58 protein-coding genes and 4 pseudogenes (1 of these 62 cut by a window edge) are annotated in these 57,671 nt (G+C 42.7%); 16 read left to right on the plus strand and 46 right to left on the minus strand.

All coding sequences use genetic code 11. The annotated features are described in order from the left end of the window. Positions 1–252: 252 nt before the first annotated feature. The 12 genes and pseudogenes from D5F11_RS17265 to D5F11_RS17315 form a co-directional block, all read right to left on the minus strand. Positions 253–1,299 (minus strand): NAD(P)/FAD-dependent oxidoreductase, encoded by a 1,047-nt coding sequence (locus D5F11_RS17265; RefSeq protein WP_120117361.1) that lies wholly within the window; start codon positions 1,297–1,299, stop codon positions 253–255. 5 nt (positions 1,300–1,304) lie between these two features. After that, positions 1,305–1,769 (minus strand): RidA family protein, encoded by a 465-nt coding sequence (locus tag D5F11_RS17270; protein ID WP_120117360.1) that lies wholly within the window; start codon positions 1,767–1,769, stop codon positions 1,305–1,307. A gap of 148 nt (positions 1,770–1,917) precedes the next feature. Further along, a pseudogene (locus tag D5F11_RS17275) lies at positions 1,918–2,357 on the minus strand (TerC family protein). 6 nt (positions 2,358–2,363) lie between these two features. Further along, positions 2,364–2,624, minus strand: a complete 261-nt coding sequence (locus D5F11_RS17280) for a ferredoxin (RefSeq protein WP_120117359.1) — start codon at positions 2,622–2,624, stop codon at positions 2,364–2,366. A 97-nt stretch (positions 2,625–2,721) separates the two neighbouring features. Next, on the minus strand, positions 2,722–2,898 hold the full coding sequence (locus tag D5F11_RS26680) for a hypothetical protein (protein ID WP_185830766.1): 177 nt from the start codon (positions 2,896–2,898) through the stop codon (positions 2,722–2,724). A gap of 35 nt (positions 2,899–2,933) precedes the next feature. After that, on the minus strand, positions 2,934–3,284 hold the full coding sequence (locus tag D5F11_RS17285; protein WP_120117358.1) for a 2Fe-2S iron-sulfur cluster-binding protein: 351 nt from the start codon (positions 3,282–3,284) through the stop codon (positions 2,934–2,936). Positions 3,285–3,394: 110 nt separating this feature from the next. Next, the gene (locus D5F11_RS17290) at positions 3,395–3,898 is read right to left on the minus strand and encodes a GlcG/HbpS family heme-binding protein (protein ID WP_120117357.1); all 504 of its coding nucleotides are present in this window, start codon (positions 3,896–3,898) and stop codon (positions 3,395–3,397) included. A gap of 20 nt (positions 3,899–3,918) precedes the next feature. Further along, positions 3,919–5,385 (minus strand): aldehyde dehydrogenase family protein, encoded by a 1,467-nt coding sequence (locus D5F11_RS17295; RefSeq protein ID WP_120117356.1) that lies wholly within the window; start codon positions 5,383–5,385, stop codon positions 3,919–3,921. 93 nt (positions 5,386–5,478) lie between these two features. After that, the gene (locus tag D5F11_RS17300; protein WP_126646620.1) at positions 5,479–5,721 is read right to left on the minus strand and encodes a hypothetical protein; all 243 of its coding nucleotides are present in this window, start codon (positions 5,719–5,721) and stop codon (positions 5,479–5,481) included. A 41-nt stretch (positions 5,722–5,762) separates the two neighbouring features. Continuing rightward, positions 5,763–6,491: an iron-containing redox enzyme family protein gene (locus D5F11_RS17305; RefSeq protein WP_120117355.1), complete on the minus strand. Its 729-nt coding sequence runs from the start codon at positions 6,489–6,491 to the stop codon at positions 5,763–5,765. Between the two features lie 150 nt (positions 6,492–6,641). Continuing rightward, positions 6,642–7,415, minus strand: a complete 774-nt coding sequence (locus tag D5F11_RS17310) for a creatininase family protein (RefSeq protein WP_120117354.1) — start codon at positions 7,413–7,415, stop codon at positions 6,642–6,644. A gap of 36 nt (positions 7,416–7,451) precedes the next feature. Beyond that, on the minus strand, positions 7,452–7,784 hold the full coding sequence (locus D5F11_RS17315; RefSeq protein ID WP_120117353.1) for a 2Fe-2S iron-sulfur cluster-binding protein: 333 nt from the start codon (positions 7,782–7,784) through the stop codon (positions 7,452–7,454). A 313-nt stretch (positions 7,785–8,097) separates the two neighbouring features. Between D5F11_RS17315 and D5F11_RS17320 the strand changes: the two genes are divergently transcribed. The 3 genes from D5F11_RS17320 (at position 8,098) to D5F11_RS17330 (ending at position 12,142) form a co-directional block, all read left to right on the plus strand. After that, a complete protein-coding gene (locus D5F11_RS17320; RefSeq protein ID WP_120117352.1) occupies positions 8,098–8,430 on the plus strand; it encodes a hypothetical protein in 333 nt (110 codons plus the stop codon). A gap of 483 nt (positions 8,431–8,913) precedes the next feature. Continuing rightward, complete coding sequence (locus D5F11_RS17325; RefSeq protein ID WP_120117351.1) at positions 8,914–10,287, plus strand: hypothetical protein; 1,374 nt, start codon at positions 8,914–8,916, stop codon at positions 10,285–10,287. 409 nt (positions 10,288–10,696) lie between these two features. After that, positions 10,697–12,142: a hypothetical protein gene (locus D5F11_RS17330; RefSeq protein ID WP_120117350.1), complete on the plus strand. Its 1,446-nt coding sequence runs from the start codon at positions 10,697–10,699 to the stop codon at positions 12,140–12,142. A gap of 222 nt (positions 12,143–12,364) precedes the next feature. On the opposite strand, the gene D5F11_RS17335 is transcribed toward D5F11_RS17330, so the two are convergent. Next, positions 12,365–13,045, minus strand: coding sequence for a GntR family transcriptional regulator (locus D5F11_RS17335; RefSeq protein ID WP_120117349.1), 681 nt, complete (start codon positions 13,043–13,045; stop codon positions 12,365–12,367). 94 nt (positions 13,046–13,139) lie between these two features. Continuing rightward, positions 13,140–13,712, minus strand: coding sequence for a spore protease YyaC (gene yyaC / locus D5F11_RS17340; protein WP_185830767.1), 573 nt, complete (start codon positions 13,710–13,712; stop codon positions 13,140–13,142). A gap of 217 nt (positions 13,713–13,929) precedes the next feature. Between yyaC and D5F11_RS17345 the strand changes: the two genes are divergently transcribed. Then, complete coding sequence (locus D5F11_RS17345; protein WP_120117347.1) at positions 13,930–14,394, plus strand: hypothetical protein; 465 nt, start codon at positions 13,930–13,932, stop codon at positions 14,392–14,394. On the opposite strand, the gene D5F11_RS17350 is transcribed toward D5F11_RS17345, so the two are convergent. The 6 genes from D5F11_RS17350 to pxpB all read right to left on the minus strand — a co-directional run bounded on the left by D5F11_RS17350 (position 14,386) and on the right by pxpB (position 19,707). Beyond that, positions 14,386–15,510: a hypothetical protein gene (locus tag D5F11_RS17350; RefSeq protein WP_120117346.1), complete on the minus strand. Its 1,125-nt coding sequence runs from the start codon at positions 15,508–15,510 to the stop codon at positions 14,386–14,388. The genes D5F11_RS17345 and D5F11_RS17350 overlap by 9 nt on opposite strands. A 17-nt stretch (positions 15,511–15,527) precedes the next feature. Then, complete coding sequence (locus D5F11_RS17355) at positions 15,528–16,550, minus strand: Nif3-like dinuclear metal center hexameric protein (protein WP_120117345.1); 1,023 nt, start codon at positions 16,548–16,550, stop codon at positions 15,528–15,530. A 128-nt stretch (positions 16,551–16,678) separates the two neighbouring features. Then, positions 16,679–17,041 (minus strand): Na-translocating system protein MpsC family protein, encoded by a 363-nt coding sequence (locus tag D5F11_RS17360; protein WP_120117344.1) that lies wholly within the window; start codon positions 17,039–17,041, stop codon positions 16,679–16,681. Between the two features lie 168 nt (positions 17,042–17,209). Next, the gene (locus D5F11_RS17365; RefSeq protein ID WP_120117343.1) at positions 17,210–17,983 is read right to left on the minus strand and encodes a LamB/YcsF family protein; all 774 of its coding nucleotides are present in this window, start codon (positions 17,981–17,983) and stop codon (positions 17,210–17,212) included. After that, a complete protein-coding gene (locus D5F11_RS17370; RefSeq protein ID WP_120117342.1) occupies positions 17,984–18,997 on the minus strand; it encodes a 5-oxoprolinase subunit C family protein in 1,014 nt (337 codons plus the stop codon). Next, the gene (pxpB, locus tag D5F11_RS17375; protein WP_120117341.1) at positions 18,994–19,707 is read right to left on the minus strand and encodes a 5-oxoprolinase subunit PxpB; all 714 of its coding nucleotides are present in this window, start codon (positions 19,705–19,707) and stop codon (positions 18,994–18,996) included. Before pxpB ends, D5F11_RS17370 begins: the two co-directional genes overlap by 4 nt. 271 nt (positions 19,708–19,978) lie before the next feature. On the opposite strand from pxpB, the gene D5F11_RS27935 reads away from it, so the two are divergent. The 3 genes from D5F11_RS27935 to D5F11_RS17385 all read left to right on the plus strand — a co-directional run bounded on the left by D5F11_RS27935 (position 19,979) and on the right by D5F11_RS17385 (position 23,377). Then, positions 19,979–20,095 (plus strand): symporter small accessory protein, encoded by a 117-nt coding sequence (locus D5F11_RS27935; protein WP_342776046.1) that lies wholly within the window; start codon positions 19,979–19,981, stop codon positions 20,093–20,095. Further along, on the plus strand, positions 20,092–21,678 hold the full coding sequence (locus tag D5F11_RS17380) for a sodium:solute symporter family protein (protein WP_120117340.1): 1,587 nt from the start codon (positions 20,092–20,094) through the stop codon (positions 21,676–21,678). The genes D5F11_RS27935 and D5F11_RS17380 overlap by 4 nt, the downstream gene beginning before the upstream one ends. Before the next feature lie 190 nt (positions 21,679–21,868). After that, positions 21,869–23,377 carry a glycine betaine uptake BCCT transporter gene (locus tag D5F11_RS17385; RefSeq protein WP_120117339.1) on the plus strand — a complete coding sequence of 503 codons (1,509 nt, stop codon included), beginning with the start codon at positions 21,869–21,871 and terminating at the stop codon, positions 23,375–23,377. Between the two features lie 158 nt (positions 23,378–23,535). Here the strand turns inward: D5F11_RS17385 and D5F11_RS17390 are convergent, their stop codons facing one another. The 11 genes from D5F11_RS17390 to D5F11_RS17440 form a co-directional block, all read right to left on the minus strand. Next, entirely contained in the window at positions 23,536–23,919 is a 384-nt protein-coding gene (locus tag D5F11_RS17390) for a 5-carboxymethyl-2-hydroxymuconate Delta-isomerase (protein ID WP_120117338.1), read from the minus strand. Positions 23,920–23,938: 19 nt separating this feature from the next. Continuing rightward, positions 23,939–24,724, minus strand: a complete 786-nt coding sequence (locus D5F11_RS17395) for a fumarylacetoacetate hydrolase family protein (RefSeq protein WP_120117337.1) — start codon at positions 24,722–24,724, stop codon at positions 23,939–23,941. After that, positions 24,721–25,515 carry a fumarylacetoacetate hydrolase family protein gene (locus tag D5F11_RS17400; protein WP_120117336.1) on the minus strand — a complete coding sequence of 265 codons (795 nt, stop codon included), beginning with the start codon at positions 25,513–25,515 and terminating at the stop codon, positions 24,721–24,723. Before D5F11_RS17400 ends, D5F11_RS17395 begins: the two co-directional genes overlap by 4 nt. A 412-nt stretch (positions 25,516–25,927) precedes the next feature. Next, on the minus strand, positions 25,928–26,386 hold the full coding sequence (locus D5F11_RS17405) for a flavin reductase family protein (RefSeq protein WP_120117335.1): 459 nt from the start codon (positions 26,384–26,386) through the stop codon (positions 25,928–25,930). Between the two features lie 34 nt (positions 26,387–26,420). Then, positions 26,421–27,404, minus strand: a complete 984-nt coding sequence (hpaD, locus tag D5F11_RS17410; protein ID WP_120117334.1) for a 3,4-dihydroxyphenylacetate 2,3-dioxygenase — start codon at positions 27,402–27,404, stop codon at positions 26,421–26,423. Positions 27,405–27,417: 13 nt separating this feature from the next. Next, positions 27,418–28,893, minus strand: coding sequence for a 4-hydroxyphenylacetate 3-monooxygenase, oxygenase component (gene hpaB, locus D5F11_RS17415; RefSeq protein WP_120117333.1), 1,476 nt, complete (start codon positions 28,891–28,893; stop codon positions 27,418–27,420). 21 nt (positions 28,894–28,914) lie between these two features. Next, entirely contained in the window at positions 28,915–30,375 is a 1,461-nt protein-coding gene (gene hpaE, locus D5F11_RS17420; RefSeq protein WP_373316092.1) for a 5-carboxymethyl-2-hydroxymuconate semialdehyde dehydrogenase, read from the minus strand. Positions 30,376–30,622: 247 nt separating this feature from the next. Beyond that, positions 30,623–31,546: a 2,4-dihydroxyhept-2-ene-1,7-dioic acid aldolase gene (gene hpaI, locus D5F11_RS17425; protein ID WP_120117332.1), complete on the minus strand. Its 924-nt coding sequence runs from the start codon at positions 31,544–31,546 to the stop codon at positions 30,623–30,625. A 168-nt stretch (positions 31,547–31,714) separates the two neighbouring features. Next, the gene (locus D5F11_RS17430) at positions 31,715–32,386 is read right to left on the minus strand and encodes a GntR family transcriptional regulator (protein WP_120117366.1); all 672 of its coding nucleotides are present in this window, start codon (positions 32,384–32,386) and stop codon (positions 31,715–31,717) included. Between the two features lie 61 nt (positions 32,387–32,447). After that, on the minus strand, positions 32,448–33,005 hold the full coding sequence (locus D5F11_RS17435; protein WP_120117331.1) for a transposase: 558 nt from the start codon (positions 33,003–33,005) through the stop codon (positions 32,448–32,450). Between the two features lie 182 nt (positions 33,006–33,187). Then, entirely contained in the window at positions 33,188–34,525 is a 1,338-nt protein-coding gene (locus D5F11_RS17440; protein WP_120117330.1) for a hemolysin family protein, read from the minus strand. Positions 34,526–34,809: 284 nt separating this feature from the next. Between D5F11_RS17440 and D5F11_RS17445 the strand changes: the two genes are divergently transcribed. Further along, on the plus strand, positions 34,810–35,664 hold the full coding sequence (locus tag D5F11_RS17445; RefSeq protein ID WP_120117329.1) for an undecaprenyl-diphosphate phosphatase: 855 nt from the start codon (positions 34,810–34,812) through the stop codon (positions 35,662–35,664). 320 nt (positions 35,665–35,984) lie between these two features. On the opposite strand, the pseudogene D5F11_RS27530 reads toward D5F11_RS17445, so the two are convergent. The 9 genes and pseudogenes from D5F11_RS27530 to D5F11_RS17485 form a co-directional block, all read right to left on the minus strand. Beyond that, positions 35,985–36,408 (minus strand): annotated as a pseudogene (locus D5F11_RS27530) (MarR family winged helix-turn-helix transcriptional regulator). A 384-nt stretch (positions 36,409–36,792) separates the two neighbouring features. Then, positions 36,793–38,346: a BCCT family transporter gene (locus D5F11_RS17455; protein ID WP_120117328.1), complete on the minus strand. Its 1,554-nt coding sequence runs from the start codon at positions 38,344–38,346 to the stop codon at positions 36,793–36,795. A gap of 154 nt (positions 38,347–38,500) precedes the next feature. Continuing rightward, positions 38,501–39,589 (minus strand): tartrate dehydrogenase, encoded by a 1,089-nt coding sequence (locus D5F11_RS17460; protein ID WP_120117327.1) that lies wholly within the window; start codon positions 39,587–39,589, stop codon positions 38,501–38,503. Positions 39,590–39,604: 15 nt separating this feature from the next. Further along, a pseudogene (locus D5F11_RS17465) lies at positions 39,605–39,915 on the minus strand (aldehyde dehydrogenase family protein); the annotation flags it as partial. Between the two features lie 220 nt (positions 39,916–40,135). Then, positions 40,136–40,372 carry an aldehyde dehydrogenase family protein gene (locus D5F11_RS28195; protein WP_425470843.1) on the minus strand — a complete coding sequence of 79 codons (237 nt, stop codon included), beginning with the start codon at positions 40,370–40,372 and terminating at the stop codon, positions 40,136–40,138. After that, on the minus strand, positions 40,369–40,539 hold the full coding sequence (locus D5F11_RS28200) for a hypothetical protein (protein WP_313432869.1): 171 nt from the start codon (positions 40,537–40,539) through the stop codon (positions 40,369–40,371). The genes D5F11_RS28195 and D5F11_RS28200 overlap by 4 nt, the downstream gene beginning before the upstream one ends. A gap of 13 nt (positions 40,540–40,552) precedes the next feature. Continuing rightward, a complete protein-coding gene (locus D5F11_RS17475; protein ID WP_120117326.1) occupies positions 40,553–41,635 on the minus strand; it encodes an aromatic ring-hydroxylating oxygenase subunit alpha in 1,083 nt (360 codons plus the stop codon). A 240-nt stretch (positions 41,636–41,875) separates the two neighbouring features. Next, on the minus strand, positions 41,876–42,121 hold the full coding sequence (locus D5F11_RS17480; protein WP_120117325.1) for a ferredoxin: 246 nt from the start codon (positions 42,119–42,121) through the stop codon (positions 41,876–41,878). A 206-nt stretch (positions 42,122–42,327) separates the two neighbouring features. Then, the gene (locus D5F11_RS17485) at positions 42,328–43,350 is read right to left on the minus strand and encodes an NAD(P)/FAD-dependent oxidoreductase (RefSeq protein WP_120117324.1); all 1,023 of its coding nucleotides are present in this window, start codon (positions 43,348–43,350) and stop codon (positions 42,328–42,330) included. A gap of 212 nt (positions 43,351–43,562) precedes the next feature. On the opposite strand from D5F11_RS17485, the gene D5F11_RS17490 reads away from it, so the two are divergent. Both D5F11_RS17490 and D5F11_RS26685 read left to right on the plus strand, forming a co-directional pair. After that, complete coding sequence (locus D5F11_RS17490; protein WP_245998249.1) at positions 43,563–44,930, plus strand: sigma-54 interaction domain-containing protein; 1,368 nt, start codon at positions 43,563–43,565, stop codon at positions 44,928–44,930. 391 nt (positions 44,931–45,321) lie between these two features. Further along, entirely contained in the window at positions 45,322–45,474 is a 153-nt protein-coding gene (locus D5F11_RS26685; protein ID WP_185830768.1) for a hypothetical protein, read from the plus strand. Between the two features lie 358 nt (positions 45,475–45,832). Here the strand turns inward: D5F11_RS26685 and D5F11_RS17500 are convergent, their stop codons facing one another. Both D5F11_RS17500 and D5F11_RS17505 read right to left on the minus strand, forming a co-directional pair. Next, positions 45,833–46,828: a sensor histidine kinase gene (locus D5F11_RS17500; protein ID WP_120117323.1), complete on the minus strand. Its 996-nt coding sequence runs from the start codon at positions 46,826–46,828 to the stop codon at positions 45,833–45,835. Beyond that, on the minus strand, positions 46,825–47,517 hold the full coding sequence (locus D5F11_RS17505; protein WP_120117322.1) for a response regulator transcription factor: 693 nt from the start codon (positions 47,515–47,517) through the stop codon (positions 46,825–46,827). Before D5F11_RS17505 ends, D5F11_RS17500 begins: the two co-directional genes overlap by 4 nt. A 289-nt stretch (positions 47,518–47,806) precedes the next feature. Here D5F11_RS17505 and D5F11_RS17510 point away from each other — a divergent pair, with 289 nt between their 5' ends. After that, the gene (locus D5F11_RS17510; protein ID WP_120117321.1) at positions 47,807–49,216 is read left to right on the plus strand and encodes a glycoside hydrolase family 18 protein; all 1,410 of its coding nucleotides are present in this window, start codon (positions 47,807–47,809) and stop codon (positions 49,214–49,216) included. A gap of 69 nt (positions 49,217–49,285) precedes the next feature. After that, positions 49,286–50,144 (plus strand): annotated as a pseudogene (locus D5F11_RS17515) (ring-cleaving dioxygenase); the annotation flags it as partial. A gap of 49 nt (positions 50,145–50,193) precedes the next feature. Here D5F11_RS17515 and D5F11_RS17520 read toward each other — a convergent pair. Both D5F11_RS17520 and D5F11_RS17525 read right to left on the minus strand, forming a co-directional pair. Then, positions 50,194–51,087 carry a hypothetical protein gene (locus D5F11_RS17520; RefSeq protein WP_120117320.1) on the minus strand — a complete coding sequence of 298 codons (894 nt, stop codon included), beginning with the start codon at positions 51,085–51,087 and terminating at the stop codon, positions 50,194–50,196. 77 nt (positions 51,088–51,164) lie between these two features. Beyond that, positions 51,165–51,671 carry a TetR/AcrR family transcriptional regulator gene (locus D5F11_RS17525; RefSeq protein WP_120117319.1) on the minus strand — a complete coding sequence of 169 codons (507 nt, stop codon included), beginning with the start codon at positions 51,669–51,671 and terminating at the stop codon, positions 51,165–51,167. A gap of 424 nt (positions 51,672–52,095) precedes the next feature. Here D5F11_RS17525 and D5F11_RS27535 point away from each other — a divergent pair, with 424 nt between their 5' ends. The 4 genes from D5F11_RS27535 (at position 52,096) to D5F11_RS17540 (ending at position 55,224) form a co-directional block, all read left to right on the plus strand. Continuing rightward, positions 52,096–52,314, plus strand: coding sequence for a cyclic nucleotide-binding domain-containing protein (locus tag D5F11_RS27535; RefSeq protein ID WP_244862088.1), 219 nt, complete (start codon positions 52,096–52,098; stop codon positions 52,312–52,314). Between the two features lie 225 nt (positions 52,315–52,539). Continuing rightward, complete coding sequence (locus D5F11_RS27540) at positions 52,540–52,662, plus strand: helix-turn-helix domain-containing protein (RefSeq protein WP_245998250.1); 123 nt, start codon at positions 52,540–52,542, stop codon at positions 52,660–52,662. Between the two features lie 77 nt (positions 52,663–52,739). Beyond that, positions 52,740–53,207, plus strand: a complete 468-nt coding sequence (locus D5F11_RS17535; RefSeq protein WP_120117318.1) for an SRPBCC family protein — start codon at positions 52,740–52,742, stop codon at positions 53,205–53,207. A 763-nt stretch (positions 53,208–53,970) separates the two neighbouring features. Continuing rightward, a complete protein-coding gene (locus tag D5F11_RS17540; RefSeq protein WP_120117316.1) occupies positions 53,971–55,224 on the plus strand; it encodes a glycosyl hydrolase family 18 protein in 1,254 nt (417 codons plus the stop codon). Positions 55,225–55,585: 361 nt separating this feature from the next. Here D5F11_RS17540 and D5F11_RS17545 read toward each other — a convergent pair whose 3' ends face one another. Both D5F11_RS17545 and D5F11_RS17550 read right to left on the minus strand, forming a co-directional pair. Next, positions 55,586–56,584: an ABC transporter substrate-binding protein gene (locus D5F11_RS17545; RefSeq protein WP_120117314.1), complete on the minus strand. Its 999-nt coding sequence runs from the start codon at positions 56,582–56,584 to the stop codon at positions 55,586–55,588. A gap of 102 nt (positions 56,585–56,686) precedes the next feature. Further along, positions 56,687–57,671 carry the 3' end of a transporter substrate-binding protein gene (locus tag D5F11_RS17550; protein WP_244862086.1) on the minus strand. Its footprint extends 1,346 nt past the window's final position, so the window shows 985 of its 2,331 coding nt (coding positions 1,347–2,331); the start codon falls outside the window, past its right edge; it ends in the stop codon at positions 56,687–56,689.

A 57,671-nucleotide genomic window follows, 5' to 3' on the forward strand; every position in this document is an offset into this window, starting at 1 on the left:
TTTATAAGAGAGTTGGGAGCTTTATAAGAGAGTTGGGAGCTTTATAAGAGAGTTGGGAGCTTTATAAGAGAGTTGGGAGCAGCCGGAGGAAGGATATCCCTTCCCGGCTGCTCCATCATTAAAAAATCCTCCTGGATGATGGAGGTTTGCTATTTTTTTATGCAGTTTCCCTCTAGCTTAGCATATGTTTAGTCTAATCTAACGCTTATATGAACCCAATCATCATCATTTCTACTGTGAGGGACTGCGCCCTTAAGTATGAATCGCCTGTTTCTCTTTTTTTGCCGGGGACTTTTTTCCTGGCGATTCCCCCATTATGGAGGTGCTGTGCTGCGGCTGGAGTCTGGCTTTTGGATCGATGTGCATTTTCGCATTGCTCACTGCAACTGGAGCCTCTCCGAAACCGGTGGCGATTAATTTCACTTTCCCTTCGTACGTACAGACATCTCCGACTGCGTAAATTCCTTTAATATTTGTTTCCATTTTTGAATTGACGACGATTGAGTTTTTTTCAATATCTAGGCCCCAGTCCTTGATAGGGCCGAGAGAAGAAACAAAACCATAATTAACAATAACATCGTCCACTTCGACCACCTCCTTACGCTCACTCCCTATCTCCTCCAAGATTACTTGCTCAACTCTATGCTCGCCGATTAATTCCACTGGAACGTACGGCGTTCGAATCTCCACTTTTGAATTTCGAAGTTGTTCGACGCTGTGCTCATGAGCCCGGAATTTATCCCGCCTATGTACTATAGTTACGCTGGCGGCAATAGGCTCAAGCATCAACGACCAATCGACCGCAGAGTCGCCTCCCCCGAACAAAATGACCCGTCTGTCAGCAAATTGATTCATATCCTTTATATAATAGTGAAGATTTTCCTCTTCATACTTTTCGGATTCTGTTAACTGCAGCTTCCTTGGCTGAAAAGCACCATTTCCTGCTGTAATAATGATTGTTTTCGTATGATGAATCTCTGTGTTCGTTGTGATTTTAAAGTTTTCATCGCTCTGTTTTTCGACCAGTTCGACTGACTGCCCCAGGCAAATAACGGGTTCAAATTGATACATTTGCTTGCACAGATTGTCAACCAGATCCTGCCCGCTCACTTTTGGAAATCCCGCAATATCATATATATTTTTTTCAGGATAAAGAGCTGTTAGTTGGCCGCCCAACTGTGGCAAACTCTCAATGATTTTCACTGACATCTGCCTCATACCTGCGTAAAAAGCTGTAAAAAGCCCAGCCGGCCCTCCACCAATAATAGTTAGATCAAATACTTCTTTATCGCGGATCACTCACTTCACTCCTTCAACTCAACAGTCATCTCGATTTCAACAGGCGCCCCGCCTGGCAAGGAGGCCAATCCAATTGCTATACGAGCATGCTTCCTTACTTCTCCAAAAATATCATTCAACAACACCGAAGCAGCATTGATCACTTTCTTATGTTCAGTAAAATCGTTGGTCGTGGCTACATAACCGTTGATCTTTACAATTCTCTCGACTTGATCAAGATCTCCAACTAGCTTTTTTAGAGCACCCAGTAGATTGATGATACAAATCTTGGCTGCATCCTGCGCTTCTTCGATGTTAATCGAAGGCGTGCCCAAAGTTCCGATATACCTTTGTTCACCGTTAACCCTGGGGGTCTGTCCTGATAATATGACAGTTCTTCCCGAGACGACGCCCAATGCATAAGGCATGGCATCATCGTTTAATTCGGGCAAAGTGATATTCAACTCTTGCAATCTTTCTTCAATTGACATTCCCATGTCCCCCGCTTTTTTATAAAATTACCCCTTTTTTCAAAAAGAGAATGTTTCTGATTTTTTCGCGTCGCCAATACAGACGGCGACCAATTTGCATAGACTCCGCTTTTTTTCAGGGCATTTTCTTCCCAACTTTCCCCCTACCCTAACTGTAAGATTCTCTCTCCTCCGCGCGGCTCTGCTTCCTTGCCACCAAATATCCGCTAAATATAATTCCCATGAACACTGTCCAAAATATGGCTGTCCATGCAAATGATCCCGTGAGATAGACATCCAATATGCCGACACGAGGATGTGTGAGTGTAAGTACCGCTAGCTTTACACCTACCCAACCGACAAGTAGAAAAGCTGCGGATTCAAGAACCGGAAATCTTTGAAGCGAGCGAGCAAAGGCGACTGCTGCAAACCGGAATATGAATGCACCCAACAAGCCGTAAAAAAGTGCTTTTTTCTATTTTCCCTGGGTAAGTGCTTTACCAATACAGCGATTACAACTGCGTTATCCGCCGCCAGGATTCCTTCCAACCCTATTAAAATCAATAAGGTCCATCCGTATTCCAGGAGAATCGTAATATCCCCAAAAATGGCCCCCTATGATGTAACCTTTTCGAATTTGTCTGGATCTCCCTCAAATGATTCCTCAGCAATACGAATGGAGCCGGATGGACATTCCTCAAACGCATCCTGAACATCTTCTATGAAATCTTCCTCTACCTTGACGCATCCTCGATTATCATCTGCCATCACAAAGGCCAGTCCCTCTTCATCGTAGTCATATACGTCCGGTGCTAAATCACCGCATGAACCACAGCTAATGCAAGTTTCTCTATTGACGATCGTAAATAAAGGCATGACCAGTCTCCTCTCATCTAAATGATTTTTCCGGCTGCGAAATGAGGTGTCATTTTGCTAAACAGACCTTTCACTGTGACAGCGTAACCCTCAAATATTATTTAACCCTGGCCTTTTTCTTTTCTTCAAAATGAAACATTCTACGTTCAAAATGCAGTTTAACGATTGCATCCCTTTCACAAAAAGAACATTTCATACGGCATCTCGGCTTGCTGACATGAGGGGCTTTGGCAAACTCAACTGCTTCTTTTAAATGATCGATACAGACCCACATCATGCTCCCTCCACATTCTTTTGGCGATCTGAAGATTACTTCACTGTAGAAGTTTTCTTGTCCAGCTTATCCGGCTTCCTTTTCTTCACCTGTTTCGTGATTTCCATATCCCAGGCAACAGCTACATCCTGATTTTTTATAAATGTCTGGCATCCAAGGCGATATCCCTTTTCAAGCCATTCTTCCCCCAGTTTTCTTTGCTCCTGCCTCGTAATCTTATCTAGGTGTTCTGCTCCCTCCACCGGCTTAAATACACAAGTTCCACAAATTCCTCCCCCGCAAAGGTTTGGAAGCTCACCATCATACCGAAGGGACATTCTGAGAATATTGGAGTTTTCCGGGACTTCGAAGGTTTTGTTACTGTTCACGAAATGAATTTTAGGCATATTCTTGCTCCTCCTTTAAATTGGTATATGGTATACCAATAAAGTTGTCATGTAAGGGCTCAACTGACACTGAGCCCTTTAAGTATCCCTGCAAAAGTTTTTTCATATGCTTATTTCTTGATATCTGCTGTTGTTTCCACTATCATGCCATCGGTTTTCACATGGTTTTTCAATGCTTCCAATGCCGCAGTTCCGACAGCTGTATCCTGCTCGCCATTTCCGCCGCTGATTCCGATCCCTCCAACTACTTCGCCGTCGACTACGATTGGAAAACCACCAACAAAGATGGCAAATTTGCCCGGAATCATAAGTTGGATTCCGAAGGCTTCATTTCCTGGAAGTGCTGGTCCATTCGGCTCCGTGTTGAATAAGTGGGTGGAACGCTTGTGGCCCGCAGCCGTATAAGCTTTAGCGATCGCAATTTCTGGCCCTGTGATCCGTGCCCCGTTCATTCTTTCCAGAGCGATTAGATTGCCGCCATCGTCCACGATGGCGATTGTTTCCGCCACATTGATCTCTTCCGATTTCTGTTTCGCAGCTTCGATCATCAGCTTGGCTGCTTCCAACTCAAGCTTAATGACTGTTTTAAAAACTTTCTTCTCTGTTATCGACATAATCTGTCTCTCCTTCTTATTTAATAACCGACATAGACTGTTTTTACCTGTGTGAAGAATTCCAATCCGACTCTTCCTGATTCGCGGAATGTTGCTGTACTGGATTTTTTGAATCCGCCAAACGGAGCATTCATCAAGTTTCCTGTTGTCGTCCTGTTTACTTTTACAGTACCTGCCTGAATTTTCTTCGTGAAATCGCTCGCAATATGAAGGCTGTTCGTCACGATTGAAGCGGAAAGCCCATAATTTGATCCGTTTGCAACTTCCATTGCTTCCTCATATGTAGACACTTCAATGACAGCGACAACCGGCCCAAAAATTTCTTCCTGTGCAATCCGCATGTCTGGCCGTACATCTGTAAAAATAGTAGGCTCTACATAATAGCCCTTAGCATACTGGCCATCAGTGATCTGGTTACCACCATACACGAGTTTCGCACCTTCCTTAACACCGATGTCAATATAATTCAGGATGTTTTTCAACTGGCGATGGTTGGCAACTGGCCCGATCTTGACTCCTTCTTCGAAGCCATTTCCAATCTTAAGATTCTTCGTTTTTTCAATCAGCCTATTAATATAAGCATCTTTAACATTTTGAAGAACGATGACTCGGCTTGTTCCGGTACATGCTTGGCCGCTCAGGGAAAAAGCCCCATTGACTGTCAATGTTGCAGCCAAATCCAGATCCGCGTCGTCCATAATAATAATGGGATTTTTTCCGCCGAGCTCCATTTGTGTCCTCGTGTTAAAGGAAGATTTGCTGTGAATATCCTCTCCTGCTATTGTAGAGCCGGTAAAAGTGACAGCCTTTACAGCTTCGTGGGTCACTAACAAATCACCAATGTCGGATGATTTTCCAGTCACAAAGTTGATAACTCCTTTTGGTATCCCTGCATTATGCAGTGCCTCAACCAGCCTGAAAGCGATGAGTGGAGTGTCTGATGAGGGCTTGAATACGACTGTGTTTCCAGTGATTAAAGCCGGTGCAATCTTTCTGGCCGGAATAGAGATCGGAAAGTTCCAAGGTGTAATGACGGAAATCACTCCAAGCGGCTCACGCTCAGTGGATACCTTCATGTTCGGATCGTCGTGTGGAAATGTCTCTCCTGTGAAACTCTGACCTTCCACAGCATAAAAGCGCAGCGTCTGTGCAGATCTCAGCACTTCGTTCCTAGCATCATTGACATGCTTCCCTTCTTCTCTTGTCAGTTCTTCAGCCAATGTATCAGCGCTCTGCTCCAAAATGTCTGCTGCTTTATTTAAGATTGTGGCTCGCTTGGATGGCGCGGTGGCAGCCCATTGCGGAAAAGCTCTTGAAGCAGCATCGATTGCCTGACGGACATCTTCCTCATTAGAGGCCTGGAAAACTCCTACAATTTCTTCCTTATTTGCCGGATTGATGCTCAAGAATGTCTGGCCGCTTTGAGTCTCGCTCCAGTCGCCGCCTATCAAATTTTTAAACGTTTCGACCTTTGTTGTAGTCAGCAATATTAATCACCTTTTCCCATATTTTTCCCAATGAAACGGACCGCCATCGTTTCATAGAATTGAAAGTAACAGCGGTCCGTCTGACAGGCTCTTCTAATAGGAGTTACGCGTATCAAATGCGCCTTGGCGTATTTTCGCCCAGATTTTATCGAGCCCCGCTCGATAAATTTCCTCTAAAAATCTACGGCATCCGCTGGAGGCTTTAACTTTATTCAACCAGGGTTTGAACCCCCACTGAATGGAATACCAATAGGCATTCATCTCACCACTTACAGAAGTGGGAGACTTCTGCTGAATGAAGTTAAAAGTATCTTGGTCACCCAGATCAAAACTCACTTGGGCTTGACCTAAACAATACTGGCGATTTAATAAATTTTTTAAGACTTTATTAGCTCTCCAAGATCCTGCTCGATGTATTCTCTCCACAAGCCGTCCATATACATACGGCGCATTTTAGCACCAGTGCGTACTATCTCAAGACAGCTCTGCTGCAACTCAGGAGTGTCTGCATGTTCCAACACAATCTTGTATCCACGCTCACCGTGGATTTCGTCAGAGACGATGTGCAGGTCGAAGAATTCAATTTCATCATCTGTAAATCCGTATTTTTCCCTTAATGCAGGTGTCTGCTTTCTATAGATATCGGGTACCTGAGATTCAAGTCCTACAACAAGCGCAGCCGTAGCCACTACGAAGTTTTCGCGTGCCGCCACTGCGTAGCACCAGCTTTGAAGTCCGAGTGTTGTGATGGCCATATTGTTTGGATCTACGACTCTTTCGGCGGATGAGCCGCAGGCTTCTGCAAAACGTATCAACAAATCTGTATGGCGGTCACCTGCAATTTCTTCTTCATACATATTTTGCAGTGTAAAGTCCTTTGCACTTACGAATTTCTCATCCATTGGAGTGTTGTGATAGATGTACGCCAAATAGTCTGCAAACGGTCCAACATAATGGTAGTGGTTCTCCGCCCACCTTGCAAAGTGCTTTCTTTCAAGCTTTCCTTCTGCCCAAGCTACTGTAAATGGAGCTTTCTGGCTGTGATTTCCTGCAATTGCAATCTCCAATTCTTTACGAAAGTCCTCTTTTGATAATAGTTCTGCCATTGTAAAAATCCTCCTTAAATTTGTATTCATTATTTTGTATACCATTTAAGTTAAAAAACTAATGGAGCCATTGGCTTTTTTTAACTTAAAGGGGATTCACAGATTCATAACTTGTAAACTAAGCTTTTATCAGTGTATAAGTACTAGTTTTTAGTGCAGCATAGCATCTTCTTCTATTTTTAACACTTTCATCAGCTCATTCGAAAGATGATCAAGTGCTTCCTCCACTATTTTCCTGCCAATCTCAAAGTCAGCCTGCGAGGCGTCTCCAATACATCCATTCGCAGTCATTTTTTCGTAGTGATAAAAACCTTGCAGTGCACATCCCGGCCTTAAATGCTTCCACCTTCCCGCTTCCTGTATATCACCTTTTTGAAGCTTGTTAGTACGAATCAATTCGGGCGCCAGGTAAAATGCCTCTGATACTTCTCTTTCGCAACTATGACCGAATAAGGTTGACTTAACATTTTCGGCTATCGCCTTTTTGGCCGAAGCAGTTGTTTTCGCATAAAATACTTCGACATCCAATTCTTCGGTTATCATATTGACAGCTACATCCAGAGTTGATTGATTGCCCCCGTGTGAATTGAGAAACAAAAACTGCCGAATGCCGTGACGCTTAAGTGATAAAACTATATCCTTCAGCAGAGCAATCAGTGTGGTCGGCTTGAGGGAAATCGTACCTGGAAAATTCATGTGATGTGATGAAACACCCATGTTGACCGTCGGTGCGATAAGTGCGTATGGGAATAACCGCTCACCTAGTTTGACAGCCATCTTTTCTGCTAGAACCGCATCGCAGCTCTCTACCATATGCGGGCCATGCTGTTCATGTGCCCCGACAGGTATAATGGCTAGTCTTACTTTTTCCAAAGCGGCTTCGACTTCTTCCCATGTCATCTTTGCCAGTTCATAACAATTCATTCGCTTCACCTTCTGTACCTTGTCACCGCTTTCATTTTACCTAGTCATTATGGTACCGCGTTTCCTAGGAGGCTTTATTTTGATATTCTCCTGTGAAATTTCTATATCTTGCTGGATGTATAGCTGACAAGTAAGCCGGTAACCCTCTTTGAGTTTTTCCCCTAGTATATTTTGTTCCTTCCAATTTGGTGGATCAAGCCCTTCAGATCCATTGATCACGCGACATGTACACCTTGTACACTTCCCCATTCCGCACCCAAATTTTAGTTTCGGAAATTCTTTAATTCCGGCTAAAACTACCAAATTAGCATTTTCTTCCACTTCCTGTTCTACAGTTGTCCCATCCACATGAAGTATCACCTTAGGCATTTGAAGACATCCCCCCTTTTACTGAAATTTTAACTTGGGTATATTGTATACCAATAAAAACGAGAAGGCAAGGAATTTTTTTAAAAATCAAATGAATAGGAATTATCAATTCGATAAGCTTATTGAGTTTTATACTACTGTTCATATATTGCTATGTCAAGCGCCACCCACAAATTATTTTTCAAAATTAAATATTCTAAATATACAGTTGAAATTTTATGCGCTTTGATATAAACTATTAACCACATACATGGTATACAATATTCCAAGGATCTTTAACTTTTAGGTAAATCATTAAAGGAGTGGTTAGGAAATGGCAAAGTTTATCTTACTGACAAACAAGGATACTTTTCAGACGGATCTTAACAATGAGGGTTTAGAGATTGTGGAAACGTATAACTTCTATTTTTTTAACAAACTGAGGGCAAAGTATACAATTGCCAAGGTATTGGATGAAAAAGCAAAAATAAAAATGTCCGAGGAATATCACGGCAAAGAATATGTGAACTATATTAGAGTCAAGTTTTTCGAGCACTTCGACACAATCGAAGAAGTACGGGAAGAATTATACGAAATCGCTGACAAAAACGATTCGGACAAATTTTCAAATTCGAAGCTTGTTAAACTAGAAAACGCATCAGCTTAACTACAAATAGCGATCCCCCTCCCAAACCAATAGGAGGGGGATCGCTATTTTACTTGATTATCAAATGCGCCTTGGCGTATTGCGCCCAGATTTTATCGAGCTCCGCTAGAGGTTTTAACTTCATTCAGCCGGGGTTTGAACCCCCACTGAATAGAATACCAATACGCATTCATCCCAGCACTTACAGAAGTAGGAGACTTCTGCTGAATGAAGTTAAAATTTCATCATCTTACTCAAACGCTCCAACTTTTTATCTGCCTTTTCCTGTACTTTTTTGGAGTTAAACAAAAATTTCATCATACCTCAGCTCTCCTTATCTGATATGATAATTATTATATCAGATTTTACCTCAATTTGGTATACCATATACCAAAAATATTGTATAATATGTGTAATTAAGAGGTTTATTTTTCGATAAACCTTCTGTTTGGTATACCAATGAGTGTTCACTTCATATTTTATCCTTAATAAGGAGGCTCCATGATGTTAAACTCTTTATTTATTGTTATTTTGATTTTATACTTTCTTTCCATTCTTGTCCCATCATCAGGATTGTCCGCCATAATATCTGGACTGTGCATGATCGCTGTCCTTTTGACTTTTTTTAGAGTATCAAGGTTTGTGCAAGTTTTAGGGAGCGTTTTTTTAACGGCAGGGGTATTCCTGCTTTTAAAAAGTGGAGTATACTGGCCGCAGTATATTTTGTCCTTCGGGCCCATGCTGGACCTGCTGATGATGTTCACTTTAGTCCCGATATTGGGAATTCCCATCACCATTGGAAAATATAGCTCTGATATCCAAGCAATCTTACATAATAAAATAAAGACGAACAAACATTTATACATGCTGACTTCTGGAATATCCTACTTCTTCAGTATCTTTATGAACTTAGCCACTTTGCCGATGACTTACTATTCCATTAAGCCGGCTTTAGAAGGATATTCAATCCAACATCCCGAGCGTTTCATGAGCCGGGCCATTACGAGGGGGTTCGCCATGCCGCTCATTTGGGCTCCCGTTACACCAATCGTGGGAATAGTTATCGGGGTGACCGGAGTCAGTTGGGTTTCGATTTTGCCCTACGTTGTTCCCCTCAGCATATTTGGTTTAGTACTAGACTGGTATCTGGGATCACGAATTTCACAGAAGACTCTGCAAGATCCCCTTTCGACGGATGAAACGGCCGCCACAACAATTGAAAAAGAGCCGAGCAATCCCAAAAGGATTTTTCAAATATTGCTGGCTATTATCATTTTCATCGTAATCGTATCTGTTGCTGAGTCAATGCTCTCATATTCATTTTTAACAATTGTTTCATTATTAGTCATTCCCTTCTCCTTTACCTGGGCTATATTTTTGAGAAAGGGAAAAGAATTCGGAAAAGCGTTCCAAAATCATTTCCAATCCTTTTCTATTAAAATGAAAGATCAATTTTTCTTATTTTTATCAGCGGGCTTTTTTATCTCCGCAATAAAAACTTCCCATAGCAACGAAGTGGTAAATGTATGGATCGTCGATTTGATTAGTGTAATGGGAGCGAATTTCTTTTTGATGCTGCTGCCTTTAATCCCATTAATCTTTGCATTCCTTGGATTTCACCCTGCTGTAACACTGGCATTGATGGCAGAAACCTTAAACCCTGACATCACACACATATCTGCTCATATATTGACAGTCGCCATGCTTTCCGGTGCAGCTTCCGCATTTTTGATTGGGCCGTACAACGCTACCATCGGTCTCATGTCCAACATAGTCAAGCAAAGTTCCTATAAAGTGTCCAACTGGAATATGCCGTTTACAGGCGTATATATCGGTTGCACTATCATATATTTATTATCTTTACAGTGGTTTGCTTAGAATTTTCTTGCAGAAGTTTCCTTTAATTGGGAACTTCTTCTTTTTTTAAAATATAGGAAACTTCCAACCTAAATTATGGAGAGAAGTCCGGGTAATAGTTTTTCATGTTAGGGGGGACTGCACCCTATCTTGTTGGACTTTGGCACCATTTATTTGGGAAAACACCCTCAATGTAAAACACCCCCTTTTTTTTACTGAAATTTTTAGAAAATTCACTTCCGTTTACGACGATGGCATGTTATTATTTAATTGCTGAAATATTGAGCACAATATTTTGTATACAATATTTCAAAGCGCATTAACCATCATTACTAGAGGAGGGTCAAGTTATAGCTGTCAAAAGTTGCATCGACAACATTGTTGTATACGCTTTCAATTTGTATTAATCTTCAAATGAAGGGAGAAAAATATGGAGCAGATTACATTGACATTGGCGCATTGGGTTTACTTATCAGGCATTGTTGCGATTTTCGTATTTATGATTTTAAGAAGGGATGTTATTCTTCCTTCTATCATTTCCTTATTTGCTTTAGGTATAGTAGCAAGTTCCCAAGCAGGCGGAACAGACGTGTTTATCGGGGGAGCGCAAATTATATTTCGGGCGTTCTTAAATGCGGGCGTCACTTTATTTGATATTATGCTAGTTATCGCCTTGATGGGAGCAATGTTAAAATCGCTTCAGGCGCAGGGCTCAGATATAATTATGATTAAGCCTATGCAACGCTTAATGGTCAATCCTACTGCTACATTTTTTGTTCTGGGAGGGACTATGTATCTTGCAGCTACTTTCTTTTGGCCGACACCGGCAGTGGCCCTTGTTGGTACTGTGCTAATTCCTGTTGCTGTAAGAGCAGGATTACCCGCCATAGCAGCAGCTGTAGCTATCAATATTTGTGGTCACGGAATGGCGTTATCAGGAGATTTGGTGATACAGGGTGCAACAAAATTAACTTCCACAGCTGCTGGGGTAAGTCACTCGGCGATACTTCCTTATACCGGATTGTTTTCCATTATTGTTGGGGTTACGGCAGTGACATTCGCTTATCTTTTTATTTACCGCGATATGAAAAATGGCACTTTACAAGCCCCTGATAATGATGAAACCCTAAAAGGTATATCAGAAGCCGCCGCAACTACAGAGGTAACCCAAGGGAAATACGCCAAACATATCGCTATCATTGTCCCTGTTGCTTTATTTGGCATCGTTCTTCTTATGGTTTATCGAGCTATATATGTACCGGAAAATGCAATTCGCGGGGAATCGGCTACATCATTATTAGGTGGAACTGCTGTAGTCCTATTGGTAATATCATCGATTGCACATCAAGGAAGTCGGGCGTTGGAGGAAATTGTAAGTCATTTAAGGGAAGGCTTCTTGTTTGCCATAAAGATATTCGCCCCCTTAATTCCTATTGCCGGATTTTTCTTCTTGGGGCATCCCAAGCATGCAGAGACAGTGATTGGTGAAGGTGCACCTGGATATTTGTTTGATATAGGCATGCTAATTGGCAATTATATTGGTGATAATATTATTATACTGACGCTTGGAATTGTATTTATTGCCCTTATCGTTGCCCTGGATGGATCTGCATTCTCTGGTCTCCCGCTGATTGGAGCTCTTTCAGCATCACTTGGTGCAAGTGCAGGGGTGGATGTAGCTATTCTTGCTTCTTTGGGCCAGGTTGTAACAATTTTTGCCGGTGGAGGAACGTTAATGGCTTGGGGATTTGGTCTTGTGGCTGATGCGGGGGTTGCTGGAGTCAAGCCCGCTGACGTCGTTCGGCGCAATCTTATACCAACTATGATTGGAATATCCTTTGCTGCAATACTTGCTATTTTCCTTATGACAAAATAAGTTTGTTCATCTTCCTACTGGCAAAATACAAATTTGTAGTTAGTAAAATGTATGGATCCGCCGACTGTTCAGGAGGGATCACCTTTTTAAGTCGATATCAAGCAGCCAAAGGACATGCATCAAAAATTTTTATTCCGTCTAGAGTCATTGCTGGATTAGAGCGAATAACTCCGCGAACGAAAAAAGGGGTTAGGCTCCATTATCGGGCCTGCCCCCTTGACTTCATATAGTCGTCGAAATTTCTTTTTCACCCGTGGTTGCCTCCATATAGGCGTTTTTGGAGTTTTCAATGTGGATTTTCGTCAAATACTCCGCCATCTCCACTTCCCGGTTGCAAATCGCCCTCATGATAGCCAAGTGCTCTTCCATAGATTGCTTTGGCCAGCCTTCCTTCTTGAAGCCTCTCTTAGCAAAGGCACGGATATAATCTGTAAGGCCCCCAAGAATTTCATAAAGCTTTGAGTTTTTTGCAGCACTGTAAAGAAGATAATTCAATTCACTATGCAGCTCGGCGTAATCCGTTTCCGAGCTCTTCAATTGTTCTTCCACTCTCTCGATGCACTCCTTAAATTTCTTTTCAGTTGCATCATCGAGTTTTTGTGCTGCAAGCTTGGCTGCCAACGATTCCAAAGAAGAAAGGATGGTGAAGGTTTCTAAAATTTCTTTTTCTGTTATATCAGCAACCATAACCCCTTTTCTTGGGATGGTTTTTACAAAACCCTGGGATTCCAGTCGAAATAGTGCTTCGCGGATTGGCGTTCGGCTTATGTTCAATTTCTCCGCAAGCTCACGCTCAATCAGACGGTCTCCAGTCTTCAGCTCTCCCTCTAAAATAAGGTTTTTAAGATGTCTGTACGCTCTCTCGCGTATAGACAGAAGACTCTCTTCTGTCCAGCTCGTCAAGTTGCATCCCCCCTTCTGAGATGAATGTACTCTTCGGTATACTTTATACAAATTATACTTGACTTTTCTGTAAATATCAAATAATGGACGAATTTTACTTTAACTTGATTGGGCTGAGGACCTCTGTAATGATCCTTGCTAGAGTTGAAATGTTCTCGATTTTGGCTTCAATTAATGCTTTGGCCGGCAACAATAGATCAAGCTTATTAACTACCGCTCTTATATGATAATCACCAATGGGCTTAAGCGACTTATTGGCTGCCCTTCCAGGGATAAGGGGACCTTTCATCAAGTAAATTTCACCGACTTGGCTAGCATCTCCCAAACTAGCATCAATGGGAAAAATGAGCGGGTCAGCGAACTCGTTATGTATCTTTTGCAGGACATCATTTAAGTTCAATGCGTGAACAGGTGCGTCCAATGTGCCAAATACATAAAAGGGCACTCCTTTTTCCTTTAACATGCTTCCGACCATTGGCCCTAATGAATCCCCATTTGACCGACTGGAACCGATGCATAGAAAAATGATGTCTTTAGAAAAGGATTTCTGAAGAATTTCAATGACCTTATTCCTCATTGCCTCAATATCGCCTTTTTGGGCAGAAATGGCAAAAAGCCTGTTTGGATTCTTCTTTTCTTTTTTTCCCCGCTTAAATAGAGCAAGCATCCGGCCTTCCCCCTCTTGAATATTATACCCAAGATGCCTAGCAGTTCTCATCTTTTAGAACTCACAGGGGATTGAAAAACTTTAGTCGATGTTCAATGGGGAAGCGAAATTAAAATTAATTTTGGGATTAGCCCCTAAATAAGTGAAGAAGACCGGCCTTAAACCGATCTTCTTCACTCATTTTTTCATATAGTTGATTAAAGGAGGTTTCATGCTTATGAAAATTGGTTTTGAACTGATGACACAAAGGGCTTGGACTATTTTGCCAGACTCTTCTTTTTCAATCGCCATCTTATGGAACAAAGTAAAAATACCTTCCTCCAGCGGCAAGGATATCTTTCATGAAGCTGGCATGGTTCTTCCAAATAAAATCCTTACTGGCACCGGAAGGATCCATCATATATCAGTTGATACAATAAACCACTTCTCCCCTCTGCAATCCCAAAAATGCCGTCTTGTTTCCTGTCCAAAAGATCCTCCGTCAACCCTCCACTTAAACATTACCGTTCCAAATTCCAGTATAGTAAATACAATATACCAAACAAGCTTTATAAAAATGTGGAAAAGAAAAGATAGCGAAATTCAGGACACTGTTCTTTACTTTGATCCACTCTCTGTTCAAAATATCCAGAAAAACCAGTTTGAGATCGATTTATCCCACTCACTGACTAAATTAGACTAATAGAGGCGTTAAAAAGTAAACGACCAAGAATGCTGTAACCAAACGCATGACAATTCCAATGACAGCAGCCGACATAGCCTCTCTTTCGTTTAAATCAGAATTTGCCGCCCAAATAACAGGGATTTGACCAAGGATCGATGACAGTGGTAATCCTGAAGATGCCAGTACAAAAGATCCAATAACCAGACGTGGATCCATTGTGGCAGCGGCCTCCGATAATTGAGCCATAGCTAGTGTAGGGGTTGCCAGTATGGAAAGAATACCGGTTTCCGGATCAATATTCAGCATAAGCAAACCTGCTGATAACGTAGACTCAATCGGCTTCCATACACCAATATATTCGAGAAGTCCGATCACCGCGAACACTGCAGCCACTGCAGGGATAATTAAAAGAAAAACCAATTCCGCTCCTTCACGGGCAGCATTGAACAAAGTAGGCAATGCCCCTGTTTGGGGAGTGAACTTCGGCAGATTTTCAATATCGACTGCTTTCGTATCACGATAAATTGTCTTTGACAAAATAAAGGGTGCGACCAATACAGGCAGGAATACAGCTACTATGACAACTATGAATGCATTGACACCGACAGCAGTCAACGCGAGCATTCCCAACATGAAGGTGGAGAATGATTGCTGCGACTGTACCATTGTAGCAACCGCCATCTTCTGCTCCGCCTTTGTGGCTCCTGATCGGACAAGTATTGGACCTGATATTTTTCCGGCTGCGTTAATATCTCCAAGGATATTATAAATACTTGGAATCAGAACAGCTGAGTTGATTTTTAGCAGTTTGGTTACTGGCAGAAATACACGGATCAAGGCATCAGTAAATCCGAGTCTTTCCAGTGTCCGTCCAATTACAACACTGACGATGATGGTAACTCCGACGGTTCCCGTTAAAAATACTTCGACAACTACCGGAAAGACTTTATCAACCATCGCAGTAAACAAACCTGCCAATGTACCCGGGGAGATCATCATGACTGACAAGGAGGCAATAATTAAGGCAAGACCTACCAATTCAATTTTTTCCCATTTCTTTTTTCGGAGAATTGGTTGGCTGACAGCTTCCTCCAGAGAAACTTCATTTTTCACAAGAGGCTTAATTTCACCCATTTTCATTCACTCCTTTATTAGGATAGTTCAGCAAGCTTCTTCTTCACCAAATACTTTGACGCCATTTTCTCCGCATACTCCATCATTTGCGGCGTTCCAACTGCTCTTGCCGGTAGACTTGTCACTCGTTCCCTGAAAACCATCACCTCAACACCGGGAAGAAGCATGTCTAGGGCGTAGGCAAGCGGCAATCCATTTTCAAGTATTTCCAGTACATGACAGTTTCCAACGAGAAAGTTCAAATTCAACTCTTCCGCTGTTCGAATCAATTCATGTCCATCATACACACGGCTGATGGAAGCAAGAACAGTATCAGCTTCCGGATGCTCTTTCGCTACCTGCCGCAAATGGTCAGGTGTAAAGCCGGTATGTGGAAAAATATGAATAAGGTTGTTCACTGGATTTTCTGCTTCCCCCCGAAGAATCCTCCCATGCGTGACTACACTTGTTTCTGTCATGGTTGAATTTTTTCGAATTTCTTTTTCTAAGAAAAGCAAATTATTTTCCTCTTCCAATCCCATAAAGGAATGCAGGCGGCTTAAAATATCACCGAGCGTGTTTACGCCGGGCAGAGCCTTTCCGACAAACAGGACATTCCCTTCAAGTCCCCCGTATGAAATGTCGGTACGATACACCTCATGCCCGTGTAAAAAAGAAATTCCGGGATGCAATCCATGAAACGCTTCATGAAGCTCAAATGCTGAAATGTCATATAAATCGAGATAGTTTTTCAAGGTAACCCCACCGGAATTCGCTGCCTCTGCAATTGGATGATGGGCGACAATGGCATCTACCCCGGTTGCGCCGGCAAGTTCAATCGACCCCTCTGTCATTGTCATCGTTACTGCAATCTTTTTCACCTCCCTATTGCGGTCTCCATAAACCAGTCCCGGAGTTTCGATAATGTCCTTTCCTGGTAAGTTAGAAGATTTCTTTATGACAAATGGATGCTCCTGCTTGTACACTTCGTTGAGTGAATGAATCACTCTCCCACCAGTAATCTCATCTAATGCCGTTAAAACATCCTCAACAGTATGCATGCATTTTCCTCCTTTTTGTTTTTTTAATATAAAAAAACGCCAGCACAAATCAGGCAGATAGACATCTGCAGATTAGCACTGACGGTTTTTATGCGCTCAAACGAGTTCATTTGACCAGTCATTTACAATTAATTGGATAAGTATTGGCTGACATCCTGATCAAGTACAATGATGGTTACTGCCAATTCCATAGACGGATCGTAGTCCTTTAAAATAGAAATGACATGCATCCCGTACTTACCTTCAACTAATTTCTTAAAATGCTCTTTATGGCTGTCAATAATGGCGACATCTGTCATGCGGGTTACTAAGCGATTAAACTCGTCCAAATGTTTAAGAGAAGGAATCCTCTTATGATTGGCGAAGATTAATATCTTATCTCCCACAATTTCTACTTTCTGACTTTTAACGCCGATATCGAACATGCGCAAATTGAGCTCATTGTAATCCTTTATCAACTCCTGTTTAAAATGGCCTACAACCAGTTTCATTCAATTTTCTCCTTCTTTTCGATAAGAAGATTCCAAATACTTAAACAGTAATCTACCACACTCTTTTACTATTGTAAACCCTTACATGACTGTTTTTTTAAAAAATGTATTTTATATACCATCATCTTTACAGTAAGGATGTCCTTAACAAACCATCCTTACTGCTGGCTACCTCCCCAAAAATTCCCCGATCGGCTCCACCTGGATTCCTGCCTTCTTTAAAGCTTCCGGGATAGACCTTGCAAATTCCAGGGCACTCTCTCCATCGCCATGAATACAGACGGTTTCCGCCTGGATAGAAATGTCCTGTCCCTGTATTGTTTTCACTTTGTTTTCTTTGACCATCCGGATTACCTGGTCAGCAGCCATCTCGTGATCGGTAATCAATGCATTCTTTTCAAGCCGGGAAGTAAGTGTACCGTCATGTTGGTAGGTTCTGTCGGAAAAAACTTCGTTTGCGGCCCTGAGGCCGATTTTTTTTCCAGCCTTGACGAGCTCCGCACCGGATAATCCGAACAAAATAAGCTCCGGTTCGACTTTATATACCGCCTCGGCGATGGCTTCTGCGAGAGCCGGATCTTTGGCTGCCATGTTGAATAGAGCACCATGGGGTTTGACGTGCTGTAATTTTCCGCCCTCGGATTTGACGAACGCCTGCAATGCCCCGATCTGGTAGACTACTAGATCGTAGGTCTCCTCAGGAGAAATCTTGATTTCTCTACGCCCGAATCCTTGCAGGTCCGGCAGCCCCGGATGAGCCCCAATGGCTACATTCTTTTCTAATGCTTTTCTCACAGTCTTTTTCATTGTTGACGGGTCTCCCGCGTGGGACCCACAGGCGATGTTAGCGGATGTGATAAAATCCAGGAGTGCATCGTCATTTCCAACGACAAAGCTCCCGAAGCTTTCACCCATGTCACAGTTGAGATCAACCTTGTGCATTCACTTTTCCTCCTGGCTTATTTTTAAAAAAATTCCCAGTTTCACTTGTGCGATAAGCTTCTCTCTTTCAATATATAAAACTTGCGCTTCTTCAGTGGTGGCTTCAGTAAAAGAGATTCCCTCCCCCGGCTTTGTCTGTGCAACTGATGGCAAATCAATCAAAGCAATTTTCCCGATTTTTGGATAACCACCCACTGATTGACGGTCAGCCATCAAAATAATCGGACTTCCGTCAGGCGGAACCTGGATCGATCCAAAGTTAATGGCATCGGAGATCATATCCTTCGGCTGTTCGAGCACCAAATCCGGGCCTTCCAGCCGATACCCCATTCTGTCTGACTGAGAGGAAACTTTGAATTCTTTTTGGTAAAACTCCAACTGGCTATTTTTATCGAACCAATCAAATTGGGGACCCTTTAGCACCCTAATTGCAGCAGGACGCTTCCTATAAGGATAAATATCTTCGGAAATGCACCAGTTGCTCGCAATAAAAGACCCGTCGTCACCTCTAGTAGACAGTCCAGCCATCAGTTTTTCTGAAGCCCCAGAGGGCTCTCCAAATAAAAGCGTATCGCCAGCCTGCAAGGATCGGCCTTGATACCCCCCAAGGCTAGCCCGCAAATAGGTTGACTTACTTCCCATCACAGGCTGAACGTCAAACCCGCCTGCAACGGCCAAATAGGCCCTGCAGCCTTTTTTCGCATATCTGAATTGCAATTTCATCCCTTTTTTGATAAGTACAGGGCGCCACATAGGTACAAACTCTCCATTTATCGACGGACTCAGATCGCCGCCGCAAATGGCGATCAGGGCATCTGTTTCAAATAGTATCACTGGTCCTGATAAAGTCATCTCAAGCGTAGCTTCCTTTTCAAGGTTGCCGACGAGCACATTCGCCAGACGATGAGCGAGCGGATCCATTGCCCCGCTAACGATAACTCCGTATTTTTGGTAACCGGTTCTTCCCAAATCCTGAATTGTATCTAACAGTCCGGACTTCAACATTCGAATCATGACTGTGAATTCTCCCAATGATAATAAGCCTCTGCATTGATGGGATTAAACTTGATTTTATCGCCTGCTTTCAACAATGAAGGCTCTTCTTTTTCAGGCTGAAAAAGATTGAGCGGTGTTCTGCCAATCAACCGCCAGCCACCCGGTGTTTCGATGGGATAGATGCCGGTTTGACTGCCTGCAATTCCCAATGATCTGGAAGGGATTTTTGGTCTTGGCGTGGCGCGTCTTGGAGCAGCTATTCTCTCAGACATTCCCCCCAAGTATGGAAAGCCAGGAGCAAATCCGAGCATATAGACGAGATATTCTCTGCTTGAATGGATGTGAACGACCTCTTCGGGTGTCAACCCATTATGCTTTGCGACAAAAGACAAATCCGGGCCGAACTCCCCTCCATAGCAGATTGGAATTTCCACGACTCTTTGCTTGATTTTTGTATTTGCTGAACTCGCTGATAAAATTTCTCTTATTCTATCGGAAACAGCTTCGTATGGAAGTTCGTTTCCTTTTGCGAGCTTGGAAGCTTGATAAGGATCATAATATAAAGTGACGGTTGTAAAAGTCGGTATATATTCTATCTGCCATTCTTCGTTATTTTCGTCTAAAAGGCGGCTTACTGTTTGAACCTTCTGCTGTATCTCTTCATTGATTTCTGCTCCCAGTTCTATCATCACCGCGTTGTCTCCGAGCATACACAGTTTGTAATCCATGTCTTCACCTCAGTGAATTGTTCGGGAACCAGACACCCGAGTGTTCAATTTGTATGGATGCCAAGCATTAAAGTTACTATGCCTGACACCTTTGTTGAACCTATTTTATCACCAGACCTTATAGTTATCAAAATTGATATTCAGGGAGTGTTGACAATCATATATGATAATATATACTATAGTTTATATGATATTTCAGTCATTTCTCTATCTTTCCCCATTTTGCAATTAATGGAATGTAAGCGTTTTTGACTATGAGGAGGAAACAAAAATGTTAGGAATGGAAGATTTTATGATTGTTTTGGGATGGATTGGTACTGTGATTTCTATGGTCGGCTGTGTTGTATTCGGAGTCATCATGTGGAATAAAGGGGCGGATTCAGAATGAATTATCCTGTTCTTGCTGCCTTGTTTCTCGTTTACATCGGTATTATGTCAGCGCTTGCTTATTACGGCTATAAGCAGACAAAAACAGAATCCGATTACCTTGTCGGTGGACGCAGCATTAGTCCGACAGTCATGGCCCTTTCTTATGGAGCGACCTTTATCAGTACATCTTCGATCATCGGGTTTGGCGGCGTTGCTTCTCTATATGGTTTCAGCCTGCTTTGGCTAGCACTTTTAAATATTGTTCTTGGAGTCGGGGTAGCGTTTGCCGTATTTGGGACAAGGATCCGTAAGCTGTCCCTCGAATTGGATTCATACACATTCTCGGATTTGCTCGGAAAAAGATACAACTCTAAGTTTCTGACCATTTTTTCCGGAGCCATGATTTTCCTGTTCATGCCTGCGTATACAAGTATTGTCTTGATCGGCGGCGGACGATTTTTGGAAGAGACTCTCTCGATGAATTTCAATGTGGCCCTTTTGATTCTTGCCATGATTGTTGGTGTGTATGTCATTACAGGTGGAATTAAAGCCGTAATGTATACGGATGCATTTGCTGCCATCGTCATGCTTTTTGGAATGATTATTTTCTTGGTGACGACGTACAAAACCCTTGGCGGAGTCGAGGTAGCTCATAATGCTTTGACTGCAATGAAGGATTTGGTTCCGCAGAATCTCGTTGAACAGGGTCACCAAGGCTGGACTTCGATGCCTGCTTTCGGTTCTCCACTTTGGTGGACAATTGTCAGCACCATCATCATGGGTGTAGGTATCGGCGTTCTTGCTCAGCCGCAGTTGGCCATGCGCAGCATGACAGTCAAGGATAACCGTTCACTTTACCGTTCTGTCCTTGTCGGGGGGATTTTCATATTCTTCATGACAGGTGCAGCCTATATGATTGGCCCGCTGACAAACGTCTATTTTCAGGAAACGGCCGGAATGCTGGCCATTGATGCAGCAAAAGGAAATGTTGATTTGGTCATTCCAACGTTTATCAATTCACTGATGCCTGATTGGTTCATTTACTTGTTTACTTTGACATTGCTCTCGGCGACTATATCTACAATCAGTTCATTGATCCATTTGCAAGGCTCGGCTTTTGGAGAGGATATTTTAAAAAATATGGGCTTTCAATCCCTATTTGGCATGAGCCTCTCTCGTTTGGGCGTGTTGATCGGTATTGTGGCGGCGGTTGTCCTTGCTTACATCATGCCGGCTGGGGTCATTGCCCAGGCAACAGCCTTCTGGTTCGGGATTTGTGCGGCCGGGTTTTTGCCCACATTGATTGGAGCTCTTTTTTGGAAAAAATCGACCAAGGAAGGCGCGGTGGCCAGTACAATTACAGGGTTTGTTGTCAGCGTTTTTGGTTTTCTGTTTTTGCATCAAAAAGAAGCTGCGGCACTTGGAGTTTCCAAAGCAATTTTCGGCAAAACCACTTTGCTCGGATTTCCATGGACATTTGTCGATCCGATGTTTTACGCTCTTCCCTTATCGACGATTGTCTTTATTGCAGTAAGCCTCGCAACAGGCAAAAAACAACAACTCAAAGCAGGCTCTTCAGTTTCAGACCATACCGCCTCTTGACCTTAGGGGTCTGACCCCCGTTACGTTAAAGCGTTAATGCTTTAATGTGATGGGGGTCAGACCCCTTTATTTTATGACATTTTTTTAAAAGGTATATTAAATGTTTGAATCATTCCATTAACATTGCTATGGTTAGGCATGTTGAAAAAATATCGCATCGATCTCCATTTATGGAAGGAGAGAAATCATTTTGTGGAGTAAAGTCTCAAGTGTTTTTTGGGTATCGGCTGCCATTTTGATGGTCGCTGTCGTTTTCGGTGTGGCCGCCCCTGACCAATTTGAGGCAGCTACATCAAATATTGAGTCAGTGATTACCTCAGGTTTTGGCTGGTATTATTTAATTTTGGTCACGGTCATTGTCGCATTCTGTCTTTTTCTTATCTTTAGCCCAGTGGGATCCGTGAAGCTGGGGAAGCAGGATGATCAACCCGAATATTCCAAGCCGACATGGTTTGCCATGCTATTTTCTGCGGGCATGGGGATCGGGCTTGTTTTCTGGGGATCAGCCGAACCTCTTTCCCATTATGCGGTTGCCCCTCCTATGGCTGATCCAGGAACGGATGCCGCAATCAAAGAATCCATGCGTTTTACATTCTTTCATTGGGGGATCCATGCCTGGTCTGTCTATGCTTTGGTTGGCCTCTGCCTTGCCTATTTTAATTTCCGTAAAGGACGACCAGGTTTGATTAGTGCAACGCTCAGTCCCCTCTTGGGAAAATATGCCCACAGCAGGCTTGCGATGCTCGTTGACATCATCGCCGTTGCTGCAACCGTTATCGGGGTAGCAACAACCCTTGGATTCGGAGCTGTGCAAATTAATGGAGGGCTTGCCTATCTGTTTGGAATCCCGCACAATTTCACTATCCAGTTGATAATCATCCTCATAGTCACCGCCTTGTTTATCATGTCAGCATGGTCAGGCTTAAGCAAAGGGATCAAATATTTGAGTAATACAAATATGATTCTGGCCATTGTATTGTTGGCGCTCGTTTTTATTCTGGGTCCCAGCTTGTTGATCCTGAATTTGTTTACGGATACGATTGGAGCATACGTGCAAAACATTATTCAAATGAGTCTTAGGATTGCACCGCTTAATGAGGGCAATCGTGGATGGATCAATGACTGGACAATATTTTATTGGGCTTGGTGGATTTCATGGGCTCCGTTCGTCGGTATCTTTATTGCCCGTGTCTCCAAAGGAAGGACGATACGCGAATTCATGATTGGTGTCTTAATCCTCCCTGTCATCGTCAGTTTCATTTGGTTTGCTGTCTTTGGAACAACTGCCATTGACATTCAATTAGCTGGAGCCGTCGACTTGACAAAATATGCAACAGAAGAAGTGCTTTTTGCTGTCTTTAATGAAATGCCATTTTCGGCCATTCTATCAGTGGTCGCTGTCATTTTGATCGGAATTTTTTTCATTACATCTGCCGATTCAGCTACCTTTGTTCTTGCCATGCAGACATCTTATGGCTCCCTGACCCCGCCAAACAGTGTAAAAGTGGTTTGGGGATTTTTCCTTGCTGCGATGGCCTCTATTCTTATATATAGTGGAGGGCTGCAAGCATTGCAAAACGCGCTCATTATTGGAGCGTTCCCTTTTTCAATGATTATGATACTAATGATGCTTTCCATTTACAAAGCGCTTCGTCAGGAGCGGAGAGAGTTGGAGCTTCAACGAAGGAAAAGAGCTTAATGTAGAGACCGGCTGCCACACAGCCGGTCTTTTTAAATGCAGCCATCCAATGAGTGGGTATGAAGGCGCTGTACTCTTTTTTGGATAGGGAGACTTTATAAGAAGATTAGAGCGCATGGCCGCCGTTTCAGCTGCCTGCGCTCCAACCTCTCTCTAGACTATTTTTTATATCGCTTATGGATGTTGTTTTGTTTATAGGTAGGCCTTGAAAATTCTTCTACCTCCATGGATAAAGCAAGATATCTTTTTTCAAACAGGTCGGCAAAGTGCTCTTTAATCATCTCAAATAGTTTGTCGCACGCCTTCGTCAGCTCTTGTTCGGAGCGGCCGCCTCCGATTTTCAATGCGACATGAACAAATGCATCGTCTTCTGATCCATCCGCGACAAAATAATCCTTCAATTCGATAGCCCGTGAACGAATTCCTGCAATCGGAAAGACACCGCCGCTGTCGATGAGGGACTGGTTTATTTTTTTCAACAAGGCTTCAATATGGGCTTCCTCTTTAATGTTGTCCGTGTATTCAACGATGACATGAGGCATCTAAAATCCACCTCCTCAGTTATTTGACTGCGCTTTTTTCAGGACTGCTTTTGATGGAAAAAGCTTCATCTCCAACAATTGTATTTTTCAGCTGGCCTAGCCCTTCAACTTCTGTGATGACTTCATCACCAGGAACAACGTCCACTGTTCCTTTTGGTGTTCCCGTTAAAATGATGTCATTTTCATCCAATGTCATAAAGCTGCTCAGGTATTCAATCAGGTAGGGAACGTCGAAAATCATATCCTTTGTTGTTCCTTCCTGCTTCAGGTCACCATTCACATAAGTACGGAGCTTCAGATTCATCGGATCTTCGATATCAGCAGCGTCCACGAACCACGGTCCCAGAGGTGTACATGTATCGCGGTTTTTCACCCGAAGATTTGGACGATAATAGTTTTCGAGATAGTCCCGGAGGGCGTAGTCGTTCGCGATGGTATAGCCTTTGACGTAATCGTAGGCATCTTCACGCTTCACACTTTTGGCCTTTTTCCCGATTACAACTGCCAGCTCGCACTCATAGTGCATATATGTAACGTCTGCCGGCCGGCGTGTCTGTGCATTATGGCCAATGAATGTGTTTGGCCCTTTTAAAAAGACCAACGGCTCTTCAGGTGCTTTAAAAGCAAGCTCACCAGCATGGTCGGAATAATTCAATGCCAGAACAAATGTGGTTCGCGGTTCGATTGGCGGAAGCCATACAACTTCATCTTCGGAAACAACCCGGCCATCTAAAAGTTCAAGTTTCCCGTCCTTTTCAACAACATCGTGCACCGCACCAAAGCAAGCTACCCGTGCCTGTTTCATGATGCATAACCTCCTTCAGCCAGCTTTTCCTCAGATACAACCCTGTTCACCAAAACGCCGATTCCATCAATTTCAATGCGGATTTCATCACCGTCTTTTACGCGCGGCGGCTGATCTGGAACACCAACAAGCAAGACATCGCCTTTTCGAAGGGTCATAAATTCAGTCACATCTTTTAGTAAAGTAGGAATTGAACGGATCAGATTCTTCGTATTATTTTGCTGCTTCAATTCTCCATTGATGTACACGCGTGTTTCCAACTGCCCCGGGTCCGTCACGTCGTCCTGGGAAACGATCCACGGCCCGACTGGGCAGAATCCGTCGCGTGCTTTCTGCTTGATTGCAGGGCGGTAATAACTTTCATGAGGAATGCTGACATCATTCGCAATCGTGTACCCCTCAATGTATTCGTACGCATCATCCGCATTGATGCGAGTAGCAGTTTTTCCAATCACGACCGCAAGCGCTGCGCCGACCACAAGCTCTTCCTCCCTTTTCGGAAGCGGAATGGGTTGATTACAACCTGACAATGTGTTGGCAGGCTTGATATATAAAATCGGAGCTTTCGGAGGCTGCTTATAAGGCGCCTCATTGAATTGCCCTTTTAATTCATTGTATTCTCCCTGATAGTTCAACAACACGCCATAAATGGTTCCTGTTACGGGCGGATTCCAGGATACGTGTGAAACAGACTGTTTTTGTCCATGCAATTCAACCGTTGCTTCAAGTGGATTTACCTGAATCTCATCCCAAACGCCAAGCCCTTGCAGGCTCGCTTTCACAAGACTCATATTATCACTCCTTATTTTTTTCGAAAAAATACTAATTAGACTTCGTTTTTACCCCAAATAAGGTTCCATAGCCCCTCTATGATTCACCGCTTCAACGAATAAAGAAGCGGACACGCCTTCCCTTACTACGAGTTCAATGCAAGTTCTTTCGCATATACACAGGCTCCGACAGAAACATCCCGTCCGTCTTCCAAAAAATCATGAAGACGGGCGGGACCCCTTATCAAATGCGCCTTGGCGTATTTGCGCCCAGATTTTATCGAGCTTCACTCGATAAATTTCCTCTAAAAATCTGTGGCATCCGCCGAAGGCTTTGACTTTATTCAGCCGGGGTTTGAACCCCCACTGAATGGAATACTAATATGCTTTCATCTAACAACTTACAGAAGTGGGAGACTTCTGCTGAATGAAGTTAAACAACCTTTCTATATTTACCCTCGAAGAATCCGAGCGCTTCCCCATCTGTCACGCGAAGGTCGGTCACTTCACCAATGTATAGCGTGTGATCTCCTGCAATCACGGATTCGTGAACATTGCACGTCAGGTTAACAAGCGCATCTTTGATGACTGGCATTTCGTTGAATGTATCGAACCCCACGTCCCTCTCTTCTTTGATCTGGCCGGCAAAATAAGCAGACAGGTCCTGCTGTCCCTCATTTAACACACTGACGGCGAATTTTCCGGACTCTTTGATGAGTTGGTTCATGTTCGCCTTTTCTCCGATGGAGATGAGGACGAGCTTCGGGTTCAGGGACACTGACATAAATGCGTTGGCTGTCATGCCGTGAACATTTTCCCCAACCTTTGTTGTGATGACTGTAACTCCCGTTGCGAATTTCCCCATTGCTGTTCTAAACAGACGATCGTCCATTCCGCTCTCCCCCTTTTTTCTTTTTCCCTGTGTCTTATATCACAAATTCAGGCTTCCGCTGGGCAAGTTTCGGTTTCTTCGTCGGCACTTCCTTGCTGCTGTTGACATCCAAAACAACAGAGGCTTCGTTGAACCAGCTATCTGGCGCTGCGTGTCCCCAGAATGTCTGGCGCATCGGGTCATCGATATCCCAGCGAATTGGTTTGAAATCCGGGTCACTTGTCAAATAGTCGCCGCTATAAAATTCGATTCGGTGTCCATCCGGATCTCTCAAATACAAGAAAAATGCATTGGACAATCCATGACGTCCTGGCCCTCTTTCAATGCTTTTTCCGTACCCAGAAGCTGCCAGCACATCGCACGCATGAATTAATGCGAGTGGATCAGGAAGCCAAAAACCAATATGGTGCAGTCGCGGGCCCACACCGTTCATAAATGCCTGATCATGAACAGTCTGCTTGCGATGCAGCCAGGTTGCCCAAACTTTGCCTTCTTTCGTATCCGTATACTCCGAGCAGGCAAAGCCCAAGTCTTTCATGTAGAAGTCCTGAGCCTTTTCCACATCTTCTACCATACAGTTAAAATGGTCGATCCTTTGAACGCGTGCCCCTTTATACAGGTCATAGCGCTGAAGGAGACGTTCCACATGATCCATTTTGGCAAAGAATTCGAGAGGCAGGCCCGAGACGTCCTGCACACGAAGTGTACGTCCCAGGGAATGTTGTTCCCCTTCTTTCATCCATTTCGTCTGAAATCCTTTTGCTGTAAAAAATGTATCCAGCGCATCCAGGTCGTCGTCAGAAGCCACTTTATAGCCAAGGGCTTCCACTGCTGGCTTTTCAGCTTTTTTCAAGTGGATGCTGTGATGATTATGTTCTTCCAATCCTCTCAAATACAGATTGTTTGAATCTGATTCTGTTTCAATAAAGCCGAGTGTATCAACATAAAATTTTCTAGATGCTTCGAGGTTAGTTACATGTAGGACTGTACGTGCGCAACGAATGATATTAAAGTCCATCAGATTTGCCCCCTTATGCTTTTATAAAATGCGGCTTGGAGGAAGGTTCCTTTTTCAGAAACTCTGAGATGAAGTCTTTATATTGATCTTTTTCGTAACCGTCGAAGTATGTCATACCCATGCGGATCGGATCTCCAAAGAAGTAGTACTCATAATGTGCCTGCCTTGCACCAAATGCACTCAAAGTCATATCCCATGCCAATCTGAACAGTTGGACACGCTCGTAACCATTGAGATTTTTGCCTTGGAGTCCGCGGTCAAGGATCGCTCCGATATCTTCGTTTTCGAAGTCAGACTGTGTTGGTATCCCCATCAAGCCAGATGCGCCAAGTATACGGACGATTTCGACAAGGCGTGGGTAGATGCGCGGATACCAGTTCCGTGCTGCATCAAGTGCCGCAAAGTCCGGCGTCATCATGCCCCATTTATCGATTTGTGCATTATGCTCTGCTTTGTACATGTGTGAACGCATTGTTTCGAGTACAAGCATGATCTCAGCGCCCTTATCCTGTACATGCTGGAATTGATCGATTCCGATTGCATCCATGATGCTAAGTGCAACACCGAGAATGAACTCCGTTTTCACGATGTTCTTAGAAACAACTTGGTGCGACATATGGACAACAGCGTTTGTTTCTTTGAAAGTCCTATTGCAGAGGCTGGCGTTTCCGCAAACGAATACGCGCTCCCAAGGAACAAATACGTTATCGAATGATACAATCGCATCCCCTTCTTCAAAGCGGGAAGCAAGTGGATGATCCCAGCTAGACTTACCATAGTCAAACGCCTCACGGCTAAGAAATTTCAAGCCTTCCGTATTGTTCGGAATTGCAAATGCAAGAGAGTATGGATCATCCTTCGTATCAGATCTGTTTACTGTGGATGGAAAGACAATCAATTCGTCTGTGATGCCGCCTTGTGTTGCCAGCAAACGGACACCATCAACAATGATTCCGTCGCTTCTTTTTTCCACAAGGTGGAGGGCAACGTTTGCATCCTTCTGCTCTGCCTGTGCTTTTGCACGGTTTACTTGCGGATGGATCAAGGTATGAGTTAAGCTCAAGTCGTTTTCCCGCGCATATTCATAGTATTTCCTTGAGTTTTCGGCAAAACGAGGGTCTGCTTCTGCGAAGAAGTCAGCTGCAGCACCTGTTGCCATGATTTCAGCATTCATATAGTCTGGAGCGCGTCCCATCATCCCGCCTGAAGTGCGTGCCCACTCCTGGATTGCTTCGCGGCGTGCAATCAAATCATCAATTGTTTCAGGAATTTTATAAGTCATGCCGACTTTGTCTCCAGTTGTTGGAGAAGTATAAAGCATTTTCTCAGGTTTTTCATATTGCAGGTCATATAAGTTTGCCATAGACCTTGTTACGCCCTTGAACGCAGGGTGCTCCGTGACATCGTCAACCCTTTCGCCATGAATGTAAATGTTGTTGTTCGCTTTCTTTAGTCGTTCTAAGTACTCTTTCCCTGTTTTTGCTGGCATTTAGATTCACTCTCCTTATCATTATTTCCCGAATTGCGGAATGTGGTGATCGCCGATGGCGACATGAATGACTTTCGGTTCTGTATAAAATTCCAGGATGGCATAATGTCCGCCTTCGCGTCCGATACCGCTGGCTTTCGTCCCGCCGAATGGAATTCTGAGATCGCGAACATTTTGGGCATTGATCCACAGCATTCCTGCTTCGACTGCTTGCGCTACGCGATGTCCTCGCTTGATGTCGTTCGTCCAGACGTAGCCAGCAAGGCCATATTTGACATCGTTTGCTGCTGCGATCACTTCTTCTTCTGTTTCAAACTCAATGACAGCCATAACCGGTCCGAAAATTTCTTCCTGAGCGACTCTCATATCGTTTGTAGCATTTAAGAGCAAGGACGGAGGTACATAGTTGCCAGCTTTAAACTCCTCTGGGACTGTACCTTGGATGACTTCGCAACCTTCTTCTTTGGCAATTTCGATATAGCTTTTCACTTTTTCAAAGTGGCCTTTGTCAATAAGTGGTCCCAATTGGGTAGAAGAATCCATCGGATCGCCGACCTTGATATTTTGTACTCTTTGTTTTAGCGCCTCGACGAATTTGTCTTTGATATTTTTGTGTAAGAATACTCTGGAGTTCGCTGTGCATCGTTCTCCATTAAAGGAGAACAATCCCCATACAGCCGCATCGAGAGCGCGGTCAAAATCAGCATCATCAAACACGATCAACGGTGATTTTCCACCAAGCTCCATGGAAGTCTTTTTCAACGTATCGGCCGAATTTTTAATAATGACGGATCCTGTCACAGTTTCCCCCGTAAAGGAAATCGCTTCCACGTCAGGATGAGCTACGAGAGAAGCTCCCGCTGTTTCCCCGAATCCGTGGACGATGTTGAATACACCTTCAGGAAGCCCTGCTTTTTGAATGATTTCAGCCAGTTTGTTTGCCGTAAGCGGTGAAAGTTCCGCCGGCTTTAAAACAACTGTGTTCCCGGTCGCAAGCGCTGGTGCAACTTTCCATGTTGTTAACATGAACGGTGCATTCCATGGCGTAATCAATCCGACAACACCAAGCGGATTATACACTGTGTAGTTGACGAATTCGCTTCCTTGCATGTAAGCTTCCCCGTGCAGCTTTATTTGCACCATGCGAGAGTAGAAACGGAAATTCTCCGCAGCACGCGCCGCCATGTTCCGTGTCTGTGCGATTGGAAGTCCTGTATCCAGTGATTCAAGATAAGAAAGCTCCTCGGCTTCTTCATCAATCAAATCTGCAATTCTTTCAATATATTTCATGCGCTCGGAAACTTTCATTTTGCCCCAAGGGCCTTCCTTGAACGCTTTTTTAGCGGCTTGAACAGCCTTTTCTATATCTTCTTTTCTTCCCTCTGCTACACGGTTGATCTTCTCGTTTGTAAATGGACTTGGATTATCGTAATAGGCCCCGCTTTCAGCTTCTGTGAATTCGCCATTGATAAATAAGGTTATATCGGACTGCTGAGTATGTTCACGAACTTTAGCTTGTTCTGCTGTGTTTTGTGCCAAAATATTCACCTTCCTTTAAGTTTCCCGTTTCGGGGGCGAGTTCGCAGGAACTCGCTTTCACTTCAGCTTCGGCAGACTGGAGGTAGGCCACCGTCGGCACAGGATAGGGCACCTGGAGGCGGCCCACAAGCCGAATCCCTGTACTCTTCTTATTTTCCCTTGCTGTTCAAGACACTTTAAAGATATGAAATTAGTTCCTCACTTCGTCTTTAAGTTCAATTCCGTAGTTTACGAGGACCTCACGAAGTTCTTTTTGCAAAGCTTCTGAAGGGATATCCATTGGTTTGCGCAATACCGGCTTGATTTTGCCCATCATGCCAAGAGCTGCTTTGGCCACTGCGGGGTTTGTGTCCTTGAACAGGATGTCGTTCAGTTCCATCATTTCAAAGTGCATATCTTGCGCTTTTTTCACGTCGCCTTCTGCCCATGCGTTATAGATTTCGGCTACAGGTCCCGGTGCAACGTTGGAGGTGGCGCTGATGTGTCCGGCTCCGCCGATCGAAAGCATCGGGTAGCAGAGAAGCTCGATTCCGGAATACAAGTTGAAGTCGCGGCCCACTTTTAGGAGCACACGGTTCACATGTTCAAAATCTTTGTTCGCTTCTTTGATTCCAATGATGTTCGGGCAGTCTTCCGCAAGACGCTTGATTGTTTCAACTTCAAGGTTTACTGCTGTTCTACCAGGGATATTATATAGGATGATTGGAATATCAACAGAGTCAGCAACCGTTTTAAAGTGCTTATAAAGTGCATGCTGGTTCGGTTTGTTGTAGTAAGGAACGATGACCATGGCGCCGTCCGCACCCATTTCCTGTGCAGCTTTTGTAAGTCTCATTGTTTCGTTGTGGTTCGTGGATCCTGTTCCCGGAACGAAAGGCACACGTCCTGCGACCGCTTTCATTGCAGTCTCCATAACAATCTCTCTTTCATCCGTGGTCAAGGAGCTGGGCTCACCGCTTGTTCCTGTTACGGAAATTCCGTGGCTTCCACTTTCAATCTGCCAGTCAATCAGACTTTTAAACGTTTCCAAATCAAGGCTTTCATCTTCATTAAAAGGAGTAACTACTGGAGCAATCGACCCTTTGAGTCTTTCTTTTGCTTCTTTAAACGACATATTCATCATCCTCCTATATAAAAATTATTTTAAATGCTGATTAATTTTCTGAACAATTAAATCATATATGATTACATATATTATGTCAAACACTTTTTGAACAAAGGTTTTAGAAACCGCTTTCATTATCTTTTTAAAAGCAAGAAACAGGTTTTTAGTTTCTGTTTCTTAACTCTCCGATGTATTTTCCATTCTTATAGAACGTCGTCTTTCAAAATCCTCCGCTGTACGGAGTTTGTGCATTCGAACCAATTCCTCAATCTTTTGCGGATCTGCCTTCTTTTCAAGTAATGAAATGATTTCTTCATGTTCCTTGATCGACTCTTTTACCCTTACAGAATACAGCGTTGATCCGATTCCCCTGATGGAGTCCAAGCGTTTCCATAGATTTTGAATACTTTCAACCAAAACCTTATTCGTGCTTTCCTCATAAATCAGATGATGAAACTCAGTATTCAAATTGGCAAACGCAATAATATCAAAATCCTCTAAAGCCTCCTTCATCTGTTTATTTTTTTCTTTCAGCTTCATGATCTTGGCTGCCGGGAAGTTTTGTGAGCAGGATGCCACTACATACCCCTCAAGCACAGCAAGAACCTGCAGGCTCTCGTAATATTCGGACTCATTGATAGATGAGACAACAGGTCCAATATTGTGCTTATACTCAATCAGTCCCTCTGCCTCAAGCTGGCGGATCGCTTCCCTGATCGGAATGGAACTCGTCTGTAATTCCCTTGCCAGTTGATCAATCACAATCCTTTGTCCTGGTGCAAAAACCTTTTCTACAATCCTTGACTTAATAATCCGATAGGCTCTTTGTTGTTTATTCTCTTTCTTCATCATACATTTATCATATGTAAAATCATATATGAAGTCAAGTGGGGGTCTGACCCCCACCGCTTTAACGCGATAAATATTCCTCCTCCTGCTCTCGCTCAATAAAGTGTCGGTAGTGTTTTTCAGGAGGGTCAGGGAAGTACGATAGCGTGCGATTTTTTTCAATGTATGGGTTATCCTGAGATGAAAAATAGGCAAAACAACTACTCCATTTATATTTTTCGGGGGAAGAGACTATGTTGGCTTCAACAGGATTTAAATGAATATATTTGCTCACTTTGAGGAAATAATTTTCTGAGAGAATCAACTTTGATCCATAGCGGCCTTGGAATAAATGGCCATCCAGTAAATGTCTTCGGTTAAAGTAAATAGCGTACCGGGAATTGAGTCTTTGCATGATATATTTTGGGTGGTGATCTATTGTTTCCAACTGGAGATGAATGTGGTTAAACATGAGGCAATAGGAATGGAGTATACAAGGAAACTCGGAGCGGACTTCTTTAAATATTCCAAGGTAAGTAAGACGATCCCTATCATCATAGAAAATTGAAGAACGTCGATTTCCACGTTTTGTTATATGGTAAACAGCGCCGGGAAACCAAACTCTTGTTTTTCTCGCCATAGGCAGCACCCCTTATTAGTTTAATTTTTATAGCTATTTAAGGCTATTCGACATCTTTCAGCTTATTCCTCCTTCATATTCGATTCTCTATTATGCGGTGACGCATTAACGCAACGGGGGTCAGACCCCTCAAAAAGACCCCTCAAAAAGACCATCAAAAAAAGCGCCTCAGCGCTTTTTTATCAATGTTTATTCACTTCTACTTCCTCTTCCTCTTCCACTTTCTCCTCTTTGAAGACTTCGATAAAGTGGATTTGGTGTCCGTCCAATTCTGTAACTTTAAAAGCAAAGTCATCGGAATGAAGAGTCTCCCCTTCCATCACATCAAACTTCTTAGATAAAATCCATCCGCCGAGCGTATCAACGTCTTCATCAGAAAGATCGGTTCCGAGAAGGTCGTTGACATCCGGAATCAGGACTTTTCCGCTGAAAATAAAGTGGTTTTCTCCTACCTTTGTTATATCTTCCACTTCATCTGTATCAAATTCGTCCCGGATCTCCCCGACAATTTCTTCTACTATATCTTCAACCGTGACAAGACCCGAAGTTCCACCGTACTCATCAAGCAGGATCGCCATATGTGTATGTTCCTTCTGCATTTTAAGCAGCAAATCCCGGATCGGGATTGTCTCAATCACATGGATAACAGGCTTGATAAATGCTGATATTTCCAGTTCGCTGTCCGATTCCCTATTTTTAATTTGCTCCAGCAAAATATCTTTAATATTAATAAGCCCGATAATATTGTCCTTATCACCTTCATATATCGGGTAACGTGTGAATTTTACGTCCTGGATGACATTTACCCAGTCTTCAATTTCTTCTTCTGTTGAAAAAGAGATCATTTCCGTCCGCGGTACCATGATTTCTTTGGCTACCCTGTTATCGAACTTAAAAATGTTTGTTACGTATGTCAGCTCAGATTGATTGATCTCACCGCTTTTAAAACTTTCAGACAGTATAATTCTAAGTTCTTCTTCGGAATGGGAGACTTCATGTTCCGATACCGAATGAAGACCGAAAATTTTCACCAGTAAGCGGGCAGAACCGTTGAGCACCCAGATGAAAGGAAACGCGATTCGGTAAAACAAAATCAACGGCTTAGCAGTCATCAAGGAAATTTCCTCTGCTTTTTGAATCGCCACTGTTTTTGGAGCTAATTCACCAACGACTACGTGTAAAAAAGTGATGATCAGAAAAGCAATTGTGATGGAAAGCATTTGGGTGACAGACGGTCCAAGCCCCCATTTTTCAAACAAAGGGTCGAACAACGATTTAACTGCTGGTTCACCCAGCCAGCCAATTCCAAGAGCTGTAAGCGTAATCCCAAGCTGGCATGCTGATAAATATTCATCCATATGTGTAATAACATGCTTTACTGCCTTAGCCCCCGGCTTTCCTTCTTCTATCAGCTGGTCTACACGGCTGCTTCTAATTTTTACAATAGCAAATTCTGCTGCTACGAAAAAAGCGGTCATTGCAATTAATAGTGCGATTAAGAGTAAACTGGCAACGTCCAAATAGTTCGCCTTTCAAAGAAAGGCGTACACCTCCCAAGAATTAAGATTGCCTGTCGGCCTGATGGCCGAACACACTTTTATAAAATATTATACTATACGTTTTCTCAAGTTCATATATTAAAACAATCACATTTTTCTACGAGTGCGTTGTAAAAGTGAAAAATAACGCGTCTATTATAAGAGTGGACAAGTCTTAAAGGCCGCATTCGGAAATCTCCTATTTTCTTTCTCGACTTTTCCATGTAAAATAAACCCATTGATTTGAAAGTGAGGAAATAATAGAAATGAGCATCTGGGAATTCATTGTCGCGTTAATATTGGGATTTGTTGAAGGCATGACCGAATTCGCTCCTGTTTCGTCGACAGGCCATATGATCATCGTGGATGATATTTTATTAAAGTCAGCAGAGCTGCTAAAATCCCGGGAAGTAGCCAATACGTTTAAAGTGGTTATCCAATTAGGATCCGTTCTAGCGGCGGCCATCGTTTTTTGGCAGCGGATTCTGAGCTTGTTCGGGATTCGTACGGCAGATTCTCCCGTACCTGATGAGGGCCATTCTCGTCTTCGATTAACGCACATAATCGTCGGATTGATTCCAGCCATCATACTGGGATTTACACTAGAGGATTTTATTGATACATACCTCTTTTCTGTAGAAACGGTATTGGTCGGCCTCGTGGGAGGAGCGATTTTAATGGCGGCAGCTGATTGGAAAGCAAGATCAAGTTCATCAGCCAAGGAAAAAACAAACCTTGATGACATCTCCATTAAACAGGCTTTTTTGATCGGCCTATTCCAATGTATCGCATTATGGCCAGGCTTTTCCCGATCTGGGTCTACCATCTCAGGCGGGGTCTTGCTGGGATTGAAATACCGTGCCGCTGCGGATTTTACTTTTATCATGGCGATACCGATCATGTTCGGGGCAAGTGCTGTCTCTTTATATAAAAAAATGGATGTTCTGACAGTGGATGTCATTCCATTTTTTGTGGTCGGATTTATCAGCGCCTTTGTTTTTGCCTGGCTGTCCATCCGCTTTTTCCTAGCTTTGATCAGCCGAATCAAATTGATGCCTTTTGCGATTTACAGAGTTGTGTTAGCCGCAGTCATTTTGGTAATTTATATAAACATCAAATAAGGGTGCAGAGAATAAAGCTGTACAGTAAGTCAGAAAAACTGATGACCTGTACAGCCTTTCTGTGCTGGTATTCATGCCTACGCTGATGGCAACCACAGACGACGCTCATAGCAACTCCTGTGGAATCTAGAACGAAGACATTATGGTAAAGGTTATAATAGCTGTAATGTGATGAATTCCCATTGTTCTTTTTGTCATTTCTTTCCCCTCCAATCTTCTAGCGGAGCATTATGGCTTCATCTTTCTCCCCATCAATTCACAATTAGCAAAATTACCATTAATTAGCATACTGCGAATTCGAGGTAAATGCTCAAAAAAACCTATAAATTCTGTGCGTAATGTCCTAACTTTTTTAATTGTTCAATCATAACCTTTCTTCCGTCGTTAAACCTGCACATGTCTCTTTAATCGCCAATTTATGTTCAGTGAAAACAAATCTGTCCCGGCTTGGGTAATAGTGGTATAGGTGATACGTCAATCTTTTGGACAAGTTTTCTCTGTATTATTTTTTTCTTTTCTAGCTTATCCACTACATAAGTAATGCTGCTTACAATCAATACCTTCTCACCAATTTTTGTATTGGCTGTTCACCTTTACTATATATCATTCCAAGAACAGCAAATTCAGTTGGATTTCATCCAATGACTTTATATCTTCTTCCACACGTTTCTTTATTGAATTTAAGCCCTCGATCAAATGCGCCTTGGCGTATTTGCGCCCAGATTTTATCGAGCTCCGCTCAATAAATTTCCTTTGAAAATCTGTGGCATCCGCCGGAGGCTTTAATTTTATTCAGCCGGGGTTTGAACCCCCACTGAATGGAATACCAATATGCTTTCATCTCACCACTTACTGAAGTGGGAGACTTCTACTGAATGAAGTTAAAACAATAAATAACCTCAGGGATAGTTTGATCTTGAGTTTTATCATCCATCAATACCATTCCTTCATAGATTAATTTGTTACATTTGTTAACCCATTTTTAAGGTTCATAATATATTAGCACGCGCTGCAATTCGTAGTAAGTTTTTCCGTGACTTCTTCAATGTTCTAGGAAAAATAAAAGGCCTGAACAATGTTACCACGATTCAGACCTTTTACTAGCTTATTTCTTGCCGCCTGTTGACCTTACGCTTCTTTCCTTGTCTGTTGCGCCTCTAAATCTATTACATGTTCCTTTCCTTCTCTTTCGCTGCTTTTCATCAAAATAAGCTCGTTATTCAATCCTTTATAGGTTGAGTAACACATGACTAACATCATAACGGATAATGGGACAGCTGCTGCGACGAGTGCAGATTGCAGCCCTTGCAATCCTCCTGTCACAATAAGAACAATTGAAATGCCTGCAATGACGGCTCCCCAAATGATTTTTGTCCTAGTTTTTGGATTGGGATTTCCATTTTCACTGATCATGCCCAAAACGAAGACTGCCGAGTTTGCTGATGTAATAAAGAAAACCAATACAAGCACCATTGCGAGGATGCTTAGAAAAGCACTCATTGGAAAATACTCGAAGAATTTAAATAAAGCAGAAGTAACATCTGTAGATACAGCATTTGCAAGTTCTGTCGCGCCATCAATCTGGATAAGGTGAATAGCAGACCCTCCCATGACCGCAAACCAAAAGAATGAACCAACTACCGGAATGAACACTGCTCCCATCATGAATTCCTTAATTGTACGCCCTTTTGAAATTCTGGCAACGAAGCTGCCCACGAGTGGTGCCCATGCAATCCACCAGCCAAAGTAAAACAATGTCCAACTCGCGATCCAAGACCCATCATTATAAGGTTCTGTTCGGAAAGACATGCCTATGAAATTTTGTGCATAATCTCCGACTCCTTGGAAAAATATTTTAAAAATACTTTGAGTCGGCCCAAGGAACAAGATTAATCCAAGTAAAGCAAACGCCAATAACATGTTTAAATTCGATAAATGCTTCATTGCGCCTTGAAGGCCTGATACTGTAGAACCTACGTAAATCAATGTAACAGCCAGAACGATGAATATTTGCACGCTAAAATTAACAGGTAATCCCCAAAGGACGTTTACCCCGCTGTTTACTTGCAGTGTTCCGAAACCCAGGGATGTTGCAATTCCAATCACAATGGAAAGAATGACAATAATATCAATCGTTTTACCAAATTTTCCACGAATTTTATCTCCCACTAAAGGGTAAAAAACTGAACTTAATGAAGCAGGAAGCTTTTTTCTATATTGGAAAAAGGCAAGAGATACCCCTACCAGTGCATAGCATGCCCATGCTGATACGCCCCAGTGTAAATAAACAAACTGCATGGCAAGTTTAGCCGATTCCTCTGAAGAACCTTTCCCAAATGGAGGGTCAATATAATAGGATACAGGTTCAGCCACTCCCCAAAATACTAAGCTGATCCCAATTGAAGCACTGAATAACATTCCAACCCAAGTAGCTGTTTTATATTCCGGGCGATCAGAGTCTTCTCCTAATCTAATATGACCAAACTTTGAAAGCCCTACATACATACAGAAAGCAAAAAATACAAATACGCTCCCTAAGATAAACCATCCCAAATTATTATAAATAAACGATAACGATGTAGTGGAAAATTTCTCCACTTGCTTTGGAATAAAAACACCAAGACTAATCAAAAATAGACTGAAAGCTAATGAGATATAAAAGACCGCTTTCTTTCCCTTCATATTAACACTCCTATTGTTTTTATATACTCCCTCTTATCAAATGAAACCCAGAACAGATTTGTAAGCGTTTTCCAATGAATCTTTAGATATAAAGAGTATAGGTAAGTTTTTTTATCAGACAGGAATAAGTATCTGTTCCTGTCTGAATATTTCCTTATCCTAATACTTTCCCCTTAATTTGGGAAGTTACAATTTCCACCATTTTATCTCCAACTTCGGAAGTAGTAGCCGTTCCTCCCATATCAGGTGTAAGCAGCTCTTTTGTAGAAAGTAACTCTTCAATTCCAGAGACAATTACTTCTCCATACTCTTCATATCCAAAGAAATCTAGCATTTGGCTAGCAGACCAAAAAGTTGCCAAGGGATTGCTCAAATCTTTCCCGGCTATATCAGGAGCTGATCCGTGGACAGGTTCGAACATAGATGGATATTTTCTTTCCGGATTGATGTTGGCGCCTGCGGCAAGTCCAATGCCACCGGCGATAGCTGCTCCAACATCCGTTAAGATATCACCGAATAAATTGGACGTCACGACGATTTCAAATCGTTTCGGATCAGTTATCATCAGCATCGCTGCCGCATCAACGAGATAAGAGGCTGTCTTTACTTCTGGATAATCCAGGCTTACTTCTTCAAACACTTCGTCCCAGAAAACCATAGAATAATTTAAAGCATTCGCTTTTGAAATGCTCGTAAGCGTCTTTCCTTCCCTTCTAGCGACTTCAAAAGCATAACGAATGATGCGCTCCGTCCCCTTACGGGAAAATACAGCATTTTGCAATACAACTTCGTTATCTTGGCCCTTGAAAAGCCAATCACCAGCCCCAGAGTATTCTCCTTCGGTATTCTCACGGATGAACAACATATCGATATCATCGTTCTTAGTATTCGCTAAGGCTGAATGAGCTCCACGCAATAATTTAACAGGACGAAGATTAACGTATTGATCAAAGCTTTTACGAATCACCAACAGCAAGTCCCATAAAGAAATGTGGTCAGGTACGCCAGGAAAACCGACTGCCCCTAAATAAATTGCGTCAAATTCCTTTAACTGATCAATCCCATCATCATCCATCATTTTTCCATGTTTTGTGTAAAACCTGCACCCCCACGGAAAGTATGTGAAATCAAATTTGAAGCTTGAATCAAGCTCAGCTATTTTATTTAATACTTTAACACCTTCATTGATGACTTCCGGACCGATCCCGTCACCCGGGATCACCGCTATTTTATATGTTTTCATACCAGTCCCTCATTCTTAGCTTTGGTTCCAAACAACTAATTTCATTTCCTTCATTTCTTCTACTGCATATTTAACGCCTACACGGCCGGTTCCACTGTTTTTTACTCCTCCGTATGGCATTTGATCCACTCTAAATGTCGGCACATCGTTGACAATACCCTGCCAACATACAGTTCATTTACTGCTTTCAGGGCATTTTTTATATTGTTTGTATAAATTCCAGCCTGAAGTCCGAAACGGGAATCATTGACATAGCTGACAGCTTCCTCAACAGACCCTACTTTATTTATAACAACCACTGGTGCAAATACTTCCTGACAAGATACTTATCAAATGCGCCTTGGCGTATTTGTGCCCAGATTTTATCGAGCTCCGCTCGATAAAATCTGTGGCATCCGCCGGAGGCTTTGACTTTATTCAGCCGGGGTTTGAACCCCCACTGAATGGAATACTAATAGGCATTCATCTCACCACTTACAGAAGTGGGGGATTTCTGATGAATGAAGTTAAACGGTGTAATCGCTCCTATCACTCCAATGAGTTCTCTTACTGTGTAGCCAAAACGGCCTGTGCTGCTGCATCAAATGGAATCGTTTCTCCATGAATTCTTTTTACTTCTTCAGCGGAAATTTTATAAGTCTCTATTGTTCTCGCTACTTCAGCTCTGGCAAAAGCAATAGGTTCTGCTGACTCCAAAGCTATGATTCTTGCTGCCTCATCTGCTTTATCACTTAGAATAGAGGCAGCCTTTTCCAATATTTCTGCCCGCTCAAAAGCAGTCATTTTGCCAGTGATTGAACGCGCTTTACTGGCGCTAGTGATTTTTGCTCCTTGCTCGCCGTCGCAATTTGGGCGATCTCTTCACCGGAATTTGGAGAATAGAGAGGCGTGTAGCTTGATGCTGCAACCCGCTCGCCATTGATGACTAACGACTTTTTTTCTGATTTCACTCCGCTTCCAACATTATTTATCGATAGCCTCCAGTACCATTTCATGAAACTGTACAATGGCTTGTTCAGAAGAAGAATATCTACCGCGCTCAAAAGCACGTGAACGGAACCCGATCTGCTCTAACTCAACAAGATCTATGTCCTCCTGGCGAACTTGCTCCGCAAAGGCTACTAAGTCTTTTTCATCCTGAGTCAATTCCTCATCACGGAAATAATACGTATAAACAATCAACGTATTTTCATGATCTATTGGTTTTAATTGGATCGTAGCCATATTTCCCGGTCCAGGATAGATTGTTAACATCAAGTTTGGCCATAACCAATAGAAGGAACCTCCTTGCATTTCTGCTTCATCCAATTCTACAGAGCCGTAATTCTTATCTGGCTTCACGCTTGAAGCTTGAACAGAATAGTTCTCACAAGTCATGATTTGGTATGCGTTCATATCCAATGTAGCAATAAAGCTAGGGTGTGCTACATGACAGTGATCACACTCCAAATAGTTATCCACAAACGCTTTCCAATTCGCTTTAAGATGCCTTGTTTTTACGTTTGTTCTTTTTAATTCGCCCAAGAATGGAAATTTGCTTAAACGCTCGAAGAAGTCTCCATAGGATTCGGCCAATGGCTTAGCATCGTCATCCAAGTTTACAAAAATAAGCGATTCCAAAATTTCCATTCGGACCGGGCGCAAACAGGCATCTTGGACACAGGCTGCATCCTCTCCTCTAAAGTTAGGTGTCTTATTCAGTTTTCCGTCTAGCTTGAAAGTCCATCCATGATATCCACATTGTAAAATTCTTTTTTTACCAGATTCATTTTGTTCCAGTTTTGTAGCACGATGAGGACAAACGTTATAGAAGGCCCGGATGACACCGTCTTGTCCGCGGACCACAATAATCGGTTCATTTGCGACTTCCGTTGTAAAAAAAGATCCTTCCTTCTCCAATTGGCTGACGTGGCCCACTTTTTGCCACGTTTTTGAAAAAATGACGTCCATTTCTTTTTCTAATACTTTTGGATCAGTGTATTTATCATAAGAGAGTGTTCTTTCGAATGTACGATTTGACTTGTTAATTACCTTGTTATATGCCATGAAAAATTCCCCCTGATTTTATCGTTATCAAATGCGCCTTGGCGTATTTGCGCCCAGATTTTATCGAGCTTAAGCTCGATAAATTTCCCCTGAAAATCTGTGGCATCCGCCGGAGGCTTTAACTTTATTCAGCCGGGGTTTGAACCCCCACTGAATGGAATACCAATATAATATGCATTCATCTCACCACTTACAGAAGTGGGAGACTTCTGCTGAATGAAGTTATATAATACATAAAATTCAGCTAGCCTTTTCAGCTTTGCCAAATGGTTCCTCAGAAACTTTGATCGAGCTGGTTGGACATCCATCATGTGCATCCTCTAAGTCATCTTCAAATTCCTCCGGCACTTGGCACTCTCCGGAATTGTTGTCTAAAATTACGTAAGAGATTCCCTCTTCGTCATAATCAAAGATGTCTGGTGCTGTTTCTCCGCAAGCCCCACATGCAATGCAGGTCTCTTGATCTACCCATGTGTATTTCGCCATCAGAAAACCTCCTGTTTGTTGACACTTAATATCAAATGCGCCTTGACGTATTTGTGCCCAGATTTTATCGAGCTTAAGCTCAATAAATTTCCTCTAAAAATCTGTGGCATCAGCCGAAGGCTTTAACTTTATTCAGCCAGGGTTTGAACCCCGCTGAATGGAATACCAATAGGCATTCATCTCACCACTTACAGAAGTGGAAGACTTCAGCTGAATGAAGTTAAAATTTTATCTTTGCTTTCCATCAATGTTGTGCTGTGGACAGCCTGTACTTTCGCGGTCGGATCAATATAAACTTTCGCATTGCTCACTGCTGTTGGTGCTTCACCGAAACCGCTTGCGATCAGCTTGACCTTTCCTTCATACGTGCAAATATCGCCTGCAGCATAAATACCTGGAATATTTGTTTCCATTTTGGAATTGACGACAATTGAATTTTTGCTGATTTCTAGTCCCCAATCCTTAATCGGGCCAAGTGAAGAAATAAACCCGTAGTTAACTAATACAGCGTCAGCCTTCAATTCAATTTTTTTATCACCCTTGGCTTCTGTAACAACCACTTTTTCAATCTTTTCATTGCCAACAAGCTCAGTCGGTACATATGGAGTTAAAACTTCCACCTTTGATTTCATCAATAAATCCACACTATGCTCATGTGCTCGGAATTTATCTCTGCGATGAACGATTGTGACTTTTTTAGCAACCGATTCCAACATCAAAGCCCAGTCTACCGCGGAATCTCCTCCACCAAAAACAACCACTTCTTGGCCTTCGAATTGTGCTAAGTTTTGAACGGAGTAATGAAGATTCGTTCGCTCAAATTTTTCTTCACCCTCAACTTTCAATTTCCGAGGCTGAAAGGCACCGTTCCCTGCTGTAATGATCACAGCTTTGGAATAATGCGTTTCTTTGTTCGTCGTAATAGCAAACAGCTTTTCATTTACCCGAACGATACTTTCAACGGACTGATTCAGACAAGCTTTTGTTTCAAACTGGTTCACTTGCTCCAATAAGTTATTAATCAATTCCTGCCCGCTGACTTTCGGAAAACCAGCAATGTCATAAATGTATTTCTCTGGATATAATGCAGACAGTTGACCACCCAATTGCGGTAGACTTTCAATAATTTTTACCGAAGCATTGCGCATCCCCGCATAAAAGGCAGTAAATAGCCCGACGGGCCCTCCCCCAATAACCGTGATGTCATAATCCTCTATATGTGTTTCCATAAGCAAGCCTCCTTTTATCTAACTGAAAAGGTATTCTTTTTTAAAATCTTAAGTTTATTTATTGCAACTACCATGCCACCTTTTAAAAAACGTGTAAGGTTCAGCTAAAATAAAAAAAATAGGTGCAAAATTCTTTTTTTTGAGTTATATTAAACTCGAAATTAACGGAGTGTTGAGTTAAGTTTGATTCATTTAAAAAAGGGGGGCTTTATTTGAATAAAAAAACGGAGGATAATACTTTAGAAATAACGATGGAGGCTCTTTTGAGAATACTTGATTATTCTTCAGATGAGATTTTTGTATTGGATGGAGAGCAGAGAATTGTGTATGTGAACCGCACCTGTGAAAAGCATTATGGATTGAAACCTTCTGAGATCATTGGAAAGTTAAATCTCGACTTATTTAACAAAGGATATTGGAAGCCATCTATTGTTCCGGAAGTTTACGAGACGAAAAAACCCTGTTACATGAAGCAAGAGACCTATATTGGAACAGAATTAATGTCATCTGCTATTCCAATTTTAAATGAGGAAAATGAAATTGAATTAGTGGTTATCACCTCTTCTGAGCTCCAGAGATATAAGTTACTAAAGAACGGAGAATCGGAAAATAAAAATGAGCAAGAACCGGAAACGGGTTCAAGGAAAATGATTGCCAACTGTGAAAAAATGAGGAAAATCCTTGAATTTTGTACAAAAATTGCGGGAACAGATTCCACTGTCCTCATTTTAGGAGAATCTGGGACAGGTAAGGGTGTGCTTGCCCAACACATACATCAAATTAGTAAAAGAAAAAGTCAACCTTTCATGAATATTAATTGTGCTGCTATCCCTGCAGAACTGTTAGAATCTGAGTTATTCGGATACACAGAAGGCGCCTTCACTGGTGCAAAGGGTTCAGGTAAAGAGGGATTAATTGCAGCTGCGGACGGCGGGACTTTATTCCTTGATGAAATTGGAGAAATGCCGCTGGGTATTCAAGCCAAGTTGCTTCAAGTAATCCAGGACAAAGAGTTTATTCCGCTTGGCAGCAATGAAACAAGAAAAGTGGATATTCGGATTATTGCAGCCACAAATCGGAATCTATTGGAAATGGTGCAAGAAAAGAAGTTTCGTGAGGACCTATTCTATCGTTTAAACGTTGTCGATGTTCAATTGCCGTCACTTAAAGAAAGAAAAGAAGAAATCATTCCATTAACGTATCGTTTTTTAAATAAATTCAATAAAAAATACAATGAAAATAAAGTCATTTCAAAAGAATGTCTGGATATTCTCATTCAATATTCTTGGCCGGGAAACGTCCGCCAGCTTGAAAACTTAATGGAACGACTTGTAGTGATCAGCAATTCCATTATCCAAGTTGATGACCTTCCAGACTTGATCAAGGACAGCGTTGGACCAATCCCAAAACTTTTGCAAGCCACAACCCTTGATAAAGCTCTGTCCGATACAACGAGAATTTTAATAAGAAAATCATATTTAGAACATCGCTCCTCAAGGAAAGTAGCCAGCGATTTAAGTATTAGTCAAACAAAAGCCTCCCGGTTAATTAGAGAATATTGCCAAGATTTAATCGGATAAATTGACATCAAACAACCAGTGAGTCATTCCAAATTGAATGCTTCATTATTCATCTGGATGGCTATTTTTTGGCTGGGTTTCCACATTCTGCTGACTTTCCACTTTGGGTTGGAGGCAATGCCTCCTTCCGGGAAACCTCAGCTATAGAGGACACTCCCCATGCCAATGAGGCAAAGCACAAGAACAAGGAGTAGTTAACTCTTGGCCCTATAAACAAACTTTGCCTTCTGCTGGCAAAAAACCCAAGCTATACTGCCACGCGTATGCCATGCTTACTGATTGCACCTGCCCACTATGTATTCCCTTATCCAACTAGAAGAGCAGGTTTTTCTTGCATGCTAATATCTTTTATTATGATAATAGGAATACGACAAAAAGGGAGGTGTAATAAATGGAGATCCACTTGATAGCGAAAAATGAACTAGAGGCACAAGGAATACAATGGATGGTCACATCGCACCTTACCGGTGTTCAACTAATTCCGTTGTGCAGCAAAGCATCAGCCAGACCTGATTATTTTGGATATGGGCGGCTGAAAAGATGAAAACCAAAGAATCGGTGAGTTTCTTCAGAGAAAAAACACCCACTGGCTGGACCTTTCATTTGAGAGGATTTTCCAAACCGTCTATCAAGCACTTCGTTTCCGGGCGGAAGATGTCCTGTTCCGGCCTTTTTCTCCAATGGATCTAATAAAACAGATCAAAACATAGAGCAGAAAATGACGAGGAATTGAGTCAGTACATAAGGATGAACCTCCCACCACTTAAAACACCCGTTTTTGAAGTGGGGGTTTCCTAACCAAATTAGCTTTTGCTTCCACACAATCAATATCTAACAGTAAACCCGACTGATGAATAACAGCCTCCGTTATAACAAAATGATCCTACCCAAAAACGACTGCCTCATTCGGCAGCCGTAACGATACTTCCTGAAAAATCGATCGCAAATGTCGTTTCATTATTTGTAGAGGTTAACTTGTATGGATGGTTTAAGGTAGACAGAATTTTATTGACTAAGTAAAGTCCGATACCAGTCGCTTCTCCCTTCTTCCGACCTTGCGTACCTGTGTAAAACAATTCAAATACACGGTTTATTTCACTTTCAGATATTGTTTCTCCCCTGTTTCGGATGAATAACTGTCCATCTTCATATTGAATCAGAACGGAAGGTCCCGTCTCACCGTATTTGACAGCATTACTTAATAACTGATAAATAACAACCTTTAGCCATTTTCGGTCCGAAAAAATCAATATATTTTCTTCAATTGCGCTTCTAGGATAGACTTCTTTCTCAATGAAGTAATCTTTTAAATCATTAATTACTTCCTGCACAAGGTTTTTTAATGGGATTGGCTCTATTTTTAGATCGGCTAATAATTTGGTAGAACGGCTATACGTTAATAACTGATTTAAGGAAAAGTTCAACTTGTTACATTCTGTTTTGACTTTTTGCCATTCTAGAAATAAACTCGGTTCTTTCGATTGGTTCGACTGGATCAATAAATGAATGACAGAAAGGGGCGTCTTCATTTGATGAACAGCTTGAGAAATCATTATTTGCTGTTCTTGGAGGGAATCCTTGTATTCATGTTCCTTTGACAGAAGGAAAGACTGAATCTCTCGCAATTTAGCAGCATATGCTTTTTCAATGGGAGCAGTCGGCTGGTGAATCAGAAAATCTCCATGATCTATTTTCTTTTTTTCCATATTTGTGTACATTTTTTTTCGACGAACATAGCGAAAGAAAAGCAATATCGTTAGCAAGGTCAAGGATAAAAATATAAAATAAGGATAGTGATTCTCGATTCCATCTAGATGATGAATAATGATCGGCAAACTTATAAACGTTATAAAATAAAGGATAATAAAACTCAATTGGTCCCGTAGAAACAATTTCATATATCTTTCTCCCTTAACTGGTAGCCAATCCCCCGGATTGTTGCTATTTCCAATGAAGAATGAATTCCTTCTAATTTCTTACGCAGTCTTTTAATATTAACTGTAAGAGTATTTTCCTCGACAAACATCTCTTCATCCCAGATAGCAGAAAGTAACTGTTGCCTCGATACAACATTAGGAAATGCTTCAAATAGCATTGAACATAACATTAGTTCTTTTACTGTTAAGAGTTCTTCCTCGTCAGGTGTCGATAACCGGACAGCGTCAATGTTTAAAACTGTATTTCCTCTTTTGAGAGTACGCTTTTGTGAATCCTGTGCATATTCCCCATAGACTCGGCGAATTTGTCCATTTATTTTTGCCAACACAACATCTATTACAAAAGGCTTTGTAATGAAGTCATCCGCTCCGTTCTCAATTCCATACACTTGATCTAACTCACTTACACGAGCAGAGAGAATCATAATGGGACAATTCGATAACTGTCTTATTTTACGTGACCAATAATACCCATCAAAGGCAGGCAAATTGATATCCATGATCACCAGGTGCGGTTCTACCTCCTGAAAAATATCGAGTACCCTTTCAAAATCGAATACAATGTGACACTGATAGCCGTATTTTTCAAGATGGTTTTTTAATGTATTGGCGATATTCATTTCATCTTCAACAATTAATATCGTATACATCGGATCCCCCCCTGTCTCATTATCATTATTCTATCATCCATTTTTTCCAAAATATAATTGATTGGTTTCATACATTTCATATCAACTTAAGAACTCGTTTATATAATACTCTGAATTACGGGATTTACCAATGACCAAGGGGTCTGACCCCTGCCACGTCAACGCGTTAAAGCGATGGGGGTCAGACCCCCCATGTTTTGACCCCCATTTTTTCTTACACTGGATTTTATTCTTGCCGCCGTTTTCCGCGCATACACTAGTCATATGACTTGTTTAGGAGAGGATATCTATGATTATTCATGTTGTCCGCAGCGGAGAGACTTTAGCAGAGATTGCCCGCCGTTACGGCAGTAATGTTTCACAAATTGCGGCGTCGAATCAATTGCCTGACCCGAACCGGCTCATCATTGGTCAGGCTCTTGTTATTCCGATCGCCGCACGGCAGCATATCGTTCGGAGCGGGGAAACACTATGGCAGATCGCACAAAGGTACGGCGTTTCACTGGATGCGATTATACGTCTGAATCAATTGGCAAATCCGAATATGCTTAAACTTGGTACAGTTTTAGTTATTCCCGCCCGTGTCCATACGGTCCAAGCCGGCGAAACACTATGGCAGATTGCCCAACGTTACGGAACAACTGTTCAGGAAATTGTAAAAATGAATCAGATTCAAAATCCGAATCTCATTCCAGTTGGCTCCGTGCTCACGATTCCTTTTCCAAAGCCGGTCATCGATGTGAATGCCTATACCATCAACCTGAGCGAGACCGGTGCCAGAGAAGTCCGGGAAGTGGGTCAGTATCTTACGTATGTAACTCCTTTCGCCTATATCATGAAAACGGACGGGAGCTTAGAACCCATCAACGATAGGGCAATTATTAAAGCAGCCCAGGACAGACATGTCGTCCCTATGATGTCCATCACTAATTTTTCATCCACAGACCCGGGTACCAGACTGGCTCATACAATCCTATCAAACCCTGAGCTTCAAGAGCGTCTGTTAACGAACGTGATCAATATCATGAATGAAAAAGAATACCGTATATTGAACATCGACTTCGAGAATGTCAGGCAAACTGACCGTGAAGCATATAACCAATTTCTTCAGCGGGCAGTCGACCGCCTGCATCCGCTCGGATACTTTTTATCCACAGCACTTGCTCCTAAAACAAGCAGTGAGCAACAAGGCATTCTGTATGAAGCTCATGACTATGAGGCACATGGAAGAATTGCCGATTTCGTTGTGTTAATGACTTACGAATGGGGGTACCGCCTCGGTCCCCCGCAAGCCATCTCGCCACTTAATCAGATGAGGCGGGTCATCGAATATGCTGTCACTGTCATTCCTCGGAATAAAATTTTGATGGGCTTCCAATTGTACGCTCGTGACTGGATCATTCCCCACGTTCAAGGGCAAGAAGCCGAAACCTTTGATATGCAGGAAGCTATCCGTCGGGCATTGAAATATGGTGCTACCATTCAATACGATGAAAGAGCGCAATCCCCGTTTTTCCGATATACCGACGAACAGGGGCGCCGCCATGAAGTATGGTTCGAAGATGCCCGAAGCGCCCAGGCCAAATTTGATTTGGTAAAAGAATTCGGCTTGCATGGAGTGAGCTATTGGGTACTGGGCTATCCGTTTCCACAGAATTGGCTTTTGCTGGAGGATAATTTCATTATTAGAAAAATGTAGCCGGACAAAAGAGAGTCTGGCTTTTTTCATTTAGAGCCGATATTTTGACTTAAACATTTCGATCACTCAGGCACGGAACTGACGTTTTTCGAACTACCGATGATGGCTCGAAATCGGGAGGGTGTCTGCAGCATCTCCGCCACTTCCCTACGCGTTCCTGATAGCTCTGAGCTGGATTTTTGGAAAAACCGTCTCGTTAAGCTTGGGGTTGAACATGACGATATTAAAGAAAGAGAAAATCGCAAAACGCTTGCGTTCAGGGATCCTGAGGGACAATGCCTTATCCGTATCGGATGAAAATAAGAAAGGCGTCGCAGGCGAAGCCCCTTGGAAAAAAGTCCGGTCCCTCAGGAAATGGGCATACTCGGACTAGGACCTGTGCAATTGACTGTGCGCTACGCGGAACGCACAACACAGGTATTAACTGAGTTGCTGGGATTTCGAAAAAAAGGAAGCTATCCGTCTCATTTGGACGGTCAACCAGATATTCTTGTTTTTGAAACAGGCGAAGGTGGAACAGGGGGCAGAAGTACATGTTGAGGAAAGAAGGAACCTGTCGCCTGAAAGACTTGGGCGTGGAGGGGTCCATCATGTGGCTTTCCGCGTAGAAGATGAAGCCGAGCTTCGGACATGGATTGACCGTATAACAAAAGCAGGCTTTCAAAACTCGGGGTTCGTCGACAGATTCTATTTCCGCTCTCTTTATTTCAGGGAGCTGAATGGAATCCTGTTCGAGCTTTCTACTGATGGACCCGGATTTGATACAGATGAGCCGCTCGAACATTTAGGCGAATCGCTGGTGTCAGCGATCCCCCGCCATTCCGGAATGGGAAATGCAAAGAGTAAAGCAACCATGCCAACTGCATATACAATTCCTGTTAATGCAAACAAAATCGATGACCAGAATCCAATTTTAAACACTGGTTGATTAACCGGATCCCCATAAAAAATGCCTCCGCTCTTCAAAAGTTTTTCCATCATTTTATCATAGTGAATTGGTCTGTTATCGGTTTTTCCAAACATTTAGTTTCATCTGCCTTCGTATCTTTCACGGCATTGATAAAAAGAACGATTGAAAAAAGCGCTGTTCCAAGCCAAACGATTAGCAGAATTCCTGCTAGAACCGGCAAAAAGGTGAATTCAAATACAGATCGGGCAAGTACAGTTTGGACACCAATAAGTAAAATTGCAAACATCCAGGAAATGCTCCCGAAATGGATCATTCTTTTTTTCAAACGCTCTCTGCCTTGAACTTTTTCCAAAAGCCAACCTGGTAAAACTAACGTCTGGAGAGCATGGAATCCTAATCCGTGCACAACAAGCAGGTTTCCAGCACTTCCTACAAACCTCCCCTCCAGCAAAATCATGCCAATACCTGCAAGGTTGGCAGCAAGGATGGATAAAAATGCATAGCGAATCCCGATGATCAGGAAAGGCCTCTGGGAAGCTTTGAAAAATTGAATCGTGAGCAGCAAACATAAAATTATGAGCAAAAGAGAAACGACACCGAAAAGCATTCCTACAACCGTATCAATAACAGATCCTTCGCGGGAAAATCGCGGATTCAATCCACGGAAGTGCTGTATCGTTTCTATAGCATAAGCATAAAGACTTGCGATAATGAAGAGCCGACGGATCGCCTTTCTTTTACGTGGACTAAACCCGGCTAACGGCAGAATGGCGGCGATGGAAATAGCGAATATTCCGATGGCAGCATTGAAAGAAAACGCATCGCCCAGATTGCCTTCAGGCAAAACGACTGACCCGCGAAAAAGAATAAACACGGCAGTAATTCCAGCGAGCAAAAACCCAATCAATCCTGTGATGAAAAGTCCCTTTTCCCCTTCGAACAACTTGATCTCTCTTGTCATTATTCAACCTCTTTTCAATTTTATTTATCAATCAATAAATAATTTGTCAAAAAAAGAAAGCTTAGCTCACTTTCTTTTTAAAGATTGCCTTTGATCAATTGCGGTAGATTCAATACTTCTGAAAGAGTAATCAGAAGGCCTGTGCCAATAAAATGTGCAGCGTTTTTTTTAGCATGAGGAATTCCCGCCCTTTCAAATTTCAAAGTCAACGCCTCAAACATAGTTTGATACAAACTACGGACATGTTCTCGTATTCCTTCCTCCGAAATCGAATGCGCCTGCATAACGAGCAAAACCTCGTCCCTATGGGTTTGAATTGTTTCGGAAAAAGCCCCACCCATTACTTCAATCAATTGACCGGCAGGGGCTTCAACTTTGGCAAATGTGTCATAGAGCCGGTTAAACGCACGGTCAATTACTGTTTTGAACAGTTCCTCTTTGTTCTTGAAAAAGTGGAACACGTACGGTTGCGTCACCCCCGTCGCTTTTGCCACCAGCGCAGTAGTTGCTTTATAATAACCCATCTCTGCAAATATCCCGACGGCGTTTTCAATAATGAGTTCCTTTTTATCTTCCTTGGCCATGTGATCATCCTTTTTTATTTATCAATAAATAAATATTATATCGGAACCAAATTTATGTCAATCAATAATAACATTTGCATACTTCAACACGTCGGAAAGGTTAATCAACGAACCAAGTGTGCTTCCCGTCTTCCTTAACTCTCTCCGCCTCATCAGTTATAATAGAAAGAAATGCGAAAGGGTTGGTTTAAACACTTCGGTGCCGATAGCACTCCTCAAGTCTAGCCAAAGCATACAACGAAATAAAGAGCGGAACATCACTATCCCAGTAAGAGAGGGCGTGTAACATTTGAAAGAATGCGGACACCTTCAGCCGAATATCAAGGAAATGCAGAAGCTCTGCGTCTCTTTGGTTCCGATTTTTAATCATTTACGGACTGAGGAAATGCAGGAAATCGTCAAAGCCACACGGTCATAGAAATATGTGCGCGGTGAAGAAATTTACGGCGCTGGCGACACTTCCGCCCATTTATACATTGTCCATCAGGGCCGGGTGAAAATTTTTCGTTTGTCCGAATCCGGCAAGGAGCAGCTCATCCGGATTTTGGAGCCTGGCGAATTCATGGGAGAACTCGCTTTATTTTCGGGCTCCCCTTTGACCACTACGCCGTCGCCATGGAAAACACCGAGCTCTGCGTCATAAATCGGAGCAATTTGAAAGCTTTATTAAAAAAGTATCCTGCCATCTCCTTAAAGATCATGGAGGAATTCAGCAAGCGCCTGGAGCGGACGGAAAAACTCGTCAGCAGCCTGACTTCAGAAGATACCGAAAAGCGGATCGCCGCTTACCTCGTAGAGCTGGCCAAAAATCAGGAATCGACCTCCATCACCCTGCCTGCCCATACCGAAAAAAGACATCTCCTCCTATTTGGGGGACACTCCGGAAACCGTAAACAGGAAGCTGGCAGAGTTCCAGGAGAACGGCTGGATTGAGCAAACCAGCCAGCGGAAAATTAAAGTTTGGGATATGGAGGCTTTGGAAAACCTGTAACCTATGGGAGTTTGAATACGGAGGCTTTGGAAGATCCCATGACATGGGACTTTCAAATGCTCTAGAGGAGGAATAGAATGATTGCTTCAATTGAAAAAACGGGGGAAAAGTATGTTGCACGATTTGAACGTAATTTGGACCATTCGGCCAAGGAAGTGTGGGCATGGTTGACAGAAAACGAAAAGCTCAGCCAATGGTTCCCGGAACTTCGGGTCGGCGAGTTGCGGGAAGGCGGATACATGACATTCAATATGCCGGATGGCAGTGTTGAGAAGCTTCAGATTACCGACTTTGTGAATCGTTCCCTCTTGGAGTTTTCATGGTGGGAAGACAGCGTCCGTTTTGAACTGAACCCGCGAGCGAATGGCTGCACCTTGACCCTGATGGAAACAATCAACATGATTACGGATCATACTCCCAAAGACCTTGCCGGATGGCATGTGTGCCTAGATATGATTGGCGCGCTGCTGGATGGAAAATCGATAGATCGAATGACAGAATGGAAAAAATGGTATGAAGAATATGTGCAGGCGATTGGAAAATAAGGGGTCAGACCCCATCAAGACCCAATAAGCAACTTCCTCTTTATCACTTAAGCTAGTAAAATAAAAAACATCGCTGGCAATTTCAGTTTCCTGCTTATCCTTGATATTATACATTTGGAAATCGCCGTCATCATTCAAATAATAGATATGGCTCCCAATTAGTTCATAACGAGTAACGCGAGAAGCAATTTTATCCTTCTCATTTTCATCAACGATGATATACAAATCTCCTTCTGGATTTTGGAAGGTTACGATATCTTCATTGATAAACAGACTTTATCCTGGCTATTGATATAAGAATAAAAGCCGTCCTTCACTTTACTGGCAATTTTCTCTTTTTCTTTTCCGTAAGAAACAGGGTACAAGTCACCAATACTTTGTTCATCTTCTCCAATATATTTCTCATCGAACACAGAAAATCATTATGAACCTTATTAGGCTTTTTTTGACCTCGTACCTGACTTTTGTTGCAGCCGGCTAACAAAAATATCCCAAGTACCATAAATAAAACCACTATGAACCTCTGACTTTTCAAAACAGACACCCCTTTTCCATGCTAACCTACTAAAAACTACTTTTTTTATGCATCAGTCATCGACTCGATTTCCTAGAAAGTTATGATATAAGCCTAACCATGCACCCATTATACAGCTTTCCACACAGCTACACGCACACTCCATTTTCCAACCACAATCATAAGAGAAAACATGCTCACATATATATCAATAAAAGACCATCCGCTAATGATGAAACGGGGTGCCATATGTTTATTTATGTTGTGAAACTGGGGGATTCATTGTTTTCAATTGCGGCCAAGTATCGAATTTCGATGGACAGCCTTCGCATCACTAACGGTTTGAGTAGAGATCGGCTTGTTCCCGGCCAGGATTTACTGGTTCCATCGAATGTATATATTGTACAGCCTGGTGATTCTCTTTTTTCCATTGCTCAGATTGCCTTCATTCCGGAAGAAACAATTCGCTTATATAACGGACTTCAATCTGATGAGTTGACCGTTGGGATGGAGATTTATTTTCCCCCGAGGGACAAACATCCGGAGCAAGGTCTTAGTTATTTGACCCCCTCCACCCCCGAGAAAAACCGTCAAAATGTGCAAACCTTTGCTCCAATCACTTCGAATTTCGGTGTGTTTGAGCATCATATTTTGGAGGATGGAAGTTTAAGTACTCTGGATGATCAGCAGGTCGTCTCCCTCATTAGAGAAAATGATGCGATTCCAATCGCAGTCATTACAAATTTGACAGAGAGTGGCTTTAGCCCGCAATTGACTAAAAGAATTCTAAATGATCCTACACTCCGTCAGCGAGCAATCAATAATATTTATAATTTAGTTAAGAGTAAAAATTACGCTGGGGTCAATGTAGATTTTGAGCAAGTCCTCGAAAGTGACCGGGATTTATACAGCGGATTCTTGGCTGCTTTGAGGGACCGTCTTAAACCGGAGGGGTTCACCATCTCCGCGGCCGTTCCCGCAAAAAGTTCCGATGACATCCCGTGGCTGAAAGGGTTTGATTATGGCGGAATCGGAGCTGCTGTCGACTTTGTTTTTATCATGGCGTACGACTGGCATGAGGCTGGAAGTGACCCCGGTCCAGTAGCACCCATCACTGAAGTAAGGAAAACACTTGATTATGCCTTGACGAAGATGGGGAGAGATAAAATTGTGTTAGGCGTCCCACGCTATGGATATAATTGGACGATGACCAATGGGTCAGTTGCCAGTGCCAGTGCATTTTCAGTCTCCAATGCCTACGCGACCGCAATGAGATACCAAGTGCCAATCCAATATTCCACAGAATATCAGCAGCCTCATTACACTTACTGGGATGAAGGCGGAAGAAGACACATCGTCTGGTTTGAAGATATCCGGGCACGGGCGGTAAAATTTCAATTGGCCGTCGATTATAAGCTAAGAGGGGTTGGAGCCTGGCAATTAGGCCTGCACTTTCCGCAGTCCGCGTTTTTAGTCCGAGAGTTTTTTAGAAAAAAAAGATAAAAGGCGCAACTTAAGGTGACCATTATAATGGTCAATTGTAAGAAGACTGCTCTTCAGTTCCACAGCATTTTTGATTCCTCCACCATGGAAACATGCGTTGAATCTCTCAACTACGGGTTCGAAATAAAAGTTCTCATAATTTATATTCTTAACAACAAAAGATCTCTTTTAGGGGGGCACCCCCTTAAAGAGATCTTTCTTTTGTTCAAACGAATACATTTCATATAAGTATTTTCTTTCCGGCTTCAACTGATGCCTAAACGCCTTCCCCGTAAATGATCAAACCTGTCATCTTGTTTATCCAGCTGATCAAAGCGTCTTCACATTTCTATTCAGTTTGTAAGTTACTAAACGCCTTTCTTTATTCGTAAACTTCAGCTTCCCATTCCGGCTTGATTTCCACCTCGATTGCATCGGCCACTTCCTTGTTGACCATAAATTTCAATGTTTTGGGCGGCTCAGCAGGTATGTCGTTGGGCTTGGCTTCCCCATTTAAAATTTTCACGGCCATTTCACCCGCTCCATGGCCGACTTCAAAGAAGTCCACTCCGAACGCAGCGAAAGCCCCCCTTGGAACCGAATCAAGGTCCGCTGCCAATAATGGCACTTTCTGTGTAGTTGCAACATCGGCAATTGACTCAAACGCCGAAACCACAGTGTTATCCGTAATGCAATAAATGGCATCAACCTTATCCGCAATTGATTCAGTCGCCTGCTTTACATCCGCGCTTGTGGCAACCGTCGCTTCCTCCAATTCCAATCCACACTCTTCCATCTGCTTTTTAATCTTATCAATTTGAGCGCGCGAATTTTGCTCTCCCGCATTGTAAATCGTACCAACTTTTTTCGCTCCGAGTTCATTTTTCAAATATTCCAGTGCTTTTGGAATGGACTCCGGATGATGGTGGCTTGTCCCCGTTACATTGCCGCCGGGATTTTCCATAGAGTCGATCAATTCTGCGCCAACTGGGTCGACGACTGATGTAAAAACAATCGGAATTTCCGTAGTTTTACTCAATGCAGCTTGAGCACTAGGTGTTGAGTTAGCAAAAATAAGGTCCACGTTCTGACCGACAAAGTTGGAGGCTATTGTATCGTTCGCGCTATTATCACCTTGGGCATTTTGCATGTCATACTCAACATCAAGCCCAGCTTCCTCAATCGCCTTTTTGAAACCTTCAGTCGCTTGGTTTAACGCCGGATGCTCCATCAACTGTGTAACGCCAATCTTATATGTTTCCTTGCTTTCCTTTTCGTCTGAATCGACCGGCTCCGCTTCAGGCGCAGAGGAATTGCTGCTGCAAGCGCCCAAGATGAAAATGGCTCCGATTAAAGAAAGGAGACTCTTTTTAAATCTCATCCTACTAACCCCCACTTTTAATAAAATTCCCTTTTTTCTAAAATTAATATTTTCAGAAAAATTATAAACTAGTGTGTATGCGCTGTCAATCTGATGTTTCTCTTAGACACTGATTTTAAATTCTTTTATTTTTCGATAGAGTGTACTCCTTGCAATTCCAAGTTTCTTGGCAGCTTCCAGAACATTTTTCGTTTCGCGGAGCGCCTTCGCAATCATTTCTCGCTCGGCCTCTTTCAAAGAGAGCTGTGGCGCTGCCTTTCTCAATAAGTAACCTCGCAAATTCCCAGGCAAATGTTCCACTTTGATTTCCCGGTCTTTCCCGCGCGCAAGTAGGTAAGCCCGTTCCATGACGTTTCTCAATTCCCGAATATTTCCTGGCCATGGGTATTCCACAAGGAGTTGCAAAACTTCAGCGCTCACCCGCTTCGCACCGTCTGCATATGAACTTTCTAGTTCCTGAAGAAGCTCCATTACAAGCACTTCAATATCCTCAGGGCGCTCCCGCAACGGCGGAATCGTCAAGGACAACACATTCAAGCGGTAAAACAGATCCGAGCGAAATGTATTTCCATAGGCAATCTCCTCCTCCAGTTTCCGGTTCGTCGCGGCGATAATCCGAATATCTAGTTCCCTCTCCTTCGTGTCACCAAGGCGGACGATTGTTTTTGTTTCAAGGGCCCTCAGCAAAATAACCTGCAATTCCATTGGCATATCTCCAATCTCGTCCAAGAAAAGCGTACCATTGTGAGCAGCTTCAAATTTTCCAATGGCGCCTCCCTTTCGAGCCCCCGTAAATGTACCTTCCAGATATCCAAACAATTCACTTGCGATGAGACTTTTGGGTATGAGGCCAGTGTTTACCGAAATAAGCGGGCCACTACTCCGGTCGCTCATTTCATGAATGGATTTAGCTACCATTTCTTTCCCTGTTCCGGTCTCCCCTAAAATTAGCACATTCGCGGTTGACTTCGCAGCAATTTGGGCCGTCTCCAATTCAAGCTGGTACTGCTCGCTTCTCGTTCTCACTCGGCCAAATGTCATTACTGGAACTGTGCTCCTACCTATTCGCGGCTTCAACAATAATAGA

This window comes from Siminovitchia terrae, assembly GCF_003605405.2.
GTDB lineage: Bacteria > Bacillota > Bacilli > Bacillales > Bacillaceae_C > Siminovitchia > Siminovitchia terrae.

Excerpts from the sequence above, each read along its gene's own strand:
- D5F11_RS17310 (WP_120117354.1), bottom strand. The coding sequence starts at position 7,415 with ATGAATTGTTATGAACTGGCAAAGATGACATGGGAAGAAGTCGAAGCC.
- D5F11_RS17540 (WP_120117316.1), top strand. The coding sequence starts at position 53,971 with ATGTTTATTTATGTTGTGAAACTGGGGGATTCATTGTTTTCAATTGCG.
- D5F11_RS17455 (WP_120117328.1), bottom strand. The coding sequence starts at position 38,346 with ATGAAGGGAAAGAAAGCGGTCTTTTATATCTCATTAGCTTTCAGTCTA.
- D5F11_RS17380 (WP_120117340.1), top strand. The coding sequence starts at position 20,092 with ATGAATTATCCTGTTCTTGCTGCCTTGTTTCTCGTTTACATCGGTATT.
- D5F11_RS17290 (WP_120117357.1), bottom strand. The coding sequence starts at position 3,898 with ATGTCGATAACAGAGAAGAAAGTTTTTAAAACAGTCATTAAGCTTGAG.
- D5F11_RS17330 (WP_120117350.1), top strand. The coding sequence starts at position 10,697 with ATGGAGCAGATTACATTGACATTGGCGCATTGGGTTTACTTATCAGGC.
- D5F11_RS26680 (WP_185830766.1), bottom strand. The coding sequence starts at position 2,898 with ATGTGGGTCTGTATCGATCATTTAAAAGAAGCAGTTGAGTTTGCCAAA.
- D5F11_RS17390 (WP_120117338.1), bottom strand. The coding sequence starts at position 23,919 with ATGCCTCATGTCATCGTTGAATACACGGACAACATTAAAGAGGAAGCC.
- yyaC (WP_185830767.1), bottom strand. The coding sequence starts at position 13,712 with ATGCTTGCTCTATTTAAGCGGGGAAAAAAAGAAAAGAAGAATCCAAAC.
- D5F11_RS28195 (WP_425470843.1), bottom strand. The coding sequence starts at position 40,372 with ATGACTGCTTTTGAGCGGGCAGAAATATTGGAAAAGGCTGCCTCTATT.
- D5F11_RS17365 (WP_120117343.1), bottom strand. The coding sequence starts at position 17,983 with ATGCACAAGGTTGATCTCAACTGTGACATGGGTGAAAGCTTCGGGAGC.
- D5F11_RS17315 (WP_120117353.1), bottom strand. The coding sequence starts at position 7,784 with ATGCCTAAGGTGATACTTCATGTGGATGGGACAACTGTAGAACAGGAA.
- hpaD (WP_120117334.1), bottom strand. The coding sequence starts at position 27,404 with ATGGACTTTAATATCATTCGTTGCGCACGTACAGTCCTACATGTAACT.
- D5F11_RS27935 (WP_342776046.1), top strand. The coding sequence starts at position 19,979 with ATGTTAGGAATGGAAGATTTTATGATTGTTTTGGGATGGATTGGTACT.
- D5F11_RS17405 (WP_120117335.1), bottom strand. The coding sequence starts at position 26,386 with ATGGACGATCGTCTGTTTAGAACAGCAATGGGGAAATTCGCAACGGGA.
- hpaB (WP_120117333.1), bottom strand. The coding sequence starts at position 28,893 with ATGCCAGCAAAAACAGGGAAAGAGTACTTAGAACGACTAAAGAAAGCG.
- D5F11_RS17395 (WP_120117337.1), bottom strand. The coding sequence starts at position 24,724 with ATGAAACAGGCACGGGTAGCTTGCTTTGGTGCGGTGCACGATGTTGTT.
- D5F11_RS17400 (WP_120117336.1), bottom strand. The coding sequence starts at position 25,515 with ATGAGTCTTGTGAAAGCGAGCCTGCAAGGGCTTGGCGTTTGGGATGAG.
- D5F11_RS17345 (WP_120117347.1), top strand. The coding sequence starts at position 13,930 with ATGAAAATTGGTTTTGAACTGATGACACAAAGGGCTTGGACTATTTTG.
- D5F11_RS17545 (WP_120117314.1), bottom strand. The coding sequence starts at position 56,584 with ATGAGATTTAAAAAGAGTCTCCTTTCTTTAATCGGAGCCATTTTCATC.
- D5F11_RS17505 (WP_120117322.1), bottom strand. The coding sequence starts at position 47,517 with ATGTATACGATATTAATTGTTGAAGATGAAATGAATATCGCCAATACA.
- D5F11_RS17370 (WP_120117342.1), bottom strand. The coding sequence starts at position 18,997 with ATGATTCGAATGTTGAAGTCCGGACTGTTAGATACAATTCAGGATTTG.
- D5F11_RS17285 (WP_120117358.1), bottom strand. The coding sequence starts at position 3,284 with ATGCCTAAAATTCATTTCGTGAACAGTAACAAAACCTTCGAAGTCCCG.
- D5F11_RS17475 (WP_120117326.1), bottom strand. The coding sequence starts at position 41,635 with ATGGCATATAACAAGGTAATTAACAAGTCAAATCGTACATTCGAAAGA.
- D5F11_RS26685 (WP_185830768.1), top strand. The coding sequence starts at position 45,322 with ATGGAGATCCACTTGATAGCGAAAAATGAACTAGAGGCACAAGGAATA.
- D5F11_RS17510 (WP_120117321.1), top strand. The coding sequence starts at position 47,807 with ATGATTATTCATGTTGTCCGCAGCGGAGAGACTTTAGCAGAGATTGCC.
- D5F11_RS17350 (WP_120117346.1), bottom strand. The coding sequence starts at position 15,510 with ATGGGTGAAATTAAGCCTCTTGTGAAAAATGAAGTTTCTCTGGAGGAA.
- pxpB (WP_120117341.1), bottom strand. The coding sequence starts at position 19,707 with ATGGATTACAAACTGTGTATGCTCGGAGACAACGCGGTGATGATAGAA.
- D5F11_RS17305 (WP_120117355.1), bottom strand. The coding sequence starts at position 6,491 with ATGGCAGAACTATTATCAAAAGAGGACTTTCGTAAAGAATTGGAGATT.
- hpaI (WP_120117332.1), bottom strand. The coding sequence starts at position 31,546 with ATGTCGTTTAAAGAAGCAAAAGAAAGACTCAAAGGGTCGATTGCTCCA.
- D5F11_RS17460 (WP_120117327.1), bottom strand. The coding sequence starts at position 39,589 with ATGAAAACATATAAAATAGCGGTGATCCCGGGTGACGGGATCGGTCCG.
- D5F11_RS17355 (WP_120117345.1), bottom strand. The coding sequence starts at position 16,550 with ATGCATACTGTTGAGGATGTTTTAACGGCATTAGATGAGATTACTGGT.
- D5F11_RS17435 (WP_120117331.1), bottom strand. The coding sequence starts at position 33,005 with ATGGCGAGAAAAACAAGAGTTTGGTTTCCCGGCGCTGTTTACCATATA.
- D5F11_RS17325 (WP_120117351.1), top strand. The coding sequence starts at position 8,914 with ATGTTAAACTCTTTATTTATTGTTATTTTGATTTTATACTTTCTTTCC.
- D5F11_RS17480 (WP_120117325.1), bottom strand. The coding sequence starts at position 42,121 with ATGGCGAAATACACATGGGTAGATCAAGAGACCTGCATTGCATGTGGG.
- D5F11_RS17525 (WP_120117319.1), bottom strand. The coding sequence starts at position 51,671 with ATGGCCAAGGAAGATAAAAAGGAACTCATTATTGAAAACGCCGTCGGG.
- D5F11_RS17430 (WP_120117366.1), bottom strand. The coding sequence starts at position 32,386 with ATGAAGAAAGAGAATAAACAACAAAGAGCCTATCGGATTATTAAGTCA.
- D5F11_RS17445 (WP_120117329.1), top strand. The coding sequence starts at position 34,810 with ATGAGCATCTGGGAATTCATTGTCGCGTTAATATTGGGATTTGTTGAA.
- D5F11_RS17535 (WP_120117318.1), top strand. The coding sequence starts at position 52,740 with ATGATTGCTTCAATTGAAAAAACGGGGGAAAAGTATGTTGCACGATTT.
- D5F11_RS17360 (WP_120117344.1), bottom strand. The coding sequence starts at position 17,041 with ATGAAACTGGTTGTAGGCCATTTTAAACAGGAGTTGATAAAGGATTAC.
- D5F11_RS17520 (WP_120117320.1), bottom strand. The coding sequence starts at position 51,087 with ATGACAAGAGAGATCAAGTTGTTCGAAGGGGAAAAGGGACTTTTCATC.
- D5F11_RS17485 (WP_120117324.1), bottom strand. The coding sequence starts at position 43,350 with ATGGAAACACATATAGAGGATTATGACATCACGGTTATTGGGGGAGGG.
- D5F11_RS17320 (WP_120117352.1), top strand. The coding sequence starts at position 8,098 with ATGGCAAAGTTTATCTTACTGACAAACAAGGATACTTTTCAGACGGAT.
- D5F11_RS17270 (WP_120117360.1), bottom strand. The coding sequence starts at position 1,769 with ATGTCAATTGAAGAAAGATTGCAAGAGTTGAATATCACTTTGCCCGAA.
- D5F11_RS17280 (WP_120117359.1), bottom strand. The coding sequence starts at position 2,624 with ATGCCTTTATTTACGATCGTCAATAGAGAAACTTGCATTAGCTGTGGT.
- D5F11_RS17500 (WP_120117323.1), bottom strand. The coding sequence starts at position 46,828 with ATGAAATTGTTTCTACGGGACCAATTGAGTTTTATTATCCTTTATTTT.